Consider the following 45,455-nt stretch of genomic DNA (forward strand, 5'->3'; position numbering starts at 1 on the left):
GTCGAGGTGCGAAGGCGCGTCGTGGTTCCCTCCTGCGCCATCGGGCGGCGCGCGCTACTGGCCGGGGCCGCCCTGCCCGCCCCCGTCGCCGGGCCGGTCGCCCCCCTGCGGCGGCTGGTCACCCTGTGGCGGCCGGCCCTCCTCGCTCGGTTGCTCGGGCTGGCCGGGGGCCTGCCCCTCGGGTGCGGCGGGCGGCGCCGGCACGGTCCCGCTGCTGACCTGCAACGTGATCTGCTCACCGGGCAGCGCCGTACCGCGCGGGCTCTGCCCGACGACCTGGCCCCGGGTGGCGAGGTTGTCGACGGTCCGGGTGGTGACCGTCCAGCCCGCCCGCTCGAGGACGGCGCGCGCGTCGTTCTGCCCGCGGCCGACGACGTCGGGCACCCGGCTCTCCGCGCCGCCGGTCAGGTACCGGTCGTCCGTCGGCGGCAGCGGCAGCACCGGCGTGCCGTCGACCATCGGCTTCACCGCGCCGAACCAGGTCTCCGCCGGCGTCTTGCCGCCGAAGATGTTGCCGCTGCGGCAGGCGTAGGGGGAGCCGGCGCCGTCGCACAGCGGCCGGGGCGCGCTCGAGTTGTCGAAGGTGATCACCGAGCCGGACAGGTTCGGCAGGATCCCGACGAACGCCGCCGACTTGTGCTGCTGGGTCGTCCCGGTCTTGCCGCCCATCGGCCGGTTCCAGCCGACCTGCCGGGCCGCGGCGGCGGACGTGCCCATCAGGTCGTCCTTGCTCAGGCCGGTGAACAGCGTGTTCGCCAGGGCGGGCTCGAGGACCTGCTCGCAGGGGGCCTCCGTGAGCGGGACCGGGTTGCCGGCCGCGTCGGTGATCGACTCGATCGGGGTGGGCGGGCACCACTTGCCCGAGCTGGCGATGGTGGCGCCGACGTTGGCGAGCTCGAGCACGCTCGTCGGCGTGACGCCCAGGGTGAACGACGCCAGCCGCTGCGCCTTGGTGACCTCGGCGATCGAGCGGTCCGTCCGGCGGCCGGTGCCCGGGTCGACGAACGGGGTCGTGGCCAGGGACTTCATGCCCATCCGGACCGCCATGTCGACGACGTCCGGGACGCCGGTGAACTCCTCGAGCTTGATGAACCCGGTGTTCGGCGAGGTGGCCAGGGCGTCCTGCAGCGTCATCCGCTCCGGGTAGTTGCCCGAGTTGGCGACGGGGATCGGCCGGCCGCCGCCGTCGAGGTAGATCGGCGACGCGTAGCCGCTCGGCGGGACCGACATCTGGTAGTTGATGCCGAGGCCCTTCTCCAACGCGGTGGCGGCGGTGAAGATCTTGTACACCGAGCCGGCGCCCAGGTTGACCGGCTCGTAGGGCAGGCCGTAGCTCGTCTCCATCGCGTCGGCGTTCAGGCCGAACGTCCGGCTGGAGCCCATCGCGAGGACCTTGTGCTTGTCCTGCCCCGGCTCGACCAGCGACATCACGTTGGCGACGTTGGGCTGGGCCGGCGGGACCTCGGCGTCGAGCGACGCCTTGACCTTGGCCAGCTTGTCCCGGTCCAGGGTGGTCCTGATCGTGTAGCCGCCGCGGGCGATCTGCTCGGCGGAGAAGCCCGCCTCGGCGAGGTACTGGGTGACGTACTTGCAGAAGAACCCGGCGTCGCCCGCGCCGATGCAGCCGTTGGGCCGCGTGTTCAGCGGGCTGACGATCCCGAGCGGCTCGGCCGCCGCGGAGCGGGCCTGCGACTCGTCGATCATCCCCTGGTCGCGCATCTGCCCGATGACGACGTTGCGCCGGTCGAGCGCGGCCTGCGGGTTCTGCACCGGGTCGGTCGCCGCGGTGCTGCGGACCATGCCCGCGAGCAGCGCGGACTGGGCCACCGTGAGGTTCTTGGCGCTGGTGTTGAAGTACGTGCGCGCGGCGCTCTCGATGCCGTAGGCCCCGTTGCCCCAGAACACGATGTTCAGGTAGCGGGTGAGGATCTCCTCCTTGCTGAGCTGGCGCTCCAGCTGCAGGGCGATCCGCGCCTCCTTGAGCTTGCGCGCCGGCGTCTGCTCGGTGGCCTTGAGCCGCTCCGCGTCGGTCTGCGCCTCGACGTAGAGCGTGTAGTTCTTCACGTACTGCTGGGTGAGCGTGGACGCGCCCTGCACGACGTCGCCCGACGCCGAGTTCGCGACCACCGCCCGGATGGTGCCCTGCCAGTCGACGCCCTGGTGCTCGTAGAAGCGCCGGTCCTCGATCGCGACGATCGCGGCCTTCATCGCGGGCGAGATCTTGTCCGCGGTGACCTGGGTGCGGTTCTGGTCGAAGACGTAGGCGATCGGCTGGCCCGCACTGTCGGTGAGCGTGGTGGCCAGCGGAAGGCCGCCCTCGACCAGGCTCGACGACGTGGAGTTGACGCTGTCCCCCGCGTCGTTGCTGACCAGCCCGACGCCCGCGACGAACGGGAAGGCCATCCCCGCGGTGACGACGCCGGCGAGCAGGCAGAGGCCCAGCAGCAGGCCGAGCGGCCGGGCCAGGTGACGGGGAGGAGCCACGGACGGGAAGGGTAGCCGGACCGGCGTCACCCTTCTGTCAGGTTGAGTAGTTCTGCGTGGTGTCGGGGGGAACCGGTCGCTCGCAGAATCCGTCCCAGTTGCCGTACGCGGGCCGCGCGGGCCCGCCCGGGGCGGAGGAGACGATGGTGGACGCAGCCGCGAGCAGGTGGAACTGGCGGATCGCCGCCCGTTGCCGCACCGCCGACGCCGAGGAGCTGTTCGTGCGGGGCGCCGAGCAGCGGCGGGCCCGGCAGTTCTGCGCGGCGTGCCCGGTCCGCACGGAGTGCCTCGCCCACGCGCTCGACGAGCGGGTGGAGTTCGGCGTGTGGGGCGGGACGACGGAGCGGGAGCGGCGCGCGCTGCTGCGCTCCCGGCCCGGGGTGCGGTCCTGGGCGGAGCTGTTGCGGGCGGCAAGGGCGGAGCACTACGCCGCGGGCACGCCCGCGGAGTCGGCGGAGTCGGCGGAGGAGGAGTCGGCGGCCGAGGAGTCGGCGGCGGCCATGGCGGAGCTGCTGCCGTCGCCCGACCAGCGGGCCGCCTGTTGATTTCGCGAAGTACCGTGGACGGGCCCGCACCACCCAGCCCGGAGGACGACCGTGATCTCGACCGGTGGGGTGGACTTCGTGGCGGCCCTGTACCGCCGCTACGCCGCCGACCTGCTCGCGGTCGTGGAGCAGCAGCGGGCGACGGCGGCCGACGGCCGGTGCCGTCCCGGCCTCGACGACCTCGAGGCCGAGATCACCTACCTCCTCCTGCGGCAGCTGCGGCCGGAGCACGTGGTGGAGATCGGCACCTCCGGCGGCCGGACCACGTCGTGGCTGCTCAGCGCGCTGCGGGACAACGGGAGCGGGCGCCTGGTGTCCTTCCACCGAGCCCGCCACCCGTCGGTCGTGCCGGACGAGCTGGCCGCGGACCGCTGGACCGTGCACACCGGCGACGTCCGGGCGCGGATCGACGCGCTGCCGGAGACCACCGACTACCTGCTGCTCGACGCCGCGCACACCGCCAGGTTCGGGCGCTGGTACGTGCGGACGGTCTTCCCGCGGCTGGCCTCGGGGACGCCGGTGGGGGTGCACGAGGTCTACCGGGGCCGGTCGACGTGGGCGCGGGGCGAGGGCGGCGTGGTGCTCGACTGGCTCGCCGAGCGGGACGTCCCGCACTTCACCGTGGCCCCGCGCCGGGCGCCGCAGATCGTCGCCGCGCTCACCGACCTGCGCCGCGAGCTGGGAGTCGGCGACGCCCGCACGGCCGGTGCGAACCCGATGATCTGGTTCGAGATGCCGTAGCACGCTCCTACGCCGATCGGGTGCGGCAGGTGTGGCCGCGCGCGAACCGGTCATTCCTCCGAGGACGGAAGGGGTGTGCCATGGCCGATCCGCAGGAGGACGACCGCCCGGTCGTCGACGGTACCCGGGCGACGCCGCAGGAGCTGCGCGCAGAGGTCGAGCGCCTGACCGAGGACCGCCGGCAGGAGGTCGACGAGCTGCGCGACGACATCGGCGCGACCGTGCACGAGCTGGCCGGACGCCTCGACGTGCCCTCGCGGGCCAAGGCGCGGCTCCGGGCCGTCCCGCCGGCCGCGTGGGCCGGCGCCGCGGGTGCGGCCGCCGGGGCCACGGGGCTCGTCGTGCTGCTCAGGTCCCGCCGCAACGCCTCGGCCCGCCGTCCGAAGCGCCGCCGCTAGGGGCGCCTGGTGGATCACCGTCGATGGGCTCGGTGATCCGGACGGCTCCTGGCAAGGCGGAGCCGGGTCCTCATACCGGGCGTGTTCGGGCCCGGCGACGACGCAGCCAGGGGTCGGCCGGGCGCCGAGACCGCGGCGGATGATCCATCAGGCGCCCCTGGAGCCTCAGCGGAGCTGGTGCACGGTGCCGGTGGAGGGCGGGGGCAGCTCGTCCTCCGCGGCCAGCCGCTCACCGACCTCGCGGAGGCCGTCGAGGTCGCTGATGTCGCCGGCGACCGCGGGCACCCGCACCACCGGCACGCTCGGGTGGGCCCCGGAGAAGCGGGCGAGCAGGCGCTCCTCGCGCTCGGCGAGGTCCACCCGGTCGGCGTGCAGCCGCAGGACCGCGCCGGCCAGCCGGGAGGACCCGGCGTTCTCCGCGGCCGTGCGGGCCCGGGCGGCCGACAGCGGCGCCAGCACCGGGTGCGTCCGGTTGAGGACGAGCCCGGCCAGCGGCATCTCCTCGCCCGCCAGCCGGTCGACGAAGTACGCGGCCTCGCGCAGCGCGTCGGGCTCCGGGGCGGCCACGACCAGGAAGGACGTCCCCGGCGAGCGCAGCAGCTCGTAGGTCTTCGTCGCCCGCTCGCGGAAGCCGCCGAACATGGTGTCGAAGGCCTGGACGAACGCCGACGCGTCGGCCAGCAGCTGCCCGCCGAGGATCGTCGACACGGCCTTCGCGAACAGCCCGAACCCGGCCCCGACGATCTTGCGCAGGCCCCGGCCGCCCGCCCGCGCCGGCGAGCTGAGCAGCCGGATCATGCGGCCGTCGAGGAAGGTCGACATGCGCTGCGGGGCGTCGAGGAAGTCCAGCGCCGACCGCGACGGCGGGGTGTCGACCACGATCAGGTCCCACTCGCCGCGGGCGCACAACTGGCCCAGCTTCTCCATCGCCATGTACTCCTGCGTGCCGGAGAACGAGCTGGAGATCGTCTGGTAGAAGGGGTTCGCGATGATCTTCTCGGCCCGGTCCGGGGTCGAGTGCGCATACACCATCTCGTCGAAGGTGCGGCGCATGTCCAGCATCATCGCCTGCAGCGAGCCGCCCTTCGCGGAGCCGTCGAGGCCCGGGACGGAGCCCGGCTCGTTGCTCAGCTCGTCCAGGCCGAGGGCCTGGGCCAGCCGCTTCGCCGGGTCGATCGTGAGCACCACGACGCTCCGGCCGCGCTCGGCCGCGCGCAGGGCCAGGGCGGCGGCCGTGGTCGTCTTGCCGACGCCGCCGGAACCGCAGCAGACGAGGATCCGGGTGTCCGGGTCGTCGATGAGGGCGTCGGCGTCGAGCACGGGCGGGGTGGCGGGGCTCACCGGCGCACCCCCTGCTCGCACAGGTGTTCGGCCAGCTCGTAGAGGGCGCCGAGATCGACGCCGCCGAGCAGCTGCGGCAGCTCCAGGCGCGCGACGTCCCCGCTCTCCCGGGTCAGCCGCTCCCCGGCGGCCGCCTCGGCGGCGACCCGGACGGCGTGCTCGACGGTCTCGGCCACCAGCCCGTCGATCACCTCCGGCGGCAGGTCGAGGCCGGCGGTGGCGAGCCCGCTGCGGACGCGTCCGGCGTCGACCCGGCCGTGCGCCGCGGAGGCCACCGAGCGGTCCGGGAGCCACTGCTCGCGCACCCGGTTGACGACGATCGAGCCGACCCGCAGGTCCGCCGCCTGCAGCTCGCGCACGGCGTCGAGCGTCTCGGTCACCGGCAGGTCCTCCAGGAGCGTGACCAGGTGGACCATCGTGCGGTCCGAGTGCAGCAGCTCGACCACGCCCTCGGCCTGGCTGTGGATCGGGCCGGTGCGGGCGAGCTCGGCCATCGCGCGGGTGACGTCGAGGAACGTCACCAGGCGGCCGGTGGGCGGGGCGTCGAGGACGACCGCGTCGTAGACCGGGGTGCCGTTCTCCCGGCGGGAGACCGTCTCCTTGACCTTGCCGGTGAGCAGCACGTCCCGCAGACCGGGCGCGAGCGTGGTGGCGAACTCGACCGCGCCCATCTTGCGCAGGGTCCGGCCGGCCACACCCAGCTTGTAGAACATCTCGAAGTACTCGAGCAGCGCTGCCTCGGCGTCGACGGCCAGGGCGCGGACCTCGCCGCCGCCCGGCGCGACGGCGATCCGGCGCTCCTCGTAGGGCAACGGGGCGGTGTCGAAGACCTGGGCGATGCCCTGCCGGCCCTCGACCTCCACGAGCAGGGTCCGGCGGCCGCGCGACGCGAGCGCCAGGGCCAGCGCCGCCGCGACCGTCGTCTTCCCCGTCCCGCCCTTGCCCGAGACCACGTGCAGTCGGGCCGCCCACGGATCGGCGGCCCCGGCGGATGACGTCACGCCACCAGCGTACGGAGCGGTGCGGCGAGCGGCCCGCCCAACCGGACCGGTCCCGGCGCCCGCTTCCCGCCGATCCGTCCGGGGACGCCCGCTCGTCGCACTGTGGGCCGTCCGACCCGCTACCGGGTGACGGCGCCGGGCTACAGTCCCGGCCCATGACCTCCCCGGCCGTCACCAGGTGGGAATACCTGAACGCCCCACTGCTGATCCACAACACCAAGGCGATCCTCGACAACTTCGGCCGGGACGGCTGGGAGCTGGTCTCGGTCGTCCCCGGTGCCACGCCGGAGAACCTGATCGCGTTCTTCAAGCGCCCGGTGCCGCAGTCGTGACCTCGCCCACGCAGCGGCTGGCCGAGCTCGGCCTCGAGCTGCCCACGGTGGCGGCCCCCGCCGGCTCGTACATCCCGGCCAAGGCGTCGGGCTCGCTCGTCTTCACCGCGGGGCAGGTGCCCTTCGTCGACGGCAAGCTGCCCCGGACCGGCAAGGTCGGCGCCGAGGTCACCGCCGAGGAGGCGAAGGACCTGGCCCGGATCTGCGCGCTGAACGCACTCGCCGCCGTCGACGCGCTCGTCGGGCTGGACAACGTCAAGGGCGTGGTCAAGGTCGTCGGTTTCGTGGCCTCCGCGCCCGGCTTCGGCGGCCAGCCCGGCGTGATCAACGGCGCGTCGGACCTGCTCGCCGAGGTGTTCGGCGACTCGGGCACGCACGCCCGTTCCGCCGTCGGCGTCGCCGAGCTGCCGATCGACGCGCCGGTGGAGGTCGAGCTGATCGTCGAGGTCGCGTAGTGGAGCCGGCAGCGGCGCACGAGCTGCTCGTCCGGTTGGCCGGACGGCTCCCCGACGACGTCCTCTGGCGGCTGCGGGACTGGCTCGCCGCCGGTGCCGCGGCGCCGGTCGGTGCGCTGCTGCCGCGCGCCCTGCTGCGCAACCGCGTCGGGATCACCGACGCCGAACGCACTCTGCTCGCCGCCACGGCGGGCGAGAACCGCCTGGTCGACGCCGTCCTCCCGCTGCACACGCCGGACGCTCCCCATCCGGCGTTCGCGGCGGGGCCCGAGCTGCCCGACCTCGCCGTGCTGGGCGCGCTGGCCGTCGTCGCCGGGCACCCCGGCACGCAGGAGCTGCGGCACGCGCGGCGCGGCCGGCACGGCGAGCAGCGGGTGCTCCTCGTCCTGGGCGCCGAGCGCGCCTGGGAGCTGACCGGCACCCTGCAACGGCTGCTGCGGGTGCACGGCGACCGGACGCCGTGCGTCGAGGTGCTCCCCGACGGGCTGGAGCCGCCCGCCTACCACCAGGCCGCCATCGTCGGGTCCCGCTCCGTGTGGGCGCGGCCCGGCACCGAGACCGAGTCCGCGACGCCGGCCGTCTCCGGCACGAGCTGACCGAAAGAAGGAGGGCCCGGTGACGGCCCCACCTGCCCCGAGCACGCACCACCTGCTGCTGGCGCTGGCCGGCCGCGTCGACGACGACCTGCTGGCCACCGCCCGCGAGCTCGTCGCGATCGGCGAGGAGCCGCAGGCGCTGGAGATCCTCGTCGCGACCCTGGTCGCCGATCGCACGGCGCTCCCCGCCCTGCTGCGGTCCGAGGTCGTCGAGCTGGCCCGCCGGCGCGCGATCGAGCTCGACGCCGACGGCCTGCTCGCCCCGGCCGCCGGCTCGCTCGACGGCACCCGGCACGTCTTCGGCGCCGGTCCGACCGGCGCCGACGAGCGGCTCGCGGGGCTGCTGACCTCGCCGCCGGGCTCGACGATGCGGGTCGCCTGGCGGATGACGCCCGCCGGCGCCGCGCCGGGGCCGGTGCCGCACCCGGTGGTGCTGGTGGAGCTGGCCGGGCCCGGGATCGCGCCCGAGGTCGTGTCGTACCGGCTCGGGGCGCACCTGCTGCGGTCCGGGCTGCCCGCGTCGGTGGAGGCGTACACGCCCGCCGACGCCCTCCCGGCCTACCAGCGGGCGGCACTGGAACGAGCGTGGGAGATCGGGGCTCGGGGCGGGCTTCCGACCGGTGCACAGGGTGGGGCTCACGGGCCGGCGGGCCCTGGCGCGTCGGGCTTCCCCGGGACGCCTGTCGGTGAGACCCCGGCGGCAGCTCCTGCTGCGGGTTCCGCCGCTCCCGGGGTCGGGGCGTCGGGGTCCGACGAGGCTGCTGCCGGGAGCGAAGCAGCGCGAGCCGTTTCTGCGGCGGGTTCCGGGGCGTCCGGGTTCGGCGAGCCCGGCGTCGGCACGGCTCCGGAGACGTCCGGCGGCGCGGTGGTGGCGACCTCCGGCGCCGCGGCCCGGGACATGGCGAGCACCGGGGCGTCGGGTGTTCCGCACGCCGCTCGCACGGGTGGACCGGCGGCCGATCGGGTCGAGGAGGCGCCGGGCCGTCCGAGCGCGCCCCGACCGACCCACGGCACGGTCGAGCCGGGCCCGCGACCCTCGCCGTCGCCCCGGCCCGCGCCCGCCGACCCGGGCACCCCGCCGCCGCTGCCTCGGCCGCTCCTCGGCCGGCCGCTGACGACGTCGCAGCCGCCGGCCGCGTTCCGGCCGTTGGGCCCGGGTCCCCAGGCACCCGAGGGCGTGCCGTCGGGCGCCTCCGGACCCGGCGGCACCGGTCCGCTCACGGACGGGCCCGGGCCGCGCCCGGTTCCGAGCCCCGGCCCCCGCCTCGGCCCCGTCGAGACGGGTGGTCCGGAGGACGAGCCCCGGACCAGCCCGTTCGGGCGCACCCACGCCCCCCGCTCCCGGCCCACGCTGAGCGTGGTGCCGCCTGCGCCGGGACACGAGCCGCCGAGCGGGCCGCGGCAGACGCCCGGCACGCGTCCGACCCCCGTCGTCCGCACCGAGGACTCGCTGCCGACCCCCGCCCGGCCGTGGGCCGTGTCCCGCGAGGAGGCCGAGGAGACGGACCCGCCCGTCCTGGCGTCGATGCGGGACCCGCTGAGCGGCCCGCTGCACGAGCCGCTGCTCGACGCCCAGCTCGACCGCGCCGAGACCGGTCCCGTGCCGGTCGTCGGCCTCACACCGCCGCAGGGCACGCCGGCCGTCGACGAGGCCGCCCGACCGGGCGAGGACGCCGGTCCCACCGTGGACGAGCCGTCGGCCCCGGCCGCCTCCGCCCCGGTGACGGGGCGGAGGCGCCGCCGCGCCGAGGAGCGGGAGCCCGCGCCGGAGTGGACGCGCGACTGGGCGTCCGGTGCCTGGGCGATGCCGACCACAGGTCGGCGCTGCGCCTCCGACCTCCCGGCGGCCGGCGCGGCCCGCGCGGGCGAGGACTCCGGTTCCGCACCGGAATCGCCGTCTGCCGCGCACGACGCCACCGATCCCACGCGTCGGCCAAGATCCGCCGACCTGCAGGGCCCGTCCGAGGACGCGGACCTGTCCGCCTCGGCAAGCGTGTCCGCGCCCGGCCCCGGCAGCGGCGACGACGCGATCGGGCCCACCGCGCAGCGGTCCGTTCCGGAGGCCGGGCCCTCCGAGGTCGAGCGGGACGCCGAGCGGCCCTCCGAGGCGTCGGCGATGCAGGACGGCGAGGTCCCGCAGGCGATCGGTCCCGTGCTGAACCCCGGGCTCGGTGAAGCGGGCCGTCCGCGTTCGGCGGCGGACTCGTCCCCGCCGCTCGAGGGCCGGCAGCCGCCGGCGCCCGAGACGCCGGGCGGCGCGCTCTTCGGCCCGGCGGACTCGGCCGGGGGGCGACGGCGCCGCCCGGAGCCCGACCTCACGACCGACGAGACGGACGCGCCCTCCGCCGCGGCGGACTCCGCCGGTGGACGACGGCGCCGCCCGGAGCCCGACCTCACGACCGACGAGACGGACGCGCCCTCCGCCGCGGCGGACTCCGCCGGTGGACGACGGCGCCCCCCCGAGCGCAGGAGCGAGACCCGGGCGCTGTTCGGCGGACCGGACCTCGGGGAGGGACCGGCGGCCTCGTCGGATCCGTTCGGCTCGCGCGACGCGCGTGCGGTCGGCGCGGGACCGTCGGATCCGGCCCGGTCGGACGCGGCCTCCGGCCCCCGGACGAACGGTTCGGCCGACCCGCTCGGCGGACCTCGGGGCTTCGACCTGCTCGGACGCGCGAACGGGATCGCCGACACGAGTCGACGCGACGCCGAGTCGACCGAGGGGCGGACGGACCTGCACCTCGACGAGCCGGCCAGGGGCGCGCCGCACGACGGCCCGACCGACAGCGCGGGGAACGCGGTGACCGACCGGCTGAGCGGCACCGCCCGGCCGGCCGGAACGCCGGACGGCCGGGAAGGGTTCACCGACGCCGCGACGGCCAAGCTCGGTGCGGTCCGGACCGAGGAGCAGCCGCTCGCCGGCCACCGGTCGCCGATCGACCCGTCCGATCCGCTCGGAGCAGGCGACGCCCACCGCGGTGAGGACGACCGCACCGGACACGACCGCCCGACCGCGGTGCCCGGCACCCACGACCGCCCGGGCTCGCGCTCCGAGTCCGGCGAGGGCGAGGCGGGGCTCGACCGCGACCTCCCCGGCTTCCCCGATGGCGATCCGCCCGGCTCGTCCCCGCGCGACCCCCTCACCGGCCCGTCCGGGGACGAGGGCATGCCCGGCGCGCCCCTCGAGGGTGGGCCCCGCCGCCCGAGCCCGGGCGGCGACGCCTCGCATCCGCGCCGCGACACGTTCGGCGCGCTCTTCGGGGGTTCGGCCCACCGTCCGGGTCCGGACGAGGCTGCCCCCGGTCCATACCCGGGAGCCGGCACTCGGGACCTGGAGCCGGACACTCCCGACCCGGCCACGGGCGACGACACCGTCGGATCGCAGCGGCGGAACGGTTCAGCCGGCTCGTTCCTGCGCACCGACGACCTCGGTTCACCGTCCGGCCCTTCTGCCGGCCCGGCCTCGGCGGAGAGCGTCGCCGGGCCGCAGTCGGCCGACGGTGCGCCCGGCTCCCCGACGATCGGCAGCACCGCCGACCCGTCCTCGGCCGGGGCCGCAGGCCCGCACTCGACGGGCAGCGTCTCCGGCTCGCCCGCAGGCGGCGCCCCTGGCTCGTCCGCGACCGACAGCACCACGGGCTCGCCCGCTGCCGGCGACCTCACAGGTCCGAGCGGGGAGACCCCTGCGGCGTCCCCGCGTGGCAGCGCGTCGGCCGGTAGGCCGGGCCCAGATCCGTCGAGCACCGAGTGCCCCGCCCACGCCCAGGCAGACGGCACGGGCGACGACGCCCCCACCGGCCGCCGGGCCGCCCGGGACGGGATGCCGACCATCCGGCCCGTCCCGGGGGGCCGCCGCCGCGCCCGGCACCGCCCGGACGACGCCGAACCCGACCCGTGGAACTTCGCGGCCGACGCCGGCGACGCCGCCCCGGAGCCGGCGCCGCGGCCCGAGGAAGACCCACAGGACCGTTCCGACGGCCTCCCGCCCCCGCGGCCGGTGCCGCGGACCATCCCGCGGATCCGCCGGACCTCCGACCAGCCGGTCAGCGGGCTCTTCGGTCCCGGCGAGGTGCCGCCCAGCCGTCCGGACGACCCGTTCGGCACCGGCCCCGGTCCTGCCCGCGGTCGCTCCGAGGACGAGCCGCTCGACGACGCCACGGCGAGCACCGAGCCGGCCGGGCCGGACACGGCAGCGGGGGCGTACTCGTCCCTCTCCAGCCGCGAGCAGGACCTGTTGCGCCTGCTCCAGCAGGAGCTGGCGGTGCGGGAGACCCCGCCCGAGCGGCGCAACGGCTCCGGCCCCCACGGCCCGCCGGACCTCGCCGGCTGACCACGCCCTGCGCGGACACCAGGGCGGTTCCGGAGCTCCGGAACCGTCCTCACGTCCCGCTCGGGCAGCGCGATCCGGCGGCTATCCCCGCGCCAGCTCCTCCGCCCGCGCCAGCACCCGTTGCACGTGCAGGCTCCGGGCGGCGGAGTGCGGCCCGTCGACCGACGCGGATGCCACGGCGTCGAGCAGCTCGTCGAGCAGACCGGCATAGGAGGCGGTGGCGTCGGCGGGCCGATCGGTGAGCACGTGCCGCCCGATCGAGCCGAAGGCCGTCACCTCCATCTCGGTGGGATCGACCGGGAGCGCGAGCGAGAGCGTCAGGGTGCTGCGGGCGCCGCCGACGTGCCGCAGCCCGACCCGCCACAGGTCCGGCTCGCCCGCGTGCGCGAACTCGACGTCGACGACCTCGCCGAGCGCGGCGTCGAGCAGGTCGACCATGTGCGGGCCGATGTCGAGCAGTGCGCCCCGCTCGGCCCGCCACGCCGACGCGGAGTACGGGCCGCCGAGCAGCGCCCCGGAGAGCCAGCGGGCGGTGGCCGTGGTGTCGGCGTCGGCCGGACCGGTCGGAAGGCCGGCGAGCCACGCGCGGACCGGGGGGTGGAAGCGCAGCGTGAACACGGTGGTCGAGCAGACCCCGGCCTCGGCGACGGCCGCCGCGGCGCGCTCGGCCGCGGGCAGGGTGTCGGCGAGCGGCTTGTCCAGGATCAGGTGCTTGCCGCGCGCCGCCGCAACCGGCACCAACGCCCCCTGTACGGCGGGCGGCACGGCGAACGCGACGGCGTCGACGGCCTCGAACAGCTCCTCGACCTCGGCGAACGCGGTACTGCCGTGGAGCGCCGCGATCTCCCGGGCCGGCTCGGGCCGCCGGGTCCAGACGCCCGCGAGCTCCACCCCGGGATGGGCGGCGAGGGCGGGGGCGTGCACGGAGCGGGCCCACGGCCCACCCCCGACGAGTCCGACGCGCAGCTGGTCCATGAGCCCCATCCTGCCCGGGCCGCACCCGCGCCACGGTTCCCTCACGCGACCGGACCGTCGCCCGAAGACGCCCCACCGCGTCATGGATCCCGCACGCGACCAGGCGGCCCTGCGCAGAGCACCGTGGATGCATGACGCAGCCGGCTCCTGGGCGCTCGGGATGCCCGCCCGCGTCACCGCGATCAAGGGGCGTGGCCATCTTCACGGCCGGTCCCCGGCGGGCGCCGGGTTAAGGTCCGAACGTGAGCGTCGCCGGTGACAACACGATCGAGAGCGCCGCGCAGCCGAAGCCGGCTGCGACGGTGCTGCTGCTGCGCGACGACCCGGCGCCCCCGCCGGGTCGTGCCCCGCTGCAGGTCTTCCTACAGCGGCGGGTGAAGCAGATGGCCTTCGCGGGCGGTATGACCGTGTTCCCGGGCGGCAGCGTCGATCCCACCGACGTGCCCGACGCCGAGCGCTGGGCGGGTCCCGACCCGACCGAGTGGGCCGAGCTGATCGGCGTGACGCCGGAGGTCGCGGGGCAGGCCGTGTCGGCGGCCGTGCGCGAGGTGTTCGAGGAGACCGGCGTGCTGCTCGCCGGCCCGCCCGGCGGCGAGCCCGGCTCGCTGACCGCGCAGGCACCGCTGTGGCGCAAGCAGCTCACCGAGCACACCATCTCGCTCGCGCAGCTCCTGGTCGACTCGGGCTACGTGCTGCGTTCGGACCTGCTGCGGAGCTGGGCGCACTGGGTGACCCCGCCGCAGGAGGGCCGCCGCTACGACACGATGTTCTTCGTGGCCGCCCTGCCCGCCGGCCAGGAGGCGGACGCGCACACCACGGAGGCCGTCGAGGCCACCTGGTGGTACCCGCAGGCCGCGCTGGAGGCCTTCGACGCCGGCGAGATGACGCTGATGCCGCCGACCCTGCTCTCGCTGCGCGACCTCGCGGCGTTCGACACCACGGCGCAGGCGCTCGCCGGGTGCGTCGGTCGGGACATGACCCCGGTGCACCCGAAGTTCCGCAAGGACGACGCCGGCATCCGGTACGTCGTCCTCCCGGACGGGTCCGAGCACCCGTTCGCGCCCGCGCGGCCGGCGTGAGCGCTCCCGCGTACGGCGTCCTCCGCGAGGTCACGCCGCTGGTCTCGGTGCTGCTGCAGAACAACCCGGGACCGATGACGCTGGAGGGCACCAACACCTGGGTGCTGCGGGCGCCCGGCGTGGAGGAGTGCGTGGTCGTCGACCCCGGCGAGGACGACGACGAGGAGCACCTCGAGCGGATCACCACGCAGGGGCCCGTGGCGCGGATCCTGCTGACCCACCGGCACCACGACCACTGCGGCGCCGCCCGCCGGCTCGCGGAGCTGACGAAGGCGCCGGTGCAGGCCCTGGACCCGAGCCTCGTGCTGGGCTCCGAGGCCCTGGCCGACGGCGACGTGGTGGCCGCCGCCGGCCTGGAGCTCCGCGTGGTCGCCACGCCGGGGCACACGTCGGACTCGACGTCGTTCCTGGTGGAGGGCCCGGGCGACGGCCCGCCGCCGCTGCTGGCCGGCGACATGATCCTCGGGCACGGCACCACGGTGATCGCCCACCCGGACGGCGCGCTCGCCCCGTACCTCTCCTCGCTGGACTGGTACGCCGACCTGCCCCCGGGCACCACCGTGCTGACCGGCCACGGCCCCGAGCTGCCCGACGCCGCAGCCGTCGCGAGGTCCTACCGCGAGCACCGCCACCAGCGGCTCGACCAGGTCCGCGAGGCCCTGCGCACGCTGCCCGGCGACGCGACGCCCCGCCAGGTGGTCGAGGTCGTGTACGCCGACGTCGACCAGCGGCTGTGGGACGCCGCGGAGCTCTCGGTCAAGGCGCAGCTGGACCACCTACGCGGCTGAGGGCGTGCCCTCGATCGTCCGGCGCCGGGCCCACAGCACGGCGCCGACGAGCAGGCCGGCCGCGCCGCCGGCGAGGAAGGCCCCGGAGGCCCCGGCCGCCTCGACCACCACGCCGGCCAGGGACTGGCCGACCGCGGCACCCACGGTGATCGCGGTGACCACCCAGCCGAAGGCCTCGGTGGCCGCGCCGCGCGGCGCCACCACCTCCACGGTCAGCGAGTGCCCCGTGGTCTGCGGCGTGATCAGGCCGCCCGCGGCCAGCATGGCGATCACCAGCAGCACGAGCGAGCCGGCCGTCCCGGCGAGCCACATCGCCAGCACGAGCACCCCGAATCCGGCGACCAGCACCGGCATCCGCAGGTGCAGCGCGCGGGGCCACGGCCGCATCCCGTAGAGCACGCCGACCAGCACGGACGTGACCGACCAGGCGGAGAGCAGCGCGCCGCCCAGCCACGGCTCGCCCAGACCCGTGGCGACGGCCGGCACCCCGACCTCCACGGCGCCGACGACGAGCCCGAAGCCCAGCCCGGCCAGGGCCGTCGTCCGCATGCCGGGGCTCGCGATCGCGCCCCACGGCGACGACCCCGTCGACGGGAGCGGGGCACTGCCGCGCACGGGCCCGCTCAACGCGAAGCCCACCGCGCCGGCGACGGTCGCGAGCACGGCGACCGCGGTGCCCGTCCCCGGCCACGGAGTGGAGGCCAGCAGCGCGGCGACGCCGGGGCCGAGGACGAAGAAGACCTCGAGGCTGATCGCCTCGTAGCCGTACGCCGCCTCGCGGCGCGGCCCGGCCGGCACCAGCCGCTCCCACAACGCCCGGGACGCACCGGGCATGGCCGGCATGACGAGCCCGGTGCACAGCGCGATCGCGACGACGACCGGCAGCGGGGCCCGCGCCTGGACCGCCGCGACGAGCCCGCCCGCACCCAGCGCGAACAGGGCGGCGGCCGCCAGCAGCACCCTCGACGGCCCGCGCCGGTCCATCAACCGGCCCTGCAGGACCGAACCGAGCGCGACGCCGACCAGTGATCCCGCCGAGACGGCGCCGGCCACCGCGAACGACCCCGACTCGCGCTGCACGTAGAGCAGGGTGGCGAAGCTGAACATGGCGACCGGGAACCGTCCCACCGCGGAGGTGAGGACGGGCACGGCCGCACCGGGGGCGGTGACGGCAGCGCGGTAGTCGGCGAGCGAGACGGACACGCCGTCGAGGATCGCACGATCTGGTACGGCCGTACCAGTTATTTGCCGCACGCCACCGCGGGGGTGGCGCGGGTAGGTTCTAGCGGGCCCGGCGCGCGAGCCGCTCGGGCTCCAGGATCAGCACGCTCTTGCCCTCGAGGCGCAGCCAGCCACGGTGCGCGAAGTCCGCCAGCGCCTTGTTGACCGTCTCGCGGGAGGCGCCCACGAGCTGGGCGATCTCCTCCTGGGTCAGGTCGTGCGTGACGCGCAGCAGGCCGGACTCCTGCGACCCGAACTGGCGGGCCAGCTGCAGCAGCGACTTGGCGACGCGGCCGGGCACGTCCGTGAAGATCAGGTCGGCCAGCATGTTGTTGGTGCGGCGCAGCCGGCGGGCCAGCACGCGCAGCAGCTGCTCGGCGATCTCCGGGCGCTTGCCGATCCACTCGCGCAGCGCGGCGCGGTCCATCGTGTAGGCGCGGACCTCGGTCACCGACGTGGCGGAGGAGGTGCGGGGACCCGGGTCGAAGATCGACAGCTCGCCGAACATGTCCGACGGGCCCGCGACCATCAGCAGGTTCTCGCGGCCGTCCGGGGACTTCCGGCCGATCTTCACCTTGCCGCTGGCGATGATGTAGAGCCGGTCACCCGGCTCGCCCTCACTGAAGATGACGTGCCCGCGCGGGAACTCCACGGGCTCCAGGGTCTGGGCCAGCACCTCGGCGGCGTGCGGCTCCACACCCTGGAAGATCCCTGCCCGGATCAGAACATCGTCCACAACACCTGCTCCTCGTCCACCTCCACCGCAGCCACGCGGTGGATCATCGGCGCGCCAGTCTAGGGGGTCGCTCCGCACAATGTGACGAGACGACGTGTGAACACCATGCCCGGATTGGGGTACCCCGGCACCGCGGACCGACCCGTTCGGCCCCCCTTCCCGGTCGACCCTCACGGGCCGAACGGGCTACGAGGAGACTTTACTCCGGCGTGTCCCGCGCCTCCCGCCCCGGTTGCGCAGGCGGAAGAGCTCCAGTGCACGGACGGTGCCCTGACGGAACAACGCGCGCACCTCGTCGGGGCGGGGACGCTCGAGCAGCTCGTCGAGCTCGTCCTGCCGCACGGTGGACTCCCGCATCCGGGACTCGACGCGCTCCATGCCGAGCGCGAAGAACATCACCAGGAGCGGCACGAGGACGGCTAACCAGGCAGTCATGTCGCGGTCGATGATGGCGCACCCCCGTCGCCCCGGCCGCACCGGGGCCCCCGCGTGTCGCGATCGATGCGCGATCGAGACCCGCCACCTGCGGCGACGGTCCCGTCACGCTGCGTACCGCGCCCGGGGTTGTCGGTGGGCGGACGTAGTCTCGCCCTGTGACCACCACACTCCGGCGTCCCACCAGCCGCGAGGTCGCCAAGCTGTCCGCGCGGATCGCCGCCGGGGAGAGCGGGATCGGCCGCGCCCGGCGGGTCGGGCGCATCCTGCGGGCGCTCGCCGTGGCGTATCCCGACGCGCACTGCGAGCTGGACTTCACGAACCCGCTCGAGCTCGCCGTCGCCACGATCCTGTCCGCGCAGTCGACCGACAAGAAGGTCAACGAGATCAGCCCGGCGCTCTTCGCGCGCTACCGCACCGCGGCGGACTACGCCGGCGCCGACCGCACCGAACTGGAGGAGTACGTCCGGCAGACGGGCTTCTACCGCAACAAGGCGAACGCGCTGATGGGGTTGGGCGCCGCCCTGGTCGAGCGGTTCGACGGCGAGGTGCCGGGCAACCTGGACGATCTCGTCACCCTGCCGGGAATCGGGCGGAAGACGGCGAACGTCATCCTGGGCAACGCGTTCGGCATCCCCGGCATCACCGTCGACACCCACTTCGGCCGGCTCGTCCGCCGCTGGGGCTGGACCACCGAGGAGGACCCGGTCAAGGTCGAGCACGAGGTCGGCGCCCTGGTCCCGAAGAAGGACTGGACCATGGCGTCGCACTACGTGATCTTCCACGGGCGGCGGGTCTGCCACGCCAAGAAGCCGGCCTGCGGAGCGTGCACCCTGGCGATGGATTGCCCGTCGTTCGGCCTCGGACCCACCGACCCGGTCGCCGCGGCCAAGCTGGTCAAGGGCCCGGAGGCGCCGCACCTGCTGCAGCTGGCGGGGCTGGGCGGGGAATGAGCCCGCGATGAGCACCGGTCGGCGGGCCGTCCTGCGGCGGCACCGGTCGGAGCTGGTCAGCACGGTGCTCGTGCTCGTGCTGGTGGTGATCGGGGTGGTCGCGCTCTGGCCACGCGACCGGGCGCCGTCCGGCGGCGCGAGCGGCGCCGCCGCGACCACGACCGCCGCGCCCGACCCGGCCCGGCTCACCGATCTCCGGGCGCGCGCCGACCTGCCGCCCTGCCCGTCGGGCACCGGCGGGTCGGGGCCGCTCGCCGGGGTCCTCGCGCCCTGCCTGGCCGACGGCACCCCGGTCGACGTCGGCGGCGCGCTCGCCGGCCGTCCGGCGCTGGTCAACGTGTGGGCCTCGTGGTGCGCACCGTGCCGCGAGGAGCTGCCCGCGATCGCCGAGTACGCCGCGCGGCCGGGCGCCGCGCCGGTGCTGCTCGTCGACGTCCAGGACACGGACGAGGCCGCGCTCGCGCTGCTCGCCGAGATCGGCGTCCGGCTCCCGTCGGTCACCGATCCGGACGGCGCGCTGCGGTCCGCGCTGGCCGTGCCGCCGGCCATCCCGGCCAGCTACGTCGTGCGCGCGGACGGGTCGGTCGCCCGGGTCTATCCCCCGGTGCCCTTCGGGTCGGCCGACGAGGTCGCCGCCGCGGTCGGCAAGCTGTCCCCATGACCGACGTGCACCCGGAGGCGGCGCCCGCCTTCCTGGAGCCCCTGCTGGGCTCGCTCGGCAGCGTCGAGGCCTACGACCTCGCCCCGCACCGCGTCCCGCCACCCGCCGGCGGACCGCGCGCCGCCGTGCTGATGCTCTTCGGGGAGGGTCCGGCGGGGCCTGACGTGTTGCTCGTCGAGCGTGCCTCCACGCTGCGCAACCACGCCGGTCAGGTGGCCTTCCCGGGCGGCCGGATCGACCCCGGCGACGCCGGCCCGCTCGGGGCCGCGCTGCGCGAGGCCGAGGAGGAGACGGGGCTGGACCCCGCGGGCGTCGTCCCGCTGGCGCTGCTGCCCGAGCTGTTCATCCCGCCCTCGGGCTTCGTGGTGACCCCGGTGCTGGCGCACTGGGCCGAGCCCAGCGCGGTGCGCGCCGTGGACCCGGCCGAGACCGCGGCCGTCGTGCGGGTGCCGGTGGCCGACCTGGTCGACCCGGCGAACCGCATCACCACGCTCCACCCGAGCGGGCACCGCGGCCCGGCCTTCCTGGTGGCGGGGGTGCTCGTGTGGGGCTTCACCGGGGGCCTATTGTCCGGCCTGTTGGATCGCGCGGGATGGGCGCATCCCTGGGACGAGTCCCGGGTCCTGGACCTGGGCGCGGCGTGGTCGGCAGCTCGCTCGGCACGCGGTGGCGACCGCAACGGACGCCGACACGGCGGGCAGGAGGCTGCGGGCACGTGAGGACGGCCGATCGGACCCACGAGGACGTTCGATGAGCTGGGTGGACGTCGCGGTCGTCGTCCTCGCCCTGATCGCGGCGGTGTCCGGGTGGCGGCACGGGATGGCGGTCGCGCTGCTGTCCTTCGTCGGCGTGCTCGGCGGCGCGATCATCGGTGTACGGGTCGCCCCGCTGCTGGTCGCGGACATCCAGGCGCAGACCACGCGCATCATCGTGAGCATCGTGGTGGTGGTGCTGCTGGTCGCGCTCGGCGAGACCCTCGGCGTGTACCTGGGCCGCAAGATCCGCGACCGGATCCGTGGTGAGCGCTTCCTCGCCGTCGACTCCACGCTGGGGGCGATCGTCCAGGGCGTCACGGTCGTGCTCGCCGCGTGGCTGGTGGCGCTGCCGCTGGCCTCGGCGAGCTTTCCGGGCCTGGCCTCCAGCGTGCGCCAGTCCGAGGTGCTCAAGGGCGTCGACTCGGTGATGCCGGACCAGGCCCGCTCGCTGCCCGCCGAGCTGCGCACGCTGCTGGACCGCTCCGGCTTCCCGGACGTGCTGAGCCCCTTCCAGGCCACGCCGATCCAGCAGGTCGGCCCACCGGACCCGGCGCTGCTGAACCTGCCGATCGTGTCCGAGGTGCGCGGCAGCGTGCTCAAGGTGCACGGCCGCGCACCGTCCTGCCAGCGGCAGCTGGAGGGCACCGGGTTCGTGGTCGCCCCGCATCGGGTCATGACGAACGCGCACGTCGTCGCCGGGACCACGGACACCACGGTCGAGGTCACGACGTCGTCGAACCGCATCCGTCAGCTCGACGCGCGGGTGGTCAGCTACGACCCGGAGGTCGACGTCGCGGTGCTGGCCGTGCCGGACCTCGACGCGGACCCGCTGAACTTCGCGCCGGCCGCGGCCACCCCGGGGGACGACGCGATCATCCTCGGCTACCCGCTCGACGGCCCGTACACCATCTCGGCCGGCAAGGTGCGCGACCGCATCCAGCTGCGCGGCCCGGACATCTACGACGCCAACACCGTGACCCGGGACGTCTACACGGTCCGGGCCAAGGTCCAGTCCGGGAACTCCGGCGGCCCGATGATCGCGCCGAACGGCGAGGTGCTGGGCGTGGTGTTCGGCGCGGCGCTCGACGACTCGGAGACCGGCTTCGTGCTCACGGCGCAGCAGGTGGCGAAGGCCCTCGGCACCGCTCCGGGGCTCACCCGCTCGGTCGACACCGGCTCGTGCGCCGCATGACCGCGGCGAACGGGGTGCCCGAGGGCTTCGAACTCCTGCCGACCTCGGCGTTCCTCGAGCACCTCGGCGGGCTCTACCACCGCCCGGACGCGCCCAGGCACGTCTTCGGCATGCGGGTCGGTCCGGAGCACGCGAACGTCCGCGGCCGGGCGCACGGCGGGTTCCTGGCCACGGCGGTCGACGTGGCCGCCTCCCGCGGCGCCCGCGCCGCGATGGCCGACGGGTCCGGCGTCAGCACCATGACGATGACGCTGGACTACCTGGCGCCCGTCGACGTCGGCGACTGGATCGAGCTGGTCACGACGGTCGACCGGATCGGCGGCCGGACGGTGTTCACCACGTGCCGGGTCACCGCGGGCGACCGGCTGGTCGCCCGCGGCTCGGTGATCCTGGCGCGGGTCAGACCTCGCGCGTGATCGTCTGGTCCCGGCCCGGCCCGACGCCGATGGCGGAGACCGGCGCGCCGGTCAACTCCTCGATGCGGTGGACGTAGTCGCGCGCGGCGGCCGGCAGGTCGTCGAACTCCCGGACGCCCGAGATGTCCTCGAACCAGCCGGGCAGCTCCTCGTACACCGGCACGGCGTGGTGGATGTCCGTCTGGGTCATCGGCATGTCGTCGACGCGCTTGCCGTCGACCTCGTAGGCCACGCAGATCGGCACCCGCTCGAGCGTGGACAGCACGTCGAGCTTGGTGAGGAAGAAGTCCGTGATGCCGTTGACGCGCTGGGCGTAGCGGCCGATCACCGCGTCGAACCAGCCGCAACGCCGCGGGCGCCCCGTGGTCACGCCGACCTCGCCGCCGGCCTTGCGCAGGAACTCGCCCGAGGCGTCGAGCAGCTCGGTGGGGAAGGGGCCGGACCCGACGCGCGTGGTGTACGCCTTGAGGATCCCGATGACCCGGTCGATCCTGTTCGGCCCGATGCCCGACCCGACCGCGGCGCCGCCCGCGGTGGGGTTCGAGCTGGTCACGAAGGGGTAGGTGCCGTGGTCGACGTCGAGCAGCGTGCCCTGCGAGCCCTCCAGCAGGATCGTCTCGCCCGCCTCGAGGGCCTGGTTGAGCAGCAGCCGGGTGTCCGCGATGCGGTGCTTGAAGCCCTCGGCCTGCGCGAGCACGGTGTCGACGACCTCGGCCGGGTCGAGCGCCCGCCGGTTGTAGACCTTGACCAGCACCTGGTTCTTGAAGTCGAGGGCCGCCTCGACCTTCTGGTGCAGGATCTTCTCGTCGAGCACGTCCGCCACCCGGACGCCGACGCGGGCCACCTTGTCCTGGTACGCGGGGCCGATGCCGCGGCCCGTGGTGCCGATCTTGGCCTTGCCCAGGAAGCGCTCGGTCACCTTGTCGATGGCCACGTGGTACGGCATGATCAAGTGCGCGTCCGCGCTGATCATCAGGCCCGTGGTGTCGACGCCCCGGTTCTCCAGGCCCTTGAGCTCGTCGAGCAGCACACCCGGGTCCACGACCACGCCGTTGCCGATCACGTTCTTCGCCCCGGGCGTGAGGATGCCCGAGGGGATGAGGTGCAGGGCGAAGTCCTGCCCGTCGGGCAGCACGACCGTGTGGCCGGCGTTGTTGCCGCCCTGGTAGCGCACCACCCACTGCACGGACCCGCCGAGCAGGTCGGTGGCCTTGCCCTTGCCCTCGTCGCCCCACTGGGCACCGATCAGCACGATCGCCGGCATGTGAAACTCCAGTCCTGGCTTGCGGCGGGAGGGTAACCGATCAGGTGGCTTCGATCGATCAGGAACTGGTGCTGCTGACCTGTGGCGACAGGCCGGTGCGCCGTTTCCCGTTCCACGGTAGCCGCCCGGCGGCACGGCTCGGACGGGTGCCCGGTGTGCTGGCCCACGTCCCGGCGGTCGCGCTGCCGGCGCGGCCCGGCAAGGACGACGTGGATCCGGTGCTGAAGGAGCGGGAACCGCGGCGGCTGATCGTCCACGGCGACGACGCCGACCTCGCGTCCGTGCTGGTCAGACTCCTGCGCCGGGACCTGCTCCACGTCGAGGTGGCGTTCGTGCCCGCCGTGCGGCGCTCGGCCGCGGCGCTCGCCTGGGAGCTGCCGCGGGACGCGGCGGCCCTCGCCCTGGACGGGCCGGCCCGGCCCACGCCCCTCATCCGCGACGACGCCGGCGGGGTGCTCGTCGGCCGCGGCGTGCTGCGGGACGTGGAGGGCGAGGCCTACTGCGACAACGCGCTGGTGCTGCGCGGGCGGGTGCGCCGGCTCGTCGCGGTGCCGGGGCCCGGCGGCGTGTCGGCGCTGCCCGGCAGGGGGGTGCGGGCGGCCACCGGCCGGGCCCTGCAGATCGGGTCCACGGGCGCCCGCGTCGAGGTCGAGGGCGTGCCGCACCCGCGGCCCGCCCCGCGCTGGACCTGGTACCGGCACACGGCGGACTGGCTGCTCGTCCGGCCCTGACCTGCGCCTGGCGCACGGGTCAGCTGCCGCGGTAGGTCGTGTACGAGAAGGGCGAGAGCAGGAGCGGGACGTGATGGTGGCCCCGCGCGGGGTCCGCGGTGAAGGAGATCGTGACCTCGGGGAAGAAGGGCTCCTGGCCCGTCGCGGCGTGGTAGGCGCCCGTCGCGAACACCGCGGTCCAGGTGCCGGGGGCGAGCGCACCGGTGTACAGGTCGCCGACCCGACCGTCGGCGTCGGTCGTCCCGGACCAGGTCGTGCCGTCGGGCGCAGTGAGGGTGATCTCGACGCCGGCGGCCGGACGGCCGAGGGCGGCGTCGAGGACATGCGTGCTGATGCCTGTCACGCGCGGGAGCATCGCAGGCCCGACGACGCACATCGTGGGCGCCCGAGAGCCCGGCGGCGTGGCTGCCGCCGGGCCCTCGTCGGTCGCTCAGCCGTCCGCGAAACGGCAGTGCGGGTCCTCGGAGGGCACCCTCAGCTTCACGAGGTAGGCGCCCACCGCCGAGTCCACGCAGGAGTTCCCCTGCAACGCGGCCGTGTGCCGGGTCCCCTCGACCGTGATCAACCGCGCGCCCAGTGCCGCGGCCAGGTCGACACCCGCCCGGTAGGGCGTGGCCGGGTCACCCGTCGTCGAGATCACCAAGGTCGGCGGCAGCCCCTCGGCGTGCGGCAGGTGCGGCTGCGAGGTCGGCGTGACCGGCAGCATCGCGCAGGTGTCGAGCGCCCCGTCGCCGACGGGCAGGCCCGGGTCCGCGAAGGGCGCCACCTGGGCGGCCCGGCGCTGCAGGTCGGCGCGCTGCGCCCGGTCCGTCATCCGGTCCCCGTCGACACAGTTGACGACCATGAGCGCCTCCTGGTCGTTGCCGTAGTGGCCGTCGGGCCCGCGGCCGTAGTAGCGGTCGGCCTCGGCCATCAGCGGGGTGCCGTCCCCCGCCCGCAGCGCCACGAGCCCCTTCGTCAGGTCCGGCCAGGCCGCCGGGTTGTAGAGCGAGGCGATCACGGCGGTGACGGCGTCGCCGTAGGACAGCGTGCGCCCGTCGGCCACGGGTGCGGGGTGGTCGAGCAGCGGCCGGGTGAGGCCCTGGAACGCCGCGGTCGTCCGGGACCGGTCGGCGCCCAGCGGGCAGCCGTCGTGCTGCGTGCAGGCCGCGGCGTAGGCGTCGAAGGCGCCCTGGAAACCCGCCATCTGCGCGAGAGCGCTCTCGGCGGCGGTCTGCGTCGGGTCGACGGCGCCGTCGAGCACCATGGCGCGGACGTTGCCCGGGAACATCTCCGCGTACGTCGACCCGATGCGGGTGCCGTAGGAATAGCCGAGGTAGGTCAGCTTCTCGTCCCCGAGCGCCGCGCGCAGGACGTCCATGTCGCGGGCCACGTCCCGGGTGCCGGAGTGGGCCAGCACGTCGGCGCCGCCGGACCGCTGCACACAGCGCTCCGCGTCCTGCCGCGCCTGCTCCTCGGCCGCCGCCGGGCCCTCGGCGACGACCTCCCTGGCCGACTCGGCCCGGAGGGCGTCCCACTCCGCGTCGGTGGTGCAGTCGATGGTCGGCGTGCTCTTGCCGACCCCCCGCGGGTCGAACCCGACGATGTCGAACACCCCGGCCGCCCCCTGCGCGGCGAAGGACGCCGCCAGGTCCATGCCCGAACCGCCGGGTCCGCCGGGGTTCAGCACGAGTGAGCCGATCCGTCGGTCGCCCTCGCCCCGCTCGCCGGTCCAGCGGGCCCGCAGGACGCCGATCTCGGCGGTCCGGCCGCCCGGCTCGTCGTAGTCGAGCGGCACGGTCAGCCGGGCGCACTCCACGCCCGGTGCCCCGAAGAGCTCGCGCTCGCGGTCGCCGTCGGCGAGCGGGAGGCACGGGCCCCAGGCCAGCACCTGTGTGTAGAAGGGTTCGAGTGCCACCGGCGGCGCCGCCGGTCCCGCCACGACGGGCGCCGCTGCCGGTGCGGGCGTCGGTGCCGTGAGCAGCATCCCGGGCACCGCGCACGACGAGAGCACCGCCGCCCCCGCCGCGGCGAGCGCGGCGACCACCGCGCCCCTGGTTCTCCTGGTCCCCACTGTCCTTCCTCCCCGATCCGCGGAGCCCGGCCACGGGGCCCCGCGGCGGGTCCAGCGGAGGATGGTCGTGCGGGGGGCGCCCGGACGAGGGAGCGCGCACCCGAACCGGCGGGGGTGGACCCGACCGCCGGGGTGGGGTCGACCCCGACGCCGCCGACGCCGGGTCAGCGCGTGCTCGGTCAGCGCCGGGCCGGTCAGCGCCGTGCCGGTCAGCGCGTGCCCGGTCAGCGTCGTGCCGGTCGGGCCCCGTGCCCGGTCAGCGCGGCGAACGCGTGGAGCGGCGCGCCAGCACGGCGAGCTCGCCGAGGTCCGCGCCGGTCTCCTTCTCGACCCACCGGCTGTCGAGCGCGCCGCAGTCGATGCCGCGCAGCAGGAACCCGGAGAGCGCCGTGGCGGTGGCGGGCTCGTCGAGGAACCCGGAGTCGGCGCGCTCCCGGTACGCGCGCAGCCGGGCGGCGGCGGAGTCGGCAGAGCCGCGGAAGAAGGCGAAGACCGCGGTGAACCGGCTGGGCAGCTGCGCCGGGTGCAGGTCCCAGCCCTGGTAGAAGCCGCGTTCGAGGGCGCGGCGGACGAGCCGGCCGTGCAGGGTCCAGGCCGCGCGCACCGCCTCCGGGCTGCCGACCGGCATGACGTTGGTCGAGCCGTCGGACAGCCGCACCCCCGTCCCCGCGGCCGCCACCTGCATCACGGCCTTGGCGTGGTCGGCCGCGGGGTGCTCCGTGCTCTGGTACTCCGCGGCGATGCCCAGCGAGGCGGAGTAGTCGTACGTGCCGTAGTGCAGGCCGGCGCAGCGGCCCTCGGCGGCGGCGATCATGCCGGGCAGCGGCGAGGCGCCGTCGAGCCCGATCACGGTCTGCGGGGTCTCGACCTGGATCTCGAAGCGCAGGGTGCCCCCAGGCAGGCCGTGCGCCTCCTCGAGCGCGTCGAGCACGTCCGCGAGCGCGGTGACCTGGGCGGACGCGGTGACCTTCGGGAGCGTGACGACGAACCCCGCGGGCACGCCGCCGCGGGCGGCCAGCTCGGCCACGAACGCGCTCAGGGTGCGGAGCCCTCGCCGCCGGGTCGCCGCCTCGAGGCTGCGGAAGCGGATCCCGGTGAAGGGCGGCGCGGTCCCGGCGTCGACGGCGGCGACCAGCTCCGCAGCGGCGCGGCGGACCTCGGCGTCCTCCTCGGCGTCGGGCCGCACCCCGTAGCCGTCCTCGAAGTCGATCCGCAGGTCCTCGATCGGCTCGGTGACGAGCTTGTCCCGCACGCGGGCGCGCAGCGCGTCGGCCGCCGCGGCCGGGACGCCCCAGCAGGCGGCCAGCTCGGCCTGGCCCGGCGCGTGGGCGTCGAACACCTCGCAGGCGGTGGCACCCCACGCGGCGGACACGGACCGGTCGAACCGGTCCGCCGGCACGTACACCGTGTGCACGGGCTGCCGGGTCCCGACGTCGCCGGGATACGCGGCCGCGAGCAGGGCGTCGACCGGGGCGAGGTCGCGGTCGACCGCGGTCGCCAGTTCCTCGGCGAGATCCGTCATGGACGGATCCTGCCCTACCCGGGGTCGGTCACACCGGACGGAACGGGGTGATCCTTCCCTGATCAGGGCGCCGTGGCCGTCACGCGGCCGCGGCCTCGCCGGGGCGGCGGTGGTAGCGGTCGACGTACTCCTGGCCGCTCAGGCCGGCGATGGCGTCCATGATCTCGTCGGTGACGGCGCGGCGGATCGCGGCGGAGCCCTCCAGGCCGTCGTACCGGCTGAAGTCCAGCGCCCGCCCGAAGCGGACCTCGACCCGGGCCACCCGCGGCAGCTTCTTCCCGACGGGCTGCACCTTCTCGGTGCCCACGAGCCCGACGGGCACCACGACGGCACGGGTGGACAGCGCCAGCGACGCGACGCCGGTGTGCCCGCGGTGCAGCCGCCCGTCGAGCGACCGCGTGCCCTCCGGGTAGATCCCGAAGGCGCCGCCGGCCCGCAGGACCGTGCGCCCCGCCTCCAGCGCGGCGAGCCCGGCCTTGGCGTTGGCCCGGTCGACCGGGACGTAGCCCAGCGCGCCGAGGAAGCGCCCCATCAGGCGGCTCTTCAGGCTGCGCGAGGTGAAGTACTCGGCCTTGGCGAGGAAGGCCACCGGTCGCGGCGTGACCAGCGGGATCACGGCCGTGTCGACGGCCGCGCGATGGTTCGCGGCGAAGATCACCGGCCCGTGCGCCGGGACGTTCTGCACCCCCTGCACCCGCGGCCGCCAGATCATCCGCACCAGCGGCGCCAGCACCCACCTGATCAGGAACTGCATCGTTCTTCGACCCTCCCCGGGACCCGGCCGGACGTACCCCGCCGTCGTCCGGACCAGTGTCGCGCACCCATTGTGACGCCCAGGTCACCGCTCTGGAACGTACTCAGGACGTGACGTCGGCGGTTCCGCCACGTGAGGGAGGCGGTGCGGAAATGTGCGCGTACCACTACGGAACGGCGCGGAACCAGTCGTTCGCGGCGGGCCGGAACATCGCGGTCACGGCGGCGAGGACGGCCAGCACGTGGACCGCGCGCAGGACGACGACCGCGATCGTCGGGCCGTCGGCGGCGGCGAGGAACTCCGGTACCGAGCCGCCCGCGGCGAGCCACCGCAGCGGCTCGACGACGAGCGAGGCCGTGCCGAGCAGGCCCATCAGGAGCGCCACCGCCCGGCGCGCCGCGACGCGGCCGGAGTACAGCGCCAGGACGAGCCCGGCGAGGCAGAGGTGGAGCACGAAGCGGGCGGCGAGGGAGACCGGACCCGGCGGATCGGGCGTCGCGAGCCGGACGAGGGTCTCGGCGACCCCGCAGCCGAGGGCGGTGAACCAGAACGCGACGGCGAGGGCGACGACGGCCGGGGGCGTCCGGGTGGTGGTGGTCATGCTCCGGAGGCTTCTCCTCCGGCCGTCCCCGGTCCGCCCGGCCGGCCCCCGAGCCCGCGGTGGGGCGGCCCCCACCGGCGACGGCCCGGCGCGGGCGTCCGGAGCGCGGACGTCTGGAGACGGCTTCCCCGCCATGATCACCTCTTCGGGACGGTGGGAGTCGAGAACCGACCTCCCACCTCCACGACCGGCGATCACGGACCAGGTCCCGCGGCATGATCGCTCGTCGTGGACCGGGAGGGTCGGCTTCCGACCAGCTCCGTCCACGGGCGACGATCATGTCCGGAAGACTCCTCCCGCGCTGCGCGGCACGCTCCGCGCAGACGCCCGACCTGCGGCGATCGCTCCGATGGATCTTCTCGACGGTTAATCGGTTGCGCGTGCGGGGCGCCGTGGGCGAGGGTGCTCGCATCATGGAGCTCTGACACCACCCTGCGCCCGCGGCCGCGGCACGAGCCCGGCGGGCGCGAGATCCCGATCTTCCCCGGTGGTGTCGCCATGTCCGCTCCCTCTGCCCTGGTCGCCCAGGACCTCGTCCGCACGCTCGGCACGCGCCGGGTGCTCGACGGCGTGTCCCTCACCGCCGCCCCGGGCCGGCGGATCGGCCTGATCGGCGAGAACGGGGCCGGCAAGTCCACCCTGCTGCGGCTGCTCGCCGGCGCCGACGAGCCCGACGGCGGCACCGTCACGCGGCCGGCCGACCTGGGGTTCCTGCACCAGGAGATGCCGTACGACCCGGCGTCCACCGTCGCCGACGTCGTCGACGACGCCCTGCGCGAGGCCCGCACCGACCTCGCCGAGCTGGACCGGATCGGCCGTGCGCTCACCGGGGCGCCCGACGACGCCGACCTCCTCGCCGCCTACGGCGAGCGCCTGGAGTCGGCCGAGCGGCACGCCGCGTGGGACGCCGACCGGAGGGCCGAGCTGGTCCTCGCCGGGCTGGGGCTGGGCGGAGTCGGGCACGAGCGCGCGCTCGGCACCCTCTCCGGCGGCCAGCGCGGGCGGCTCGCGCTGGCCGCGCTGCTGCTCCGCCGGCCCGTGGCGCTGCTCCTCGACGAGCCCACCAACCACCTCGACGACGCCGCCGCGGCGTTCCTCGAGGAGGAGCTGCGCGGGATGCCGGGCGCCGTGGTGGTCGCGAGCCACGACCGCGCGTTCCTCGACGCGGTCTGCACGGACGTCGTGGACCTCGACCCCGCCCTCGGCGGGCCGACCCGCTACGGCGGCACCTACACCGACTACCTCGCGGCGAAGCGCGCCGAGCGGGAGCGCTGGGAGCGCCGGTTCGCCGAGGAGCAGGAGGAGCTCACGGAGCTGCGACACTCCGTCGCGGTGACCTCGCGGCGGGTCGCGCACGACCGTGTGATGCCCGACCGGGACAAGATGGGGTACGGGCGCCGCTCGCAGCGCGTCGAGCGGCAGGTGTCGAGCAGGGTCCGGGCGGCGACCCGGCGGCTGGAGGAGCTCGAGCGCGACCAGGTGCGCCGTCCGCCGGCGCCGTTGCGGTTCCGCGCGCCGGCACTGGCGGCGGAGTCGCCCGACGGCGTCCTCGTCGCGCTCCGCGCGGTTCGGGTGCCCGGACGGCTCGCGCTGGACCGGCTCGACGTGACCGCGGCCGAGCGGCTGCTGGTCACCGGGCCGAACGGGGCGGGCAAGTCCACGCTGCTCGCCGTGCTGGCCGCGACGCTCGACGCGGAGGGCGAGGTCCGGCGGCGCCGCGGGCTGCGCGTCGGGCTGCTCGCCCAGGACACCGTGTTCGCCCGCCCGGACCGCACCGTGCGCGAGACCTGGGAGCGCACGCTGGGCCCCGAGCGCGCCGAGGCGGTGCCGCTGGTGTCGCTCGGCCTCGTCGCGCCGCGGGACCTGGGCGCGCAGGTCGGCGACCTGTCGGTCGGGCAGCGCCGGCGCCTCGCGCTCGCCCTGCTGATCGCCGACCCGCCGCAGCTCCTCCTGCTCGACGAGCCCACCAACCACCTCTCCCCCCGGCTCTCCGACGAGCTGGAGGAGGCCCTGGGCACCGGGCCGGGCGCCGTCGTCGTCGCCTCGCACGACCGCTGGCTGCGCCGCCGCTGGGCGGGCCGGGAGCTGGCGCTGCGGACCCCCTGAGCCAGGCTCCGCGCCCGTGCGGTCCGCGCCCGTGGGGTCGGCGCCCGTGGGGCCGGGGGTGTTCCGGCACGCCGTACCGCGCACAGGGCGTCAGAGCGCGGCGCGCAGGGCCTCCTGGGCCTCGGGACGGCTGAGCCCGGTCGCCTGCAGCAGGTCGATCGCGATCGACCGCAGCTGGGCGACCATGACCTGTTCGGACATGCCGAGGTCGCCGGCGGCGGCCCCCAGGACCGGCGAGTCGTGCACGAGGTCGAGGATCGGCTCCCGGGCCGCTTCCCGGTCGCCGGAGCCGACCTGCGTGGTGAGCTTCTGCACCGCGGTGGCGAGCTGGGCGACGGCGTCGGGCAGGGCCTCGACGGCGGGCTCGTCGTCCTGCAGCGCGGTGAGCGCGCGACGGGCGAGGACCCGGGTGTTGCGGAAGGCGTAGTCGGTGCGCTGGGCCAGCTCGGCGAAGCGGGTCAGCTCGGGGCGGTGCGGGCGCCGCAGCGGCGCCACCGCGGTGACCTCGCGACCGGACTTCACCGACGCGAGCAGCTCGTCGACCAGGGGCTGGCTGCGCCGGGCGCGCTGCAGCGCCTCGGCCGCCGCCGCCTCGTCCCGCTGCCGCAGCGCCTCGGCCACGCCGAAGAGCACGGCGGCGAGCTCGTCGAGGGCCCGGCGCGCCTGCCGCCGGACCGGGCCGAGCGGGTGCGACGGCAGCAGCGCGGCGACGAGCAGCCCGACCGCGCCGCCGATCAGGGAGTCGACCCAGCGGTCGATCCCGCCGCTCTGCCCCGGTGGGAGGAGGGTCGCGACGAGCACGGCCGACGAGCCGGCCTGCGCGACGATGAGGGTGCCACCGTCGGTGAACACCGCGGCGGCCATGGCCAGGGCCACGACCAGGGCGATCTGCCAGGGTCCGGAGCCGATCGCGGCGACCAGCAGGTCGCCGACCAGCACCCCGAGGCTCACCCCCACCACCAGCTCGGCGGTCCGGCGCAACCGGGACCCGAGCGAGACGCCGAGGCTGATCACCGCGGCGATCGGGGCGAAGAAGGGGCGGGGGTGCCCGACGAGGTCGGCCGCCACGAACCACGCCAGGCCCGCCGCCAGCCCGCACTGGACGATCGGCACCGCCGACATCCGCAGGCGGCGCGCGCCCAGGTGCAGCCGGGCGCGCGCCCGCGCCGCCACGTTCACGGCGCAGCGGTCAGGACACGCCCAGCGCGGCGGCCGCGGCGGGATCGGAGTCGGCGAGGAACCCGCGGATCCGCTCGACCTCGTCCGTCTCGCCGATCGCCTCGGCCGAGCGCATCAGCGCACCGAGCGCGCGCAGGAAGCCCTGGTTCGGCTCGTGCGACCACGGGATCGGGCCGAAACCCTTCCACCCGTTGCGGCGCAGCTGGTCCAGGCCGCGGTGGTAGCCGGTGCGGGCGTACGCGTACGCCGCCACGGTGTGCTTCTCGGCCAGGGCGTTCTCGGCGAGGACGGCCCAGGCGATCGACGACGCCGGGTTGGCCGCCGCGACGTCGGCCGGGTCCTCGCCCGCGGCCAGCGCGGCCGCGGCGGGGTCGACGGGCAGGCGCGTGGGCTCGGGGCCCAGCAGGTTGCCGTGCAGACTCATGCCTCCATCCTGCCCCGTCGACCCCTGGTGCGATCCGGCCGGGCTCAGCCCGCCAGGGACTTGCCGGCGGACTTCAGCGACTCGCAGGCCTCGACGACACGCTCGGACATCGCGACCTCGGCCTTCTTGCCGTAGGACCGCGGGTCGTAGGTCTTCTTGTTGCCGACCTCGCCGTCGACCTTCAGCACGCCGTCGTAGTTCTCGAACATGTGCCCGGCGATCGGCCGCGTGTAGGCGTACTGGGTGTCCGTGTCGACGTTCATCTTCACGACGCCGTAGCTCAGCGCCTCGTGGATCTCTTCGAGCAGCGAGCCCGAGCCGCCGTGGAACACCAGGTCGAACGGCTTGGAGCCCTCCGGCAGTCCCAGCTTGGCCGAGGCGACCTGCTGGCCCTCCTTGAGGATCTCCGGGCGCAGCTTGACGTTGCCCGGCTTGTAGACGCCGTGCACGTTGCCGAAGGTCGCGGCGAGCAGGTAGCGGCCCTTGTCGCCGGCGCCGAGGGCCTCCACGGTGCGCTCGTAGTCACCGGGCGCGGTGTAGAGCTTCTCGTTGATGTCGTTGGCGACGCCGTCCTCCTCGCCGCCGACCACCCCGATCTCGATCTCGAGGATGATCTTGGCCTTGGCCGCCTCGTCGAGCAGGTCGGCCGCGATCTTGAGGTTCTCCTCGAGCTCGACCGCGGAGCCGTCCCACATGTGCGACTGGAAGAGCGGGTTCCCGCCCTTCGCCACGCGCTCCTGGCTGATCGCGATCAGCGGGCGGACGAAGCCGTCGAGCTTGTCCTTCGGGCAGTGGTCCGTGTGCAGCGCCACATTGATCGGGTACGAGTCCGCGACCACGTGGGCGAACTCGGCGAGCGCGGTGGCACCGGTCACCATGTTCTTCACCCGGGTGCCCGACAGGAACTCGGCACCGCCCGTCGAGACCTGCACGATGCCGTCGCTGCCCGCCTCGGCGAAGCCGCGCAGGGCTGCGTGCAGCGTCTCGGAGCTGGTCACATTGATGGCCGGGTAGGCGTACTCCCCGCTCTTGGCCTTGTCCAGCATCTCGTTGTAGATCTCGGGGCTGGCGATCGGCATCTGAAGTGCCCTCCTCGGGTCCGCGTCGTTCGCCGCCAGTATCACGCACGGGCGCCGAGGCGCCGAACGGCGACGATGGTCGACTTCGCGAGCTCCGTCTCCACGAATCTCACCCCCGATATGGTGGCCCCGTGGGGGCTGGCGCACATCCGGTGGACACCGGTGGATACGAGAGCACGGTCGAGCGCACGCTGAGCAGGCTGCGCCGGATCGACTCGCGCCCCGACCCGGCACTCGCCGCGCCACCGCCCCAGGCCGTCGGCGGCCCGCTCACGCTCGCCGACCTCTACCGCGACCACCGGATGCGGTTGGTCCGGCTCGCCGTGCTGCTCGTCGACGAGCCCGCCACCGCCGAGGACGTCGTGCAGGAGGCCTTCGCCGGTCTGCACCGGCACTGGGCCGGGCTGCGCGACGAGGCCGCCGCCGTCGGGTACCTGCGCACCGCCGTCGTCAACGGGTCCCGGTCGGTCCTGCGCCGGCGCCGCACCGCCCGCGAGTACGTGGCTCCGCACCAGGTCAACGCCCGGTCCGCCGAGTCGCTGGCGATGCTCTCCGCCGAGCACCAGGCCGTCGTCGACGCCCTGGCCACGCTGCCCCCGCGGCAGCGCGAGGTCCTGGTGCTGCGCTACTACGGCGGCCTCTCCGAGGCGGAGATCGCCGAGGCGGCCGGGATCACCCGCGGCACCGTCAAGTCGACGGCGAGCCGCGCGCTCGACGCGGTGGCGCGTGTCATGGCCGAACGGTCCGGGGGAAGATAGGTCCGGGAGGACACACCGACGATGAACCCGTACGTGAACCCGGAACCGGCCGTCGACCCCGGTCGCCGGTTGGCCGAGGCGCTGCACGCGCAGGCGGTCTCCTCCGCCGCCGCGCCGGGGGTGCACCCGGCCGCGCCCGCCGCCCGGCGGTCCCCGCAGCCGCGGCCCGACGCCGCCCTGCGCCGGCAGATCGTGTGGGCGCTCGTGATCGCGCTGCTCGCGGGCCTGGTGCTGGGTGCGGGGATCGGGCTCGTCTCGCTGCTGTTCCCCGGCGTCCTTCCCACGGTCGGCTGAGGGGACCCACAGGGACGCCCGGTACCGTCGGCGCCGTGACCCACACGCTCGCCCTGGGCCCCGAATGGTTGAAGCCCGACGTCATCATCGGCTGGCTCGGCCCCTGGGCACTGTTGGGCCTGGCGCTCATCGTGTTCGCCGAGTGCGGTCTGCTGCTGGGGTTCTTCCTCCCGGGTGACTCCCTGCTGTTCACCGCCGGCCTGTTCGTGGCGACGGGGGCGATCCGCACCCCGCTGTGGGTGGTCTGCCTGCTGCTCGTGGTCGCGGCCTTCGTCGGCAACGCGTGCGGCTACGGCATCGGGCGCAAGGCCGGCCCCGCCATCTTCGACAAGCCGAAGAGCAGGCTGTTCAAACCGGAACACGTGCAGAAGACCCAGGAGTTCTTCGACCGGTACGGCAACCGCGCGATCGTCCTCGGCCGTTTCGTGCCCATCGTCCGGACGTTCATCACCGTGATGGCCGGCGTCGGGAAGATGGAGGCCAAGCGGTACCTCACGTACTCGCTGATCGGGGGCGTGGCCTGGGCCGCCGGCGTCACGGTGCTCGGCTACTTCCTCGGCCAGATCGAGTTCGTGCGGAACAACATCGAGCTGATGCTGATCCTCATCGTGCTGATCTCCATCGTGCCGATCGCGATCGAGTTCCTGCGCGCCCGGCGGCAGGGTCACGGGGCCGGCGCTCCGGGGACCACCGGCACCGGCGCGGCGGAGGGGTACGACCCGGACGCCACCACCCGCATCCCGGTCGTCCGGCCCGACGAGCGGCCGCCCGGCCACCACCGCTGATCGGAGGAGGAGCACGTGCGACAGACCGTCCTGGCCTTCGACCCGCTCGGCTCGGCCGGGCCGGTCACGGTCTGGGTCGTCGTCCTGGCGTTCGTGTTCCTCGAGTGCGCGTTCGTCATCGGGCTGTTCCTGCCCGGCGACTCGCTGCTCGTCGCGGCGGGCGTGGTGCTCGCCGCGCACGACCAGGAGGTCTCGGCCTGGCTGCTCTCGGCCGCCGCCGTGATCGTCGCCGTGGCGGGCAACCAGGTCGGCTACCTCGTCGGCCGCTACACCGGGAACCGGATCAAGGTTCGCAAGGGCGGGAAGATCCTCACCCGGGAGAACCTCGACCGGGCCGGACGGTTCCTCGACCGCTGGGGGTTCTGGTCGATCGTCGTCGCCCGCTGGGTGCCGTGGGTGCGCACGCTCGCCCCGGCCATCGCCGGCGCCGCGCGGATGGACAACCGGAAGTTCCTGCTGGCCAACCTGGTCGGCGCCGTCGTGTGGGTGCCCACCCTGCTGATGCTGGGCTACTACGCCGCCGGCCTGCTCGACCGCATCCCGTGGGTGCGGCACGTGGCGGTCGTCGCGGCCATCGCCTTCTTCGTGGTCGGCACGGCCGTCGGGGTCGTCCGGTACGTGATGGAGGTCCGCAAGCCGGTCGACGACGAGGCGCAGGTGGACGCCGGGGCCGGGGCGGACGCCGGGGTCGACCCGAAGACCGACACAGGGATCGACACAGGGATCGACACGGACATCGACACGGACATCGACACTGCGGCGATCGAGCGGCCCTGACCCTTCGGCGTCAGGCGCCGGCGCGCTCCAGGCGGGCCGCCGCCTCCAGCAGCATCCATCCCGAGAGCTGCACCGACAGGTCCCCCTCCGGCGCCCCGGCGGCGGGCCTGCGGGCGCGTCGGCGCCAGTCGTGGGCGAACGCCGGGCCGGCGGCGGTGTCCGCGCGGTTCTCCCACACCGACTCCGCGCTGGCCAGCACGAGGTCGCGGGCGTGCGGCAGCTCGGGCCGCCGGACCGCCGCGTCGGCCAGGTAGCGGGCGAGGATCCCGTTGAACAGCCCGCCGTCGCCGCCGTCGTCGTAGCCGCCGATCACGCCACCCGGCTCCGCGAGCCCGCGCGCCGTCGCCGCGAGCACCGCTGCGGCCCGGTCGCCCCAGCGCACGTCGCCCTCCCGCTGCGCCAGCTCCACACAGGCGCCGAGGTACACGCCCTGGCAGTACGTGTACGGGGTGGCCACGACCGCGCGGACCGCGCCCTCGGCGTCGAGCCGGACGCCGTCGCGGACCAGGCCCGACGCCGGATCGACGAGCGTCGCGGCCATCCAGTCGGTGAGCGCGGCGGCGGTCACCAGGTCCTCCCGCGACCCGGTGCGGGCCAGCAGGATCGCGGCCGGGCCGTTGGCCGGGGCGTTCTTGAAGTCGTCGCCCCGGCGCCACCAGATCCCGCCGCCGCCCGCCGGCGTGTGCGCGGCGCGGATTCGCGCAGTGACGGCATCGAGCGCGCCCCGGCGGCTGCGCACCCGAACCCCGGCCCGCTGGACGGCCAGGCCGAACCAGGCGATGTCGTCGTAGTAGTCGTTGGTCCAGCGACCGAGGTTGCGCACCCGCACGCCGCGGACCAGCCCCGCGATCGCCGCCGCGCGTCGCGGCTCCGGCGCCCGGACCTGGGCGTCGACCAGGCAGTCGAGCAGGTGGGCCTGCCACCAGTAGTGCCACGGGCCGACGAGCGCGCGGGCGCGCTCGCGCGGCGCGGCGGGCCGCGGGCTGCGGATCCGCCCGATCCGGGTGGCCGGCAGCGCCCCACCGACGCGGTGCAGGTAGCGACGGGTGACCGCGCGTTCCGCGGCGGCCGCCCGGTCCGTCCACAGGCTCGTCATCGCGGCGATCATCGCAGAGATTTTCTGTCGGGGGTCGGGCCTACCGTCCGCGGCATGAACCCCGAGATCCCGTCCGAGATCCCCTCCGAGCTGGTCCACCGCATCGACCAGTACGAGGCCTGGCAGCGCGAGACGATCCGCCGGCACGGCTGGGCGTTGCAGGCCGTGCTGGGGGACGAGGAGGGCCCGCCCTTCGTCTACACGGTCGGGCTGTCGGGGTTCGACCATCCCGAGCTGATCGTGTTCGCGGTCGACCAGGCCACCGCGGCGCGGGCGCTCAACCGACTGGGCGAGTACGTCCGGCTCGGCGGCCGGCTCGGCCCGGGGGACACGGTGGGCCTGCCCGAGGGCCTGGTCAGCCTGCTCGCCTTCCCCGACTCGGCGGACTGGCTGCTGGGCGCGAACCGGCTGTACCGGATGCCGGGCGGGCCACCGGTCGAGGCGCTGCTGGTCGTCCCCGAGGAGGGCTACGCCGAGGAGGCCGGGGAGGACCTGCCCTGCCGGTTCTGCGGGTGAGCGGCTCGTGGCGGCGGGATCCGTGGCCGGATCCGAGGGATGCCCGTCGTTGACGCCATCCGCGGGCACCGCGACCGTGGAGTCATGACCCACCGATCCGGCCGGCGGCGCGTGGTGGTCCCCCTGTTCGACGGCATCCAGCCGCTCGACGTCGTGGGGCCGCACGAGGTGCTGCGCATCGCGACCGCCATGGCGGGCGGCCGGGGGTACGAGGTCGAGCTGGTCGGCGTGGTGCCGGGTCCGGTGCGCTCGGAGACCGGGCTGGACCTGGTCGCCCGCAGCGGGCTGCCGGCCGGGCCGATCGACACCCTGCTCGTGCCCGGCGGCGGGGGTGCGCGGCGACAGGGACCGTCGGGCAGCCGCGGCAACGAGAGCGAGCTGGTGCGCTGGATCCGGCAGGTCGCACCACAGACCGGGCGGCTCGTGTCGGTCTGTACCGGAGCGTTCCTGCTGGCGGCGGCCGGGCTGCTCCGCGGCGAGCCCGCGACCACCCACTGGCGGTGGGCCGAGCGGCTGTCCCAGGAGCACCCGGAGATCGAGGTGCGGCCGGACCAGATCTACGTGCGCAGCGGCCGGATCTGGAGCTCGGCCGGTGTCACCGCGGGGATGGACCTCGCCCTGGCGCTGGTCGAGGAGGACCTGGGACCGGACGTGGCGCAGAGCGTGGCGCGCGAACTGGTGCTGCCGGTGCGCCGAGCGGGCGGGCAGAGCCAGTACGCCAGCCCGGTCTGGGCGCCGCCCGCCCCGCGCCCGTCGGTGCGCGCGGCCCAGGACATCGTGCACGCCGAACCGTCCGCGGACCTGCGGGTTCCCGTGCTCGCCGCGCGGGTCGGGATGAGCGAGCGGCACTTCGCCCGCGAGTTCACCCGGCTCGTGGGGACCCCACCCGGGGTGTACGTCGAGCGGGTGCGGGTCGAGGCGGCCCGCGGCCTGCTCGAGTCGGGCGGGCTCACCGTCACCGCGGTCGCCTCCCGGGCGGGCTTCGGCTCGGCCGAGACCATGCGCCGCGCCTTCCTCCGCCGGCTCGGAGTGGCGCCCGACCACTACCGGCGCCGGTTCGCCGGCCGGCCCGGGGTCGCCGGGAGCTGATCCCGCACACCCACCGCTGCCCGGGTACCGCCGCCGGCCACCCCTACCTGCCCTGCCCCGTACCGCCCTGCCCGTACCGCACTGCACGTACCGCCCTGCCCGAAGGAGCCCGCCATGCAGGTCGCAATCCCGCTCTTCCCCCGCCTGACCGCCCTCGACGCGATCGGCCCCTACGACGCGCTGCAGCACGTCCCGGAGCTCGAGGTGGTGTTCGTCGGTGCCGAGCGCGACGAGGTCCGCACCGAGAACGGGATGCTCGGCCTCACGGCCGACGCCACGTTCGCCGAGGTCCCCGATCCCGCGGTCGTGGTCGTACCCGGAGGGATCGGCAGCCGGGACCACCTCGGCGGCAGTCCGCTCGTCGACTGGGTGCGCGCCGTCCATCCCGGTACGCGCGCGACCACCTCGGTCTGCACGGGGTCGCTGATCCTCGGCGCGGCCGGGCTGCTCACCGGCCTGCCCGCGACCACGCACTGGGGCGCGGTCGACGTCCTGGCGCGCTTCGGGGCGCAGCCCGTGCGGCAGCGCGTGGTCGAGCTGCCGGAGCAGCGGATCATCACCGCTGCCGGGGTCTCGTCCGGCATCGACATGGCGATCCGGCTGGTTGCCCGGCTGGTCGACGAGGTCGCCGCCCAGGCGGCGCAGGTCTCGGTCGAGTACGACCCGGAGCCGCCGTACGAGGCGGGCCACCCGGACCAGGTCGGCGAGGGGGTCATGGCACGGCTCGCCGAGTACCGCGCCGCCCGCTCCTGATGTTCCGCCCTCGCCCGAGGGTCCGCGGCCCGCGCCCCGGCCACCCGCGGGTCACCTCGTCACCGTGCGGCCTCGACGGGGAGACCGGCCAGGACGTCGGTGGCGAGGTGCTCCGGCCCCACGCCCTGCACGAGGATCGTGTCGCCGTCGGCGTTGCGCGTCCGCAGCGGCAGGATCTCCTGGTACGCGGGCGAGCGGTACCAGGCCCGGGCCTCCTCGAGCCCGGGGAAGGCGATCGCCACGAGGTTGCCGGGGAACTCGCCCTCGAGCACCTCGGGCAGGTCGCCGTGGACCACGAAGGTGCCGCCGTAGGGCGCGAGCGTGGCGTCGATCCGCTCCAGGTACTCCACGATCTCGGCGTTCGGGGTGACGTTGCGCAGGTGGGCGATCGCGTAGGCGGTCATGGTCGTTCCTCCTCGTTCGGCTGGGCTGCCTCGGTCCGCTTGCCGTGTCGAGCCTCGCCCGGGCGGCGCCACCGGTCGATGACGTCGGAGGTAAGGCGGTGCTGCACCCCGGAACGGCGTGACGCGACACACCCTTGCTGAGTTTTCGTTGGCAACGCAGACTGAGTTTCATCGAAGGACTCAGATCGAGGAGGATCCGATGCGGGACGCGGTGATCGTCGAGGCCGTCCGGACACCGGTCGGCAAGGGCAAGCCGGGGGGCGCGTACGCCGAGGTGCACCCGGTCGAGCTGCACGCGCACGCCATCCGGAGCGCCGTGGAGCGGGTACCGGGCCTGCGCCCCGGCGAGGTCGACGACGTCATCGGTGGTGTCGTCGGGCAGGTCGGCGAGCAGAGCGGCAACACCACCCGGTTCGCCGCGCTGGCTGCGGGCCTGCCGGAGTCCGTACCGGCCACGACCGTCGACCGGCAGTGCGGCAGCAGCCAGCAGGCGCTGTCGTTCGCGGCCCAGGGCGTGCTCGCCGGGGCCTACGACGTGGTCGTCGCGTCGGGCGTCGAGTCGATGTCGCACGTGCCGATCGGCAGTTCCGGGAACGTCGACGGCGCGCGGGCCGACGTGCACGGCCCGTCGATCGCCCGGATCTACCCCGGCGGGCTGATCCCGCAGGGGGTGAGCGCCGAGCTGATCGCGCGCAAGTGGGGCCTGTCCCGCGCGCAGCTCGACGAGTTCGCGCTGACCAGCCACCGACGCGCGGCGGCCGCCTGGGACCGGGGGTTCTTCGCCTCGCAGGTCGCGCCGCTGAAGGTCACGCACGCCGACGGCACCGTCACCCAGCTCGAGCGCGACGAGACGGTCCGTCCCGGCACGACCCTCGAGGCGCTCGCGGGGCTGCGGCCCGCGTTCGCCGACCCCCGATGGACCGACCGCTTCGGCGACCTCGACTGGAAGGTCACCGCGGGCAACTCCTCGCCGATCAACGACGGTTCGGCCGCCCTCGTCGTGACCACGAGCGAGATCGCGGCGCAGCGCGGCTGGCGGCCGAGGGCCCGGATCCACACCACCGTCGCGACCGGCGACGACCCGGTGCTCATGCTCACCGGCATCATCCCGGCGACGGCGAAGGTGCTGGCCCGGGCCGGGCTGACGATCGCGGACATCGACGCCTTCGAGGTCAACGAGGCGTTCTCGTCGGTCGTCCTCGCGTGGCTCGCGGAGACCGGCGCGGACCCGGCGAAGGTCAACGTCGACGGCGGCGCCATCGCGATCGGCCACCCGCTCGGCGCGAGCGGCGCCCGGCTCGCGACCACGCTGCTCGGCGTGCTCGAGCGGACCGGCGGCCGCTACGGCCTGCAGACCATGTGCGAGGCGGGCGGGACCGCCAACGCCACCCTCATCGAGAGGCTCTGACGATGGACATCTCCGGAAGCGTCGCGCTGGTCACCGGCGCGAACCGCGGGCTCGGCCGGGAGCTCGCCGGGCAGCTGGTCGACCGCGGCGCGAAGACCGTGTACGCGGGGGTGCGGGACCCGGCGTCGGTCGCGGACGAGCGGCTGGTCCCGGTGCGGCTCGACGTCACCGACCCGGAGTCCGTCCGGCGGGCGGCCGAGTCGCTCACCGACGTCTCGCTCGTGGTCAACAACGCCGGCCGGGCGGGCGCGGGGCCGCTGCTCACGGCCGACCTCGCCGCCGTGCGGGCCGAGTGGGAGACGAACTTCCTCGGGCCGGTGCAGGTGATCAGGGCGTTCGCCCCGGTCCTCGCCCGCCACGGCGGCGGCGCGGTCGTCGACGTCCTCTCCGTGCTGTCCTGGCTGGCGCTGCCGGCCGCCGGCTCGTACGCGGCGTCGAAGGCGGCGGCGTGGTCGCTGACCAACTCGGTGCGAGCCGAGCTGCGCGGGCAGGGCACGCTCGTCGTCGGGGCGCACATGGGCTACATGGACACCGACATGACCGCCGGCCTCGACGTCGCGAAGATCCCGCCGGCGCAGGTCGCCGCACGGATCCTCGACGCCGTGGCCGTCGGCGAGGAGGAAGTCCTCGCCGACGACGTCACCCGCGGGGCGAAGCAGCTGCTGGGCGGGCCACCGGCCGCCCTCGCCCCGTCGCGCTGATCACCGTCGGCGTGACGGGAGCGCTGCCGGCGCGACGCGCCGACACGCTCGCGGCGCTCACCGCCGCGCGAAGTCGCTACCAGGCGCGGGAGAGATCGGCATGCTGGCCGATCCAGGCGTGCATGGTGATCCCGGCGGCGACGCCGGCGTTGATCGAGCGGGTGGAGCCGAACTGGGCGATCGAGACGAGGAGATCGGCCCCGGCCCGGGCCTCCGGCGTGAGGCCCGGGCCTTCCTGCCCGAACAACAGCACGCAGTCCCGCGGCAGCGCGGCGGTCTCCAGCCGCACCGCGCCCTCGGTGTTGTCCGCGGCCACCACGACCAGCCCGTGCTCGCGCGCGAAGGCGAGCAGCCCGGCGACGGTCTCGTGGTGGTGCAGCGTCTGGTAGCGGTCGGTGACCATGGCGCCCCGGCGGTTCCACCGTCGTCGTCCGACGACGTGCACCGCGGCCGCGGCGAAGGCGTTGGCCGTGCGCACGACCGTCCCGATGTTGTGGTCGTGGCCGAAGTTCTCGATCGCCACGTGGAAGGGATGCGCCCGGGTGGCCAGCTCGGCGACCACGGACTCCCGCCGCCAGTACCGGTAGGCGTCGACGACGTTGCGCCGGTCGCCGTGCTCGAGGAGCTCGGGGTCGTAGCGCGGGTCGTCGGGCCACGGCCCCTCCCACGGGCCCACGCCGACCTGCCCGGGCACGGCCCACTCGGTCGCCCCGGCAGCGTCCTCACTCACCGCGCCATCGTCGCGCGCCGCACTCCCGGCTCGTGCAGGCGGGCCCCGCCGGGCGACGACCGTCCGAGATCGCACACTCGGCCGCCCGAAACCGCCGACGCGCGGGATCAGGAGGTGCGCAGGCCGTACTGCGCGATCTTGCGGTAGACCGTGGCGCGGCTCATCCCGAGCAGCTCGGCGGCCTTCGTGACCGTGACGCCGGGCTCGGCGAGGCAGCGGGCGATCTCGTCGCGCTCGAGGGTCTCGATCCGGGTGAGCGTACGACTGGAGCCGCAGAGCACCTCGGGCGCGAGGTGCCGGGTGTCGACGACGTCGCTGCGGGTCACGGCCTCGCGGACCACCCGGCGCAGCTGCTCGACGTTGCCCGGCCAGGAGAAGGTCCGCATCGCCTTGACCGCGGCCGGGGTGAACCGGACCTCACGTCCGCGGGCCCGGGCACCGAGGTGTTCGGCGAGGGGGAGGACGTCGTCGGGGCGGCGGCGCAACGGCGGGACCTCGACCACGAGATCGACGAGCCGGGCGAGCGACGCCGGGATCGCCGCGGCCTCCGATGCGGTGACGGCGAGCGACGCCCGCGGCGCGGCCGCGACGATCCCCGCCAGCTCGGTGGCGGCCCACTGGGGGAGCGCGTCGACCCCGCCGGCGATGACGCTCGTGGTCTCCTTGGCGAGCTCGGGCGTCCACAGCGCCAGCCACGCCTGGGCGTCGCGCGGGTCCGGTGGCCGGGCGTTGAGGATCCGGTGGTCGCGGTGCACGGCTCGCAGCGCGGTGCCGAGCAGGGCGGTCTTGCCCGCGCCGGCCTCGCCGACCACGGCGACGACCTGCCCGGCGCGCAGGGCCCCGACCACCTCGTCGAACGCCGCACACCACGCCGGGCCGAGCGCAGGCGGGGCGTCGGCGCCCCGATGAGTGGAGTAGACGCGGAAGACCTCGCCGCGTGGGGTCGGCCGGGGCTCGGCGCCGCGGCCCCGGGCGAGCATGAGCGCGGTGGTGTGCCCGGCGGCCATCTGCGCGAGGGCGAGGAGCAGGCCGTCGGACTTGTCCGACCAGGTGGTGAGGTTGACGCTGCCGACGAGCCGGCCGAAGACCGGGTCCATCACCGGCACGGCCGCGCAGGTGTAGCCCCACAGGCCGGTGCAGTAGTGCTCGTCGCCGCGCACGAGCGAGGGCGCGCGGTCGGCCAGGGCGAGGCCGAGGCCGTTGGTGCCCGCCTCCCGCTCCGAGAAGGCGAAGCCGGGGGCGAGGTAGGTCTTGTCGAGTGCGTCGACGAGCGCCTTCTCGTCGCACACGCGGCTGAGCACGAGGCCGTCGGCATCGGTGAGCATGAGGCTGACGGGCTCGCCGGCGAGCGTGTCACGCAGGCCGCGCAGCACCTCGTTGCCGCACTCGGAGAACAGCGACCGGTCGTCGACCTCGCCGGTGAAGGCCGGGTTCACCGCGTCGAGCGGGATCCCGTAGCTCTCGCTCCGCCGCCACGACGCGGACAACCGCGGGGCCACGACGCCGCCGACCCGATGAATCTCCTCCACGCGCACCTCCTCGAGCGCCACCTGCCCCTCGACTGTGACACAGCGCCGGTTCGGGCCGGTGCGACCCGCGTCTCAGGTTGAGACTCCGATCGCCCCACCGGGGCCTTCCGGCTGCCTAGCGTCGCCGACGACCCGAACCGCTGCCGACGACGACCGGCGACGACCAGCCAGGAGGACAACGATGTACTCGAAGGACGGGGAGAACTACTTCATCGTCGACGCCCACGTGGCCCTGTGGGACGCCCGACCGGAGAACCAGCGGAACATCCACGGCAAGCAGTTCATCGACTGCTTCTACGACTACCACCGCAACCTCAGCCCGGAGTCCGAGGTCTGGCCCTACGAGGAGTTCCTCTACCAGGGCGGCGACCGGCTGATGCACGACCTGTTCGAGGTCGGGCACGTCGACCACGCGATCTTCCAGCCCGCCGCGCTCGGCGAGTTCTACTCGGGCGGGTTCGGGCAGACCGAGGAGGCCTTCGCACTCACCGAGGCCAACCCGGACAAGCTCACCTACAACCACTGCTGGGACCCGCGCTTCGGCGAGAGCGGGCTGCGGCAGCTCCGCGAGGACGCGAAGCGGTTCAACCTCAGGGGCGTGAAGCTCTACACCGCGGAGTGGCACGGCGAGTCCCGCGGCTGGAAGCTCGACGACCCGTGGTCCTACCGCTACCTCGAGGCCGCCCAGGAGCTGGGCATCAAGAACATCCACATCCACAAGGGCCCGACCATCCGCCCGCTGGACCGCGACGCGTTCGACGTCGCGGACGTGGACAAGGCCGCCTCGGACTTCACCGAGCTGAACTTCGTGGTCGAGCACGTCGGCCTGCCGCGGCTCGAGGACTTCTGCTGGATCGCCACCCAGGAGCCGAACGTCCACGCAGGCCTCGCGGTCGCGATGCCGTTCATCCACACCCGGCCCAAGTACTTCGGCCAGATCATCGGTGAGCTCCTGTACTGGCTGGACGAGGACCGGATCCAGTTCTCCAGCGACTACGCGATCTGGACCCCGCGCTGGCTGGTCGAGCGGTTCGTGGACTTCCAGATCCCGGAGGAGCTGACCGAGTACGCGCCGCTGACCACCGCGCAGAAGAAGAAGATCCTCGGGCTCAACGCCGCCGCGATGTACGACATCCCGGTCCCGGCCGAGCTGCAGCTCCCGCGCAGCCTCGAGCGCACCGAGCCGCAGGCCGTGGCGGTGGCCTGATGAGCACGGCCACCCTCTCCCGCCGGGAGGACGCCTGGCGGGCGCTCGACGCCGTCGTCGACCCCGAGCTCGACGAGCCGATCACGGACCTGAACTTCGTCCGGTCGCTCGACGTGACCGGGGACGACGTCGTGGTGCACCTGCGGCTGCCCACCAGCTTCTGCGCGCCGAACTTCGCGTACCTGATGGCGAGCGACGCGAAGGACGTGCTCACGGCGCTGCCGTGGAGCCGCCGCGTGGTCGTCGAGCTCGACGACCACGCGG

The 45,455-nt window shown here is 75.1% G+C and carries 47 protein-coding genes; 27 read left to right on the plus strand and 20 right to left on the minus strand.

Translation table 11 applies throughout. The features are described from left to right. Positions 1-54 precede the first annotated feature (54 nt). On the minus strand, positions 55-2,484 hold the full coding sequence (locus LWC35_RS30760) for a penicillin-binding protein (RefSeq protein WP_308194703.1): 2,430 nt from the start codon (positions 2,482-2,484) through the stop codon (positions 55-57). A 143-nt stretch (positions 2,485-2,627) separates the two neighbouring features. Between LWC35_RS30760 and LWC35_RS39725 the strand changes: the two genes are divergently transcribed. The 3 genes from LWC35_RS39725 (at position 2,628) to LWC35_RS30775 (ending at position 4,168) form a co-directional block, all read left to right on the plus strand. After that, complete coding sequence (locus LWC35_RS39725) at positions 2,628-3,029, plus strand: WhiB family transcriptional regulator (RefSeq protein ID WP_269805105.1); 402 nt, start codon at positions 2,628-2,630, stop codon at positions 3,027-3,029. Positions 3,030-3,080: 51 nt separating this feature from the next. Then, a complete protein-coding gene (locus tag LWC35_RS30770; RefSeq protein ID WP_232873793.1) occupies positions 3,081-3,770 on the plus strand; it encodes a class I SAM-dependent methyltransferase in 690 nt (229 codons plus the stop codon). 80 nt (positions 3,771-3,850) lie between these two features. Then, positions 3,851-4,168, plus strand: a complete 318-nt coding sequence (locus LWC35_RS30775) for a DUF3618 domain-containing protein (RefSeq protein WP_232873794.1) — start codon at positions 3,851-3,853, stop codon at positions 4,166-4,168. Between the two features lie 165 nt (positions 4,169-4,333). Here LWC35_RS30775 and bagB read toward each other — a convergent pair whose 3' ends face one another. Both bagB and bagA read right to left on the minus strand, forming a co-directional pair. Next, on the minus strand, positions 4,334-5,509 hold the full coding sequence (gene bagB / locus LWC35_RS30780; RefSeq protein WP_232873795.1) for an ATPase BagB: 1,176 nt from the start codon (positions 5,507-5,509) through the stop codon (positions 4,334-4,336). Continuing rightward, on the minus strand, positions 5,506-6,510 hold the full coding sequence (bagA, locus tag LWC35_RS30785) for an ATPase BagA (protein WP_232873796.1): 1,005 nt from the start codon (positions 6,508-6,510) through the stop codon (positions 5,506-5,508). The genes bagB and bagA overlap by 4 nt, the downstream gene beginning before the upstream one ends. A 155-nt stretch (positions 6,511-6,665) precedes the next feature. Here bagA and sp36 point away from each other — a divergent pair, with 155 nt between their 5' ends. Genes sp36 through LWC35_RS30805 form a run of 4 tightly spaced genes read left to right on the plus strand, consistent with a single transcriptional unit; the run spans position 6,666 to position 12,220 of the window. Continuing rightward, positions 6,666-6,842, plus strand: coding sequence for a Sp36 family protein (gene sp36, locus LWC35_RS30790; protein ID WP_232873797.1), 177 nt, complete (start codon positions 6,666-6,668; stop codon positions 6,840-6,842). Further along, complete coding sequence (locus LWC35_RS30795) at positions 6,839-7,297, plus strand: RidA family protein (RefSeq protein WP_232873798.1); 459 nt, start codon at positions 6,839-6,841, stop codon at positions 7,295-7,297. The genes sp36 and LWC35_RS30795 overlap by 4 nt, the downstream gene beginning before the upstream one ends. Continuing rightward, positions 7,297-7,893: a hypothetical protein gene (locus tag LWC35_RS30800; protein WP_232873799.1), complete on the plus strand. Its 597-nt coding sequence runs from the start codon at positions 7,297-7,299 to the stop codon at positions 7,891-7,893. Before LWC35_RS30795 ends, LWC35_RS30800 begins: the two co-directional genes overlap by 1 nt. A gap of 19 nt (positions 7,894-7,912) precedes the next feature. Continuing rightward, the gene (locus tag LWC35_RS30805) at positions 7,913-12,220 is read left to right on the plus strand and encodes a hypothetical protein (protein ID WP_232873800.1); all 4,308 of its coding nucleotides are present in this window, start codon (positions 7,913-7,915) and stop codon (positions 12,218-12,220) included. Between the two features lie 81 nt (positions 12,221-12,301). Here LWC35_RS30805 and LWC35_RS30810 read toward each other — a convergent pair whose 3' ends face one another. Further along, a complete protein-coding gene (locus LWC35_RS30810) occupies positions 12,302-13,195 on the minus strand; it encodes a Gfo/Idh/MocA family protein (protein WP_372463131.1) in 894 nt (297 codons plus the stop codon). Between the two features lie 242 nt (positions 13,196-13,437). On the opposite strand from LWC35_RS30810, the gene LWC35_RS30815 reads away from it, so the two are divergent. Further along, positions 13,438-14,274, plus strand: coding sequence for an NUDIX hydrolase (locus tag LWC35_RS30815; protein WP_232873801.1), 837 nt, complete (start codon positions 13,438-13,440; stop codon positions 14,272-14,274). Further along, positions 14,271-15,062 (plus strand): MBL fold metallo-hydrolase, encoded by a 792-nt coding sequence (locus tag LWC35_RS30820; protein ID WP_232873802.1) that lies wholly within the window; start codon positions 14,271-14,273, stop codon positions 15,060-15,062. Before LWC35_RS30815 ends, LWC35_RS30820 begins: the two co-directional genes overlap by 4 nt. Here the strand turns inward: LWC35_RS30820 and LWC35_RS30825 are convergent. From LWC35_RS30825 to LWC35_RS30835, 3 genes are all read right to left on the minus strand, one after another. After that, positions 15,051-16,265: an MFS transporter gene (locus LWC35_RS30825; protein ID WP_232873803.1), complete on the minus strand. Its 1,215-nt coding sequence runs from the start codon at positions 16,263-16,265 to the stop codon at positions 15,051-15,053. The two genes, LWC35_RS30820 and LWC35_RS30825, sit on opposite strands and share 12 nt — an antisense overlap. Positions 16,266-16,344: 79 nt before the next feature. Further along, on the minus strand, positions 16,345-17,019 hold the full coding sequence (locus LWC35_RS30830) for a Crp/Fnr family transcriptional regulator (RefSeq protein ID WP_232873804.1): 675 nt from the start codon (positions 17,017-17,019) through the stop codon (positions 16,345-16,347). A 186-nt stretch (positions 17,020-17,205) separates the two neighbouring features. After that, positions 17,206-17,454, minus strand: coding sequence for a hypothetical protein (locus LWC35_RS30835; RefSeq protein WP_037041896.1), 249 nt, complete (start codon positions 17,452-17,454; stop codon positions 17,206-17,208). Positions 17,455-17,657: 203 nt separating this feature from the next. Between LWC35_RS30835 and nth the strand changes: the two genes are divergently transcribed. The 5 genes from nth to LWC35_RS30860 are packed head-to-tail and all read left to right on the plus strand — an operon-like array spanning position 17,658 to position 21,431. After that, the gene (gene nth, locus LWC35_RS30840; protein ID WP_232873835.1) at positions 17,658-18,407 is read left to right on the plus strand and encodes an endonuclease III; all 750 of its coding nucleotides are present in this window, start codon (positions 17,658-17,660) and stop codon (positions 18,405-18,407) included. A 7-nt stretch (positions 18,408-18,414) separates the two neighbouring features. After that, on the plus strand, positions 18,415-19,068 hold the full coding sequence (locus LWC35_RS30845) for a TlpA family protein disulfide reductase (RefSeq protein ID WP_232873805.1): 654 nt from the start codon (positions 18,415-18,417) through the stop codon (positions 19,066-19,068). Continuing rightward, positions 19,065-19,787 (plus strand): NUDIX hydrolase, encoded by a 723-nt coding sequence (locus LWC35_RS30850; RefSeq protein WP_232873806.1) that lies wholly within the window; start codon positions 19,065-19,067, stop codon positions 19,785-19,787. The genes LWC35_RS30845 and LWC35_RS30850 overlap by 4 nt, the downstream gene beginning before the upstream one ends. A gap of 31 nt (positions 19,788-19,818) precedes the next feature. Further along, positions 19,819-21,015, plus strand: coding sequence for a MarP family serine protease (locus LWC35_RS30855; protein WP_232873807.1), 1,197 nt, complete (start codon positions 19,819-19,821; stop codon positions 21,013-21,015). Further along, positions 21,012-21,431 carry a PaaI family thioesterase gene (locus tag LWC35_RS30860; protein ID WP_232873808.1) on the plus strand — a complete coding sequence of 140 codons (420 nt, stop codon included), beginning with the start codon at positions 21,012-21,014 and terminating at the stop codon, positions 21,429-21,431. The genes LWC35_RS30855 and LWC35_RS30860 overlap by 4 nt, the downstream gene beginning before the upstream one ends. Here LWC35_RS30860 and LWC35_RS30865 read toward each other — a convergent pair. Continuing rightward, complete coding sequence (locus LWC35_RS30865) at positions 21,415-22,695, minus strand: adenylosuccinate synthase (protein ID WP_232873809.1); 1,281 nt, start codon at positions 22,693-22,695, stop codon at positions 21,415-21,417. The two genes, LWC35_RS30860 and LWC35_RS30865, sit on opposite strands and share 17 nt — an antisense overlap. A gap of 44 nt (positions 22,696-22,739) precedes the next feature. Between LWC35_RS30865 and LWC35_RS30870 the strand changes: the two genes are divergently transcribed. Then, positions 22,740-23,426 (plus strand): hypothetical protein, encoded by a 687-nt coding sequence (locus LWC35_RS30870; RefSeq protein ID WP_232873810.1) that lies wholly within the window; start codon positions 22,740-22,742, stop codon positions 23,424-23,426. Positions 23,427-23,445: 19 nt separating this feature from the next. On the opposite strand, the gene uraH is transcribed toward LWC35_RS30870, so the two are convergent. The 5 genes from uraH to LWC35_RS30895 form a co-directional block, all read right to left on the minus strand. Continuing rightward, positions 23,446-23,769, minus strand: a complete 324-nt coding sequence (gene uraH, locus LWC35_RS30875) for a hydroxyisourate hydrolase (RefSeq protein ID WP_232873811.1) — start codon at positions 23,767-23,769, stop codon at positions 23,446-23,448. 87 nt (positions 23,770-23,856) lie between these two features. Beyond that, positions 23,857-25,479: an alpha/beta hydrolase gene (locus LWC35_RS30880; protein ID WP_232873812.1), complete on the minus strand. Its 1,623-nt coding sequence runs from the start codon at positions 25,477-25,479 to the stop codon at positions 23,857-23,859. 256 nt (positions 25,480-25,735) lie between these two features. After that, the gene (locus tag LWC35_RS30885; RefSeq protein ID WP_232873813.1) at positions 25,736-27,001 is read right to left on the minus strand and encodes a DUF6986 family protein; all 1,266 of its coding nucleotides are present in this window, start codon (positions 26,999-27,001) and stop codon (positions 25,736-25,738) included. Between the two features lie 79 nt (positions 27,002-27,080). Then, positions 27,081-27,755 (minus strand): lysophospholipid acyltransferase family protein, encoded by a 675-nt coding sequence (locus LWC35_RS30890; RefSeq protein ID WP_232873814.1) that lies wholly within the window; start codon positions 27,753-27,755, stop codon positions 27,081-27,083. A 166-nt stretch (positions 27,756-27,921) separates the two neighbouring features. Continuing rightward, positions 27,922-28,356: a hypothetical protein gene (locus tag LWC35_RS30895; RefSeq protein ID WP_232873815.1), complete on the minus strand. Its 435-nt coding sequence runs from the start codon at positions 28,354-28,356 to the stop codon at positions 27,922-27,924. 498 nt (positions 28,357-28,854) lie between these two features. Between LWC35_RS30895 and LWC35_RS30900 the strand changes: the two genes are divergently transcribed. Then, positions 28,855-30,462, plus strand: coding sequence for an ABC-F family ATP-binding cassette domain-containing protein (locus LWC35_RS30900; RefSeq protein ID WP_232873816.1), 1,608 nt, complete (start codon positions 28,855-28,857; stop codon positions 30,460-30,462). Positions 30,463-30,552: 90 nt separating this feature from the next. On the opposite strand, the gene LWC35_RS39730 is transcribed toward LWC35_RS30900, so the two are convergent. Genes LWC35_RS39730 through fbaA form a run of 3 tightly spaced genes read right to left on the minus strand, consistent with a single transcriptional unit; the run spans position 30,553 to position 33,144 of the window. Continuing rightward, positions 30,553-31,641: an FUSC family protein gene (locus LWC35_RS39730; protein ID WP_308194704.1), complete on the minus strand. Its 1,089-nt coding sequence runs from the start codon at positions 31,639-31,641 to the stop codon at positions 30,553-30,555. 10 nt (positions 31,642-31,651) lie between these two features. Continuing rightward, positions 31,652-32,065 carry a DUF3151 domain-containing protein gene (locus tag LWC35_RS30910; protein WP_232873817.1) on the minus strand — a complete coding sequence of 138 codons (414 nt, stop codon included), beginning with the start codon at positions 32,063-32,065 and terminating at the stop codon, positions 31,652-31,654. Positions 32,066-32,109: 44 nt separating this feature from the next. Next, positions 32,110-33,144, minus strand: coding sequence for a class II fructose-bisphosphate aldolase (fbaA, locus tag LWC35_RS30915; protein ID WP_232873818.1), 1,035 nt, complete (start codon positions 33,142-33,144; stop codon positions 32,110-32,112). Between the two features lie 131 nt (positions 33,145-33,275). Here fbaA and LWC35_RS30920 point away from each other — a divergent pair, with 131 nt between their 5' ends. The 4 genes from LWC35_RS30920 to LWC35_RS30935 are packed head-to-tail and all read left to right on the plus strand — an operon-like array spanning position 33,276 to position 35,758. Beyond that, positions 33,276-33,902, plus strand: a complete 627-nt coding sequence (locus LWC35_RS30920; RefSeq protein WP_372463132.1) for a SigE family RNA polymerase sigma factor — start codon at positions 33,276-33,278, stop codon at positions 33,900-33,902. 21 nt (positions 33,903-33,923) lie between these two features. Beyond that, positions 33,924-34,196 (plus strand): hypothetical protein, encoded by a 273-nt coding sequence (locus tag LWC35_RS30925; RefSeq protein WP_232873819.1) that lies wholly within the window; start codon positions 33,924-33,926, stop codon positions 34,194-34,196. 35 nt (positions 34,197-34,231) lie between these two features. Then, on the plus strand, positions 34,232-34,981 hold the full coding sequence (locus tag LWC35_RS30930; RefSeq protein ID WP_232873820.1) for a DedA family protein: 750 nt from the start codon (positions 34,232-34,234) through the stop codon (positions 34,979-34,981). A 15-nt stretch (positions 34,982-34,996) separates the two neighbouring features. Continuing rightward, on the plus strand, positions 34,997-35,758 hold the full coding sequence (locus LWC35_RS30935) for a DedA family protein (protein ID WP_232873821.1): 762 nt from the start codon (positions 34,997-34,999) through the stop codon (positions 35,756-35,758). A gap of 10 nt (positions 35,759-35,768) precedes the next feature. Here the strand turns inward: LWC35_RS30935 and LWC35_RS30940 are convergent, their stop codons facing one another. Beyond that, complete coding sequence (locus LWC35_RS30940; protein ID WP_232873822.1) at positions 35,769-36,854, minus strand: glycoside hydrolase family 76 protein; 1,086 nt, start codon at positions 36,852-36,854, stop codon at positions 35,769-35,771. 54 nt (positions 36,855-36,908) lie between these two features. Here LWC35_RS30940 and LWC35_RS30945 point away from each other — a divergent pair, with 54 nt between their 5' ends. The 3 genes from LWC35_RS30945 (at position 36,909) to LWC35_RS30955 (ending at position 39,212) form a co-directional block, all read left to right on the plus strand. After that, positions 36,909-37,370, plus strand: coding sequence for a DUF4262 domain-containing protein (locus LWC35_RS30945; protein WP_232873823.1), 462 nt, complete (start codon positions 36,909-36,911; stop codon positions 37,368-37,370). An 84-nt stretch (positions 37,371-37,454) separates the two neighbouring features. Further along, on the plus strand, positions 37,455-38,459 hold the full coding sequence (locus LWC35_RS30950; RefSeq protein WP_232873824.1) for a GlxA family transcriptional regulator: 1,005 nt from the start codon (positions 37,455-37,457) through the stop codon (positions 38,457-38,459). A gap of 114 nt (positions 38,460-38,573) precedes the next feature. After that, on the plus strand, positions 38,574-39,212 hold the full coding sequence (locus LWC35_RS30955; RefSeq protein ID WP_232873825.1) for a DJ-1/PfpI family protein: 639 nt from the start codon (positions 38,574-38,576) through the stop codon (positions 39,210-39,212). A gap of 59 nt (positions 39,213-39,271) precedes the next feature. On the opposite strand, the gene LWC35_RS30960 is transcribed toward LWC35_RS30955, so the two are convergent. Further along, positions 39,272-39,616: a DUF1330 domain-containing protein gene (locus LWC35_RS30960; protein ID WP_232873826.1), complete on the minus strand. Its 345-nt coding sequence runs from the start codon at positions 39,614-39,616 to the stop codon at positions 39,272-39,274. Between the two features lie 199 nt (positions 39,617-39,815). Here LWC35_RS30960 and LWC35_RS30965 point away from each other — a divergent pair, with 199 nt between their 5' ends. Together LWC35_RS30965 and LWC35_RS30970 are read left to right on the plus strand one after the other, a co-directional pair. Beyond that, a complete protein-coding gene (locus LWC35_RS30965) occupies positions 39,816-41,024 on the plus strand; it encodes a thiolase family protein (RefSeq protein WP_232873827.1) in 1,209 nt (402 codons plus the stop codon). Positions 41,025-41,026: 2 nt separating this feature from the next. Next, positions 41,027-41,725, plus strand: a complete 699-nt coding sequence (locus tag LWC35_RS30970) for an SDR family oxidoreductase (protein WP_232873828.1) — start codon at positions 41,027-41,029, stop codon at positions 41,723-41,725. 76 nt (positions 41,726-41,801) lie between these two features. Here LWC35_RS30970 and LWC35_RS30975 read toward each other — a convergent pair whose 3' ends face one another. Together LWC35_RS30975 and LWC35_RS30980 are read right to left on the minus strand one after the other, a co-directional pair. Further along, complete coding sequence (locus tag LWC35_RS30975; protein WP_232873829.1) at positions 41,802-42,455, minus strand: TrmH family RNA methyltransferase; 654 nt, start codon at positions 42,453-42,455, stop codon at positions 41,802-41,804. 107 nt (positions 42,456-42,562) lie between these two features. Next, positions 42,563-43,984, minus strand: a complete 1,422-nt coding sequence (locus LWC35_RS30980) for an AAA-type ATPase lid domain-containing protein (RefSeq protein WP_232873830.1) — start codon at positions 43,982-43,984, stop codon at positions 42,563-42,565. Positions 43,985-44,165: 181 nt separating this feature from the next. On the opposite strand from LWC35_RS30980, the gene LWC35_RS30985 reads away from it, so the two are divergent. After that, positions 44,166-45,191, plus strand: a complete 1,026-nt coding sequence (locus tag LWC35_RS30985) for an amidohydrolase family protein (RefSeq protein WP_232873831.1) — start codon at positions 44,166-44,168, stop codon at positions 45,189-45,191. After that, the coding region (locus LWC35_RS30990) for an iron-sulfur cluster assembly protein (protein WP_232873832.1) at positions 45,191-45,455 on the plus strand (265 nt) is incomplete at its 3' end. The genes LWC35_RS30985 and LWC35_RS30990, both read left to right, overlap by 1 nt.

Origin of the sequence: Pseudonocardia kujensis, assembly GCF_021283305.1 — a bacterium.
Taxonomy (GTDB): domain Bacteria; phylum Actinomycetota; class Actinomycetes; order Mycobacteriales; family Pseudonocardiaceae; genus Pseudonocardia; species Pseudonocardia kujensis.

Coding starts and splice junctions, on each gene's coding strand:
- LWC35_RS30925 (WP_232873819.1), top strand. CDS start 33,924: ATGAACCCGTACGTGAACCCGGAACCGGCCGTCGACCCCGGTCGCCGG.
- LWC35_RS30855 (WP_232873807.1), top strand. CDS start 19,819: ATGAGCTGGGTGGACGTCGCGGTCGTCGTCCTCGCCCTGATCGCGGCG.
- LWC35_RS30885 (WP_232873813.1), bottom strand. CDS start 27,001: ATGACGGATCTCGCCGAGGAACTGGCGACCGCGGTCGACCGCGACCTC.
- LWC35_RS30960 (WP_232873826.1), bottom strand. CDS start 39,616: ATGACCGCCTACGCGATCGCCCACCTGCGCAACGTCACCCCGAACGCC.
- LWC35_RS39725 (WP_269805105.1), top strand. CDS start 2,628: ATGGTGGACGCAGCCGCGAGCAGGTGGAACTGGCGGATCGCCGCCCGT.
- LWC35_RS30965 (WP_232873827.1), top strand. CDS start 39,816: ATGCGGGACGCGGTGATCGTCGAGGCCGTCCGGACACCGGTCGGCAAG.
- LWC35_RS30985 (WP_232873831.1), top strand. CDS start 44,166: ATGTACTCGAAGGACGGGGAGAACTACTTCATCGTCGACGCCCACGTG.
- LWC35_RS30970 (WP_232873828.1), top strand. CDS start 41,027: ATGGACATCTCCGGAAGCGTCGCGCTGGTCACCGGCGCGAACCGCGGG.
- LWC35_RS30910 (WP_232873817.1), bottom strand. CDS start 32,065: ATGAGTCTGCACGGCAACCTGCTGGGCCCCGAGCCCACGCGCCTGCCC.
- LWC35_RS30775 (WP_232873794.1), top strand. CDS start 3,851: ATGGCCGATCCGCAGGAGGACGACCGCCCGGTCGTCGACGGTACCCGG.
- LWC35_RS30845 (WP_232873805.1), top strand. CDS start 18,415: ATGAGCACCGGTCGGCGGGCCGTCCTGCGGCGGCACCGGTCGGAGCTG.
- LWC35_RS30955 (WP_232873825.1), top strand. CDS start 38,574: ATGCAGGTCGCAATCCCGCTCTTCCCCCGCCTGACCGCCCTCGACGCG.
- fbaA (WP_232873818.1), bottom strand. CDS start 33,144: ATGCCGATCGCCAGCCCCGAGATCTACAACGAGATGCTGGACAAGGCC.
- LWC35_RS30810 (WP_372463131.1), bottom strand. CDS start 13,195: ATGGACCAGCTGCGCGTCGGACTCGTCGGGGGTGGGCCGTGGGCCCGC.
- LWC35_RS30890 (WP_232873814.1), bottom strand. CDS start 27,755: ATGCAGTTCCTGATCAGGTGGGTGCTGGCGCCGCTGGTGCGGATGATC.
- LWC35_RS30950 (WP_232873824.1), top strand. CDS start 37,455: ATGACCCACCGATCCGGCCGGCGGCGCGTGGTGGTCCCCCTGTTCGAC.
- LWC35_RS30835 (WP_037041896.1), bottom strand. CDS start 17,454: ATGACTGCCTGGTTAGCCGTCCTCGTGCCGCTCCTGGTGATGTTCTTC.
- LWC35_RS30940 (WP_232873822.1), bottom strand. CDS start 36,854: ATGACGAGCCTGTGGACGGACCGGGCGGCCGCCGCGGAACGCGCGGTC.
- LWC35_RS30945 (WP_232873823.1), top strand. CDS start 36,909: ATGAACCCCGAGATCCCGTCCGAGATCCCCTCCGAGCTGGTCCACCGC.
- LWC35_RS30900 (WP_232873816.1), top strand. CDS start 28,855: ATGTCCGCTCCCTCTGCCCTGGTCGCCCAGGACCTCGTCCGCACGCTC.
- sp36 (WP_232873797.1), top strand. CDS start 6,666: ATGACCTCCCCGGCCGTCACCAGGTGGGAATACCTGAACGCCCCACTG.
- LWC35_RS30860 (WP_232873808.1), top strand. CDS start 21,012: ATGACCGCGGCGAACGGGGTGCCCGAGGGCTTCGAACTCCTGCCGACC.
- LWC35_RS30895 (WP_232873815.1), bottom strand. CDS start 28,356: ATGACCACCACCACCCGGACGCCCCCGGCCGTCGTCGCCCTCGCCGTC.
- LWC35_RS30865 (WP_232873809.1), bottom strand. CDS start 22,695: ATGCCGGCGATCGTGCTGATCGGTGCCCAGTGGGGCGACGAGGGCAAG.
- LWC35_RS30850 (WP_232873806.1), top strand. CDS start 19,065: ATGACCGACGTGCACCCGGAGGCGGCGCCCGCCTTCCTGGAGCCCCTG.